Below are 56,124 nucleotides of genomic sequence, written 5' to 3' on the forward strand. Positions count from 1 at the left end.
AACGATGCATCGCCGATGGTAGTGTGGAGTTTCTCCATGTGAGAGTAGGTCATCGCCAGGCTTGAAAACCAAAACACCCTGATCGGATCCCGGTCAGGGTGTTTTACTTTGTGCGCTTTAGGCACTCACACCTGGGCTGGCCCGGCCAGTCTGTTTGGTATTCCAGCGTACCGGGTCGGCCGGGGTACGAGCAGGTCGTCATCTGGTTCTGAAAAGCCCCCCGCAACCTCCGCTGTGGGGTTTTGGTGTTGACAGCTTTCTCAATACCCTCCTGTATCTATTCAATGCATTCGAGTTGATGTAGCCTTGTGGCTCAATTCACAGTGTGAGGTAAGAGAGATGATTGGATATGTAACTATCGGCGTGAATGATATGGAAAAAGCCAAGGCTTTTTATTCCGAGCTTCTCGCTGACCTTGGGGCCTCAGTTATTCTCGATATGGATCGCATAGCTTTCCTCGGCACCGGCATGGACGCTCCTATGTTGGCTGTTTGCGTGCCCCACAATGAAGGTGATCCGCAGCCGGGCAATGGCAACATGATTGCAATCACTGCTCCCAGTAAAGAGAAGGTGGATGAGTTGTATCACAAGGCCATTTCTCTGGGCGGTAGCTGTGAGGGTGAGCCGGGCCAACGAATCCCGGATATGTTCTACGGGGCTTACTTTCGGGACCCGGACGGCAACAAAGTAGCCTTTTACGTCTTTGGCTAAGCTTGCATCACGTTAGTTTTGAAAAAGGGCCGGCAGGCCCTTTTTTGTGAATAGGCGACTGTGACCATGGCCTGTGAGTTACAGAGCAGGACCTGCCTCTGGCTGCTCCTGCTTGTTGTGTCTCCTATCTGGGCGGAAGTCCCCGAATCTCGCTACGAGCGCACTGTTGTCGCACTGCAGACGGCAGAGCCCACGGTGCGTAAGCGCTTCGCGCGAATTGCATTGTTTGAATTAGCGGGCATCTACCTCGCCGAGGCCGACCTGGCGCGAGCGGAAGCCGAAGCCTCGGCAAAGAGCCGCAGACTCATTGCCTGGTCGCAGGCGGTCAGCCGATATGCAGATGGCCTTTTCTTGTTGCTGGAAGAGATAGAACAGGGCGCTACGGTGAGCCTTCGACTTAACGATAAGGAGGTTCCTTCCATCGCCGTTGATAATCGCACGATTATGCTTGCTCATCCGCGACGCGATCAACAGGCAGCTTATGAGCAAGGGGTGCTGGCAGAGTTCTGCACTCATAGCATTTGCCGTGAGTTGATCGCGCAGGACGAGCAAAAGCCGATTCCTGTATCCCAGAACACGGTCGCTCCTGACTGGGTGTTCAGCAAGGCGGGGCTTCGCTGCGACTATCGTGGCCTGCAGATCAGTTTCCGTCCGGGAGGGCAAATGGCCGCGCAGAAGGCTCTGTGTACGCAGTTGATGGAGGAGGCGGAAATGCTCGCTACCGAAATCGCCTGGCAGCAGCGTCATAGCGTTGCCATCAACTGGGACGGCATGCTTATCAAGTCTACACCGGGCAAGACGGCACACCTGGTCACTATCAACGACGCCGGAGACTCCTTGTTGCTTTCCTTGCCGCTTATGCACAGCGCACCGGACCTACTGAGGCAAGTCACACCCTGGTTACAAAACCGATTCTTGCCAGACGGCCAAGTTACCCTGGAACTGGATGCAGCAGATCTGGGCTGGGAGTGATCAGGCTTTCTTTTTCCGCCGTGCCCGCGGCTTTTCCTTTAAAAAAGTAGCTTGCTCCAATTCATCATAGGACTCGACCAGGCACTGCTTGTAAAAGTCCGGGTCAGGCATCATCTCCCGGCATGAGAGGAAGTTGATAGAAATCAGTCCCATCCCGCTTATCACCGCGTGGAACAGGCCGCTCATGTCCACCAGCGGCCCCAGGCCCATGAGCATATGCACCCTTGCACCTGCCAGATAGAGGGGCGCCTGTGGTCCCGGCACATTGGAGATTACCGTATGGATCGGCATCGGCAGGGAGTCCCGGTCGGCGGCTAATGTTGCTGCGCGTATGGTGATGTTGGCAAACTGCGGCCACAGGCTGCGGGTGACATCCATCATTACTCCGGTGCCGACAACCTGTGATGTCTCCTTGGAATTCAAGGAGTTGTGATAGACCGCTTGTAGGCGCTGGACGGGATCTTCTATATCGGTCGCCATGTCGATGGTCATGACGCCGACCTGGTTTCCTTTAGACTCGCTATTGCGTTCCTGGCGTACATTAATGGGTGCAGCGCAGCTGAGACTGTGCTCCGGCAGCTCGCCCCTGGCGTCCAGATATTTGCGCATAGCTCCACTGACCACGGTAACGATCACATCGTTGATGGTCGTTCCGGGAACGCATTGGCGTATCTTCTTGATGCGCGGCAGCTCCATAACCAGAGTGTCGGTAACCCGGTGTGAACTGACGCGGGCATTGAAGCGGGTCTTCTGCCTGGAAACTTCGTGCTCCTCGCTACCGCGCTCCTCGCTGAGGCGATTTGCTTTGCGCACGTTTGGAATCAACTCGCTAACGGTAGTGATGAGGCGTACCGGGCGTTTAAGGTTGTTGATATAGGCATTGGTCCAGACTTCGCGCAGGGGAGGGGGGGCCTCCCCCTGCCAGTCATCGTCGGGGGTTGGCAGCGGCGTATCCGGTTCAGGGCTATGTATCGCCGAGATAATCTCTGCGCCGGAGACACCGTCTATTGCCGCGTGGTGAATTTTTAGCATAATCGCGAAGCTGTTTGCGGGTAGGCCCTCCACCTCGTTGAGGCCTTCAATGACGTATGCTTCCCAGAGAGGGCGGCGCATGTCCAGGCCGCGGGCATGCAACCTGGCCATGAGTATGCACAGCTGCCGCCAGTCACCCGGATGAGGCAGGGCAATGTGGCGTACGTGGAATTCCAGATCGAAGTCCGCGTCTTCAATCCAGTAAGGGGTATCAAAACCCAGCGTGCCGCCAGTCAGCTTGCGTCGAAAAATCTTTGATTTATGCAGATTACAGCGAAAGACCTCCAGGATGTCCTTGAAGCGGACATTACCCCCTGGAGCCATCGACTGATCATAGAATATAACTGGCGTGATGTGCATGGGAGTGCGATTGCTCTCCATTTGCACAAATGTGTTGTCTACCTCGGTCAGCTGTTCCATAACCGTTCTCCCTATTGTCGCCAGTCAGCTCGACTTTGCACCTATCGGGTCTGCTGTGCAAGTGGACGCTGGGCAATAGTGCGGCGTACAGGTAGCGCCAGCCCTTGCATCCTGGTTAACAGGGTGAATGCCCCGGGCATTCAGAGGCAAGTGTAAGAGACTATTTTTGCCTGGCGTTGGCAAACGCCGCCGCGAGCGCCGTGTTCGAGGGCTGCTTGTTTTCTCGCGGCGGCTGCCGGTTGCGATCGGGCCGGGGACCGCGTCCCTGGTTCTCACGCTTGCCGGCATGGTCTCCGGCCTTGTCATTGAGGCGCATGGACAGTCCTATTCGCTTGCGGGCCTCGTCGACCTCCATCACCTTCACGCGCACAATGTCTCCTGCCTTGACCACGTCCCGCGGATCCTTGATGAACTTCTCCGCCAGGGCAGAGATGTGCACCAGCCCGTCCTGGTGCACGCCGATATCCACAAATGCGCCGAAGTTGGTAACGTTGGTAACGGTTCCTTCCAGGACCATGTCCGGCTGCAGGTCGGATATTTTTTCTACACCTTCCTGGAATTCCGCCATCTTGAACTCGGGGCGGGGGTCGCGCCCCGGCTTGTCCAGTTCGGCGATAATGTCGCGCACTGTCGGCAGGCCAACCTCATCGCTGGTGTAGTCAGCAGCATTGAGACCGCGTAGAAACGCGCTGTCACCGATAACAGCGCTGATGTCCCGGGATTCACGTGCCGCGATCTGCTCGACTACACCATAGGATTCCGGATGTACTGCGGAAGCGTCGAGCGGGTTTCTGCCGCCATTGACGCGAAGGAAGCCCGCGGCCTGCTCAAAGGTTTTGTCACCGAAACGGCTGACTTTGAGTAGGCCTCTGCGGTCGGCGAAGCTGCCCTGCTCGTCGCGTAAGTGCACGATATTGTTGGCAATGCTCTGGTTCAACCCGGATACTCTGGCCAGCAGCGGCACCGAGGCAGTGTTCACATCGACCCCGACGGCGTTCACGCAATCTTCCACTACCGCGTCCAACTGCCTCGCCAGTTGTACCTGGCTGACATCGTGCTGGTACTGCCCCACACCAATGGACTTGGGTTCGATCTTCACCAGTTCCGCGAGTGGATCCTGAAGTCGGCGGGCGATGGAAATAGCGCCGCGAATGGTCACGTCCAGGTCGGGGAATTCCCGGGAAGCAAACTCTGACGCAGAGTAAATTGAAGCACCCGCTTCGTTCACCATGACCTTGCGACAGTTCAGCTCCGGGTTGGCCTTGAGCAGGTCGCCGACGAATTTGTCGGTTTCCCTGCTGGCGGTGCCATTACCGATGGCGATCAACTCGATATTGTATTGCCTGATCATTTTCAGCAGAGCCTCTTCCGCCGCCTGCAAACGCTTCTGTGGTGGATTGGGGAAGATCGCGCCGTGGTCCAGTACCTTTCCATTAGCGTCTATCACGGCCAGTTTCACGCCTGTGCGCAGGCCGGGATCAAGACCAACGGTAGCTTTCTGTCCAGCCGGCGCTGCCAACAAAAGATCCTTGAGATTGGTGGCAAACACTTCAATGGCCTCTTGCTCGGCGCGCTCTCGCAGTTGGCCAAGCAGGTCGGTCTGCAGGTGGGTCAGTAACTTGACCCGCCAGGTCCAGCGCACCGCTTCGCGCAGCCACTTGTCTGCGGCGCGCCCCTTGTCCTCGATGCGCCAGTGCTCTGCGACCATCGCTTCACAGGGGTGCGCATCAGTGGGCTTCTCATCCGCATGCATGACCAGAGAGAGGTTGAGAATGCCCTCATTGCGGCCGCGGAACATGGCGAGGGCGCGATGTGAAGGCGTTTTCGCCAGTGGCTCTATATGCTCGAAGTAATCACTGAACTTGGCCCCTTCCCGTTCCTTGCCGGCGACCAGGGCCGAGGAGAGCTGTACATTCTCCATGAGAAAAGTACGCAGACGTGCAAGCAGATCCGCATCTTCGGAAAAGCGCTCCATGACAATCTGTCGGGCCCCATCCAGCACCGCCTTGGTATCAGCGAAACCTTCATCAGCATTGATATACTGCCCGGCGATATCCTCGGGATGTTGCTCAGGGTTGTCCAGCAGGCTGTCTGCCAGGGGTTCCAGGCCGGCCTCCCGGGCTATTTGCGCTTTGGTGCGGCGCCGTGGTTTGTAGGGGAGATACAAGTCCTCCAGGCGGTTTTTGGTATCCGCCTCCTCGATGGACTTCTTCAGGCCGTCGCTGAGTTTTCCCTGTTCGTCGATGCTCGCAAGAATTGTGCGACGGCGCTCCTCCATCTCCCGCAGGTACTGCAGGCGCTCTTCCAGGTGTCGCATCTGGCTGTCATCCAGCGCACCGGTGACCTCCTTGCGATAGCGGGCGATAAAAGGAACGGTGGCTCCCTCGTCCAATAGCTTTATTGCTGCATTCACCTGTGCTTCGCGCACGGTCAGTTCTTCCGCGATGCGCTGGGAGATAGTCTTCATAATGGGTCTTATATCTTTAGGGGGAGAATCATGTGATGACTGGGTGGGGGCCCATTATGCGACAGGCCTGGCGGCATTACGATATGGCAATTCGCGGTAAAGTGTGTATGCGCGATGCTAGGTGTGGAACTGGCGAATTGCCTTGAGTAATTGGCGGCAGGTCACCTGGCCGATCAATACGCCATTTTCTACCACGGGTCGCCGGCGTTTGTTCTTGGCCAGCATATCCTGGGCGACATCAATGATGTCTTCTTCGGGATGGGCGACAACGAGGTTGTCAGAGGCCATATGGTCAGCGACCATGCCCAGTTCGGTGTCGTTATAAAACGAACCCACTGTGGCCCGTAGACAGTCCAGTTCAGACAGGATACCGACCAGGTTCTCACGCTCGTCCACCACGCAGACACCGGAGACTTTGTTATCAATAATCACCTGCATGGCTTCGAGGATGCCGTCGTTGGGCCGTACTTTCGCCGGGTTAATAAGCATATAATCGCGGAGTTTGACGGATTTGGGCATTGGGTCGACCTCTTGTGCTGCTATTACAGAGTATAGACTCTTCCCTGTGCGGAATTCCAAGTAAGAATGATAATTTCCTGAGGCTCCCCGGATGAAAACGCTCAACCTGTTGCGTCACGCCAAATCGTCATGGGACCAACCCGGGCTCGCCGATCGTGAACGCGGGCTGAACAAGCGGGGCAGGAGGGACGCACCGCGCATGGGCCGTGCACTGGCGGCAAGGCTGCCGGCTGCGGTGATCTCGGTCAGTACGGCACGGCGGGCCCAGCTAACCCTTGCGGGGCTGTGCGATGCCTGGCCTGCAATCAGTGAGCTACCACATCAAACGGATGAGGATCTCTACACCTTCTCAGGCGATGAGCTTGCGTACTGGATCAGCGCACAGGATGATGGCCTTACCTCGCTGTTTATAATTGGTCATAATCCTGCACTGACCGTGCTCATCAACGATCTTGTGGGTGAACCTGTGCTCGATAACCTGCCCACCGCGGGCTACGCGCAGCTGACTCTGGACATCGATTGTTGGGGCGACCTGCGAGCAGGCTGCGGACGACTCATCGAGGTCCTGCTTCCGCGCACCCTGGAGGGAATATGATGTCAATGAACGCTGGCCGGCTCATCGGCCTGCTGATGCTGCTGGCGTCTGCCAGCCCTTTGTCTTTGCAGGCTGGCCCGGCCGAGCGGCTGGCCGAGGCAGTAACCTTTCGCACGGTAAGTTCGCAGGATCCTGCCGCAGTCGATTATGCGGTGTTTGGTGAATTCAACGCCTTTCTTCGCACAAGCTACCCAGAGGTCTTTTCAAGTCTGCAGGTAGACACGGTAAACGATTACAGCCTGATGTTTACATGGCCGGGTAGCGATGCCGATGCCGGGGCAATCCTGTTTACCGCGCATACCGATGTGGTCCCGGTTGAGCCCGGTACCGAAAATGACTGGACCCATCCAGCATTCGCCGGGGTAATTGAAGACGGTGTCATTTATGGTCGCGGAACGCTTGACGACAAGGTCGGTGTGATCAGTTTGCTGGAAGCGGTTTCTGCCCTGCTGGCAGACGGTTTTCAGCCACGAAGAACCGTCGTCATGGCATTTGGTCATGACGAGGAGGTCAGCGGTAACCAGGGCGCGGCAAAGCTCGCCGAGCTGATGCGCGAGCGGGGGATGTACTTTGACTGGATGGTAGACGAAGGCGGGCTTGTGGTTACCGGTAGTCCAGTACTTCCAGAGCGACCGCTGGCTATGATCAACGTGGCCGAAAAAGACTACCTCACACTCATTCTGGAGGCGACGGGAGAGGGTGGGCACTCTTCTCAGCCGCCGGTGGAGAGCACAATCGGACGGCTTTCCCGGGCCCTGGTGAAGGTCGAGGATAACCCCTTCCCCGCGCAAATTGTTGCTCCAGTCGATGCCATGCTGGAGGCCTTGGCCCCTTATTCGGAGCAGCCCAGGAAATGGATAATGGAGAACCTCTGGTTAACCAGCCCCCTGGTTGCAAGCCAGTTGGCAGATGATCCGGCCAGCAGTGCCATGGTGCGCACGACCACCGCGCTGACCATGTTCAATGCCGGTGTAAAAGAGAATGTCGTGCCGCAACGGGCGGAGGCGAGGATTAATTTCCGCCTGCTGCCGGGAACGACTGCCGAGATGGTTATTGATCGTGTCACCGAGCTTATTGATGATCCGCAGGTCACCATCCGCCATGAGCCCTGGAACAACCGGCCCGGCGTGGCGGATCACGAAGGGGAGGGCTTCAAGGTTCTGGCCGAGGCGGTTTCCGCTGTTTACCCCGATGCAGTATCGGTCCCTGCTTTACTGGTGGCGACGACTGATACCCGCCACTACAGGAACCTCGCCGATGACCATTATCGCTTTCACGGCATGCGTATGCCGTTGCAGCTTGTGGGCGGCATCCATGGCACCGATGAACAGATCGGGGTAGAGAGCTTCACCAACACGATACGTATCGCCGAGGAGTTTATACGCAACGGGTCCAGGTAATGCCGGGGTCAGCGCCTCTGCGTTCCTGCAAGTCCCCGCGATGCGTCACTGCGGAAAGGATGATAGGCTTCGCGGATTCACTATTCAAAAACGGAGTCTGACTATGCGCATTGCCCTGGCCGCGCTTCTATTACTCATGCTTGCGGGTTGCCAGACGCGACCCGCGCCCAGCCTGGTGACCCAATGCGAAGAACCACGTCCTCAGGTATGCACAATGGAGTACTCTCCGGTGTGCGCGGACCTGGTGGCAGGTGGCAAGGCACACTATTCTTCCGGCTGTAATGCCTGTGCCGACGATGCGGTAGGCGGCTATCTGCAGGGGGAGTGTCCCGAGTGACCCTCACCAATCGCATACTTCTCGCCATGGTGGCGGGTATCGCCACCGGCTCGGTACTTAATCTGTTGCTTCATGCACCCGGTGTAGGCGAGGCGGTCAAAACTTTCGCGGATGCCTATCTGGTAAACGGGATTTTCGACGTCGTGGGACGCATCTTCGTTGCCTCTCTCAAACTCCTGGTTGTGCCGCTGGTCTTGGTGTCCTTGATCTGTGGTGCCTCTTCTCTGGGCGACAGCGCACGCATGGGCCCCATCGCGTTGAAAACACTGGGCTTCTACCTGGTAACGACGGCTATCGCTATCAGTCTGGCATTATTTTTTGCCGTACTGGTCAGTCCAGGCTCGGGTGTCGAAATGGCGGGGAGCGCGAGCTTTCAGGCCAGGGAAGCGCCTCCGCTCGCGGACGTTCTGGTAGACATCTTTCCCTCTAACCCGGTGCAGGCGATGGCCGAGGGAAAGATGCTGCAGATCATCGTATTCGCCCTGTTGTTCGGCTATGCGATTTCCCACGCGGGTGAACCCGGGCGGCGCCTGGCCAGTTTCTTCCGTGATATGGACGCGGTGATCATGAAGATGGTGGAGATCCTCATGGCGCTGGCACCCTATGGCGTCTATACATTGCTCTCCAAACTGTTTGCCAACCTGGGTATTAGCGCGATTCTCGATCTCGCTGCCTATGTGTTTACCGTAATTGGCGTGCTTCTGCTGCATGCGTTGGGCGTGTACAGCCTGTTGCTGAAGGGCCTGGCGCGAGTGTCGCCGGCGATGATGATCCGCAAGATGAGACCGATTTGGGCGTTTGCTTTCAGCACCGCATCCTCAGGTGCCACCTTGCCCATCACCCTGCGCACAGTCGAAAAACGCATGGGTGTGCACAACTCCGTGGCCGGCTTTACTGTGCCTCTGGGTGCCACCATCAACATGGATGGCACTGCGATTATGCAGGGGGTGGCCACAGTCTTCATTGCCCAGGTCTATGGTGTTGACCTGACCATGGGTAATTATATTACCGTGATTCTTACCGCAACCCTGGCTTCGATTGGTACTGCGGCCGTGCCCGGCGTGGGGTTGATAACACTGGCGCTGGTGCTGGAGCAGGCCGGTTTGCCTGTCGAGGGCATAGCGTTGATTATTGGCGTGGATCGCCTGTTGGATATGGTGCGAACCGCTGTCAACGTGACCGGTGATGCAACTGTGGCGGTGATTGTGGGTAAGAGTGAAAAGCAGTTCAATCAGGAGGTGTTCGACGACCCGCTCGCGGACCAACACGACGATGCGGACTCCCCTGCCTTACTTAAAACCTTGTAGTCAAAGGTGCCACAGCTGGTTTCCAGCCTGTGGTATCCTCTCGGCCCCTTGACCAGCAACCAGAGCTCCTGACATGTCTATTCAGTGCACCATCGTGCCGGTGACGCCCTACCAGCAGAACTGTTCCGTTATCAAATGCCAGGCGACCGGCAAGGCCGCCATCGTCGACCCGGGTGGCGATGTGGAGCGCATTCTGGAGGCGGTAGCGAAGATGGAGGCCACGGTAGAGAAGATTATTCTCACGCATGCACATATGGACCATTGCGCCGCGGCAGACGTAATCCGGCAGCAGCTGAAGGTGCCCATAGAGGGCCCCCACAAGGCCGATGAGTTCTGGCTGGAGAAGTTACCCGAGTGGTGCCAGATGTCCGGCTTTCCACATGCCGATGCATTTGTCCCGGACCGTTGGCTGGACGACAACGAAACGGTAAGCGTTGGTGCGCAAACACTTCAGGTCGTGCATTGCCCTGGCCACACACCGGGTCATGTCGTGTTTTACTACCAACCCCAGAATGTTGCCTGGGTGGGTGATGTGATTTTTCAGGGTTCCATCGGGCGCACTGATTTCCCCAAGGGCAATCACGATGACCTGGTCGCCAGCATCCGCGAAAAGCTGTTCCCCCTTGGCGATGATATTACCTTTATTCCCGGCCATGGCCCCACTTCCACTTTCGGTCAGGAACGCCGTAGCAATCCATTTGTGGCAGATGCCCGCTATGGCTGAGCTACCCGAGGACCGCGAGACTCTCCTGCGACGTGAATATGTCAGTCAGACCGCGCGTATCAATTGGCATGACCTGCAGACTTACTATGCCCATGGCAGCGTAGTGGCAGTCAGCGCAGAACTGGATCTGGTGGAGGTGGCGGTGCAACTGGGACTGGATAATACACAACAGTTCCAGCAGTGGATCGCCGCGCAGCAGGTGTCGCCGGTGCAGGATGAGCAGGCGCTGGACTGGTATGAAACCAGGCAATCGCTGTGGGCTGTGGTCGCTCCCCCCTGGGTACTGGTGCAGCAGCGGGACTAGCCCAGGGGCAGTCTGCCAGGCCTCGGTGTTGCTACCTGATAACTTTGATCCAATCGCCGGTTCGTGGCTCACCCCGTGGGTACATCCCGTTAAGCAGGCGCAGTTGCGACTCCGCGTTGGGAATGCGAATGCTGGCGGCAATGCTGGCAAAGGTTGCTCCCCTGGGTACCTGCAGATATTGCACGTAACGTGGCGTCCCGGCCTGCCGCTCCTTGGGGTGGGTAGGGCGGAAACTCTGGATTATCTGTAGCAGCACCGCATCATCGGTTGCGGAATTCGTTGCCTGGCCTTCCAGCAGATAAGTATAGTTATAGTCGATTACGGCCAGGCGTTTGCTTGCACCGGCACTGCGGGCGATCGCCGTGTAGCCCTTGAGCCCCGCCTGATCCAGTTCCTGCCCGCTTTCCAGGTCGCCCCTGGCGCTAGCGCGCAGGACTGACTCCGGGGAGGCGTTGTTGTCCCGCCTGCGCAAGGTGATGGTCAATGACGCGCTACCATCGGGCGCCGTGGCAACCACCGCACGGCTCCCGGACTCTACAGTCCAGCCTTCCGGGTGCTCGAAGGTGAATGCCAGCTTGCTGTGGTAATAGCGATTTTCTTCCCGCTGGCCCTGTACGCTTTTACCCCACACCAGTCCGTTAATATGGCTGCGAAACTCGCCAGGTTGCTCCGGGCTCTCGACATACTCGTCCAGTTCCAGTTCGCCTGCCGCGCCAATAACGGTTTGCAGGCGTTTGTCGTTGCGCGGATGGCTGGCGTAGAGCCCATGATACGTGCCGGCGGGTTTGCCGGTAGCCTTGGCCTGCGCACGCTGGAACTGTTCTTGATCCTTCAGCACACCGATGACCTGCAGCAACGCCTGTGGATCATAGCCGGTCCGGTGCATGTACTCCGCGCCCAGCCGGTCTGCTTCCAGTTCCATGTCCCGGCCATATCCGCTGATCAATTCGGTGCCATACATGGTTGAGGCGTCCGCCACGTCGGCGCTGCCGGTAAGAATATAGGCAGTGACGGCGACCACCTTGTTGGTAATGTCGGCTCTGCCACGACGACTGTGATGGCTGGCGGTAACGTGGCCAATCTCGTGGCCCAACACACCAGCCAACTCTTCCTCTGAGTCGAGGAAGGGCAGTAATCCGCGGCTTATGTAGATATAGCCACCCGGTGCGGCGAAGGCGTTAATTACTTCCGAGTCCAGCACGGTGAAGGTGAATTTCTGGCCGGGATCGTCGGCATTGGCTGCCAGTGCCTGGCCTACACGATTGACGTAAGCCTGCAGTTCAGGGTCATCGTAAACCTGCCCGGCCTCTACGATTTTCTGGTGGGCTTCTTCTCCTTTGTTGGCCGCAGTGGCAAGGCTGGCTTGCAGAACCAGTAGGGAGCTGAAAAAAAGGCAGGCCAGGCGCATGTCAGGCTATCTCGGTCAGTACTCGCTGGAAAGAAACTGTAGCAACTGATCGCCAATACCGTCGCAGGCCGTGCCCTGCACGGGTGCAATGATAGGAATAGGTACTATCACAGCTGGCATGTAGGACTGGCCGGTAGCGGTAGTGTTGACCCGGCCCACCTCGGCCCTGTCGGTAAAGTCCCAGATCACCGCCTCGTAGTCTGAGTCATTGCTCCATGTGCCAAAGCCAAAGCAGCCGGCGCCTCCCGGCCCGATACCGCAGGTCATGGAACCGGCGGAGTCGGAACGGACTGTCACCCCGTCTACCCAGATCATGTATTCGGTCTTCAACTCAAGCATGCGTTGCGCCACGGGATCCTGTTCCAGCAGGCGTTCTATATCGGCCGGATGCAGCGGCGCGGTGCGGGGTTCGAACCAGGGATATAGCGCGTTAACGAAATCAATTTCGTTGATTACGGTAATGGACTTATCCCGGCTCGAAATATGATCACCGACGCACTCTATAAAGTCCGGCTCGGTCTCGTAGTCGCTGGCGTGGCGACGACCAAGAATGACCACAGTGGAGTCGCCGATACCTTCTGTCGGTTCGTTGAATACCATTTCATCCACGGTAGAGGTGACGCAGCCCGAGGTAAGCAGGGCCGCGGTGAATACGCCAAGGGCGGCAATCAGTCGATATGGCCATGGTGCTTTCACTTTGGACTTATGCAAGCTGATCATGGTGTCGCGGCCTCCATTACGGTTTCAGCGGTGGGCGCCCTGGTAGCTCGCTTCGCCGGCGCCCTGCGACGGCCCTCCATCCATGCTGCGACGTCGGGGACGCGAGTGAAACTGGTGGCAAAGTTTGCGCCTGCATCGCGCAGGGCCATCACTGCCGCCAGGTTGACCGCCGCCTGGTCACTGCGCAGGAAAGCGGTAGGCGTTTTGCCATAGGAGGGCATGGTCCACTCAGCAATGGGCTTGCCGCTGGTAGTGACCAGCTGGAACCGGTAACGCATCCAGATTTCGTAGACCTTGACATTGGTGTGCTGGGGAATGGCGTACTGCAGCTCATCGACAAAAGGAATCAACACCGCATCGACAACCGGATTCATCTGTTGCGGCGAGGGTTCACCCTTCATGGGTACCAGCTCTGTGAACATGCCCTTGAGCAGGGTATCCCACATGGACACCTGGGCTTCACCGGTGTTTACCACCCAACTGGACTCTGAGCGGCTCTTGGCTTCATCGAAAAACTCATGCGTGGCGAATTCCTCGGGATACCAGATGCCCAGCTTCAATGGCACAGGCTCCATCAGTGGCGCGGGAAAACTGCCCTCTACCTTTACGCGGGTGGGGCCGCAGCCGGTAAGCAGTGCTACGACCAGTAGTGCAACCAGCAGGCGCAGGTCAGGGGCGGTAATCACTGAGGGCAACAAAGGTTCCTCCATTGCGATAGGCTAGCTCTCGCATTAGTGTAGCGAAGCGAATGCCTGTCGTCTGCAAATGTGGTGCGCGAATAAACTGTACGGGGAAACCGACGCCGTGTATGCGTACCAGGCGGTCGCCGTTGGCGTCCTCACGATTTATACGATCCACCGTCGCGACTACCGAGGCGATGGACTCGCCGGTGAATTCATCGCCAAATACATACAGGCTGATTTTCTTGCCCGGGTCGTAAAAGGTGCGAATGGCGGCGGTGATGCCCTCCACTGGACTTGAGTTGCTGAACACATTCCAGCTGCGCAGGTTCTGCATGATTACATTGCGCCGGCCCGGTGTATCGGGAATCCACTGCCCGCGATAACGGCTGAACATGTACTGGCCCATGTCATTCATCACCTGTATGCCCTTTACTTCCGGATAGATGCTCAGGGTGGCCTCAACCTCCTGGATCATCCGTTCCCATGCGTAGGAGAACATGGAACCGGACGTGTCAATGATGAAGATGATGTACTCGCTGTCTACCGGTATACCGCCGATGAGGTTGTTTTTGGACTGGTACTGGCTGCCTAGCAAGCGCTTCATCTCCGCGCTCAACTGTTGGCGGGCGATGGCCAGTTGCTCGTTGATTATGTCGTTGCTGTTAGTCTCGACCTGAATGCTGTCGTAGCGCGAGCGCGCATTGGCCAGCTGTCCACGAAGTATGGCGATTCGCTCAAGGTGCTCTGAAAGCTGCTCCTGCCTGGCGTTGAGGTCGCGGTTAAGCACCACAGACTCACCGCGCATTTCATGGATTTGCTCCTGTAGATTCGCCAGCTTGCCCTCAAGGTTGATCGTAGATGCCTCAATGATCTGCGGTTGCACGGTTTTAGTGATCATTAACAGCAGGATCACGGCACCGAAGCCACAGCAGATTACGTCGAGGAACGACAGGGAAAACTGCTCTGTAGCGCGACGGCGGGGCATCAGGGCCAGTCCTTGGAGGGGCTCAGGAAAGAGCCCTGGCTGACCTGGGCCAGCTGCCAGAATTCTGACGCGGCCATGGGATCGCCCTCCATAGGAGCGAGAATCACGTTAACGGGTACGCCGCCCGGTAGCTGGCGCACCGCGTCGCGATAAAACTTCTGTCGCTCCCGGCCGCTAACCTTTGTGCCCCGGGGGGGATTGGTGCCCTGGGTGGGCAGACCGTCGGTAATCAGGAAAATGTTGTCTGGCGAGGGTGAAAGTTGCTGCAGTGCGATGAAAGCGTTTTCCAGACTGGTGCCACCACTGGGTACTATTTTGCGCAAGGCAGCGGAAACTCCCTCCAGTTGCGACTGGTCTGCCACTTCCAGCCACTTGCCCTCGGTACCGGCGAGTGCCGGCGCGGCCTGCGTGTTGAAGGTGATCACCTGGTAGTCTGAACTGACTGGCAGCTGCGCAGTGAGCCAATCCACGGTGTTGAGGGCGCGGGTCCATTTATCCGCCGCGCGCTGCACATCTTCGCCCATATTGCGCAGGCGGATAATGTTCACCAGGCGATCGGCCAGCATGCTGGAGGAAACATCCAGCAGAATAGCGATACGGCGGCCACCCAGGTTCAGGCCGGTGAGGTACTGTCGGTTGCCCTCACCGACGAAAGTGCGGGCGCTGTTGCCGCCGTCTTCCGGCGCCGATTCACGCAGCTTCTTTACCTCGTCTTCCAGGGAGCGTATCTCCGCTTTTAGCTGCTCGATGTCAGCGTCCTCGGTATACCCCTCTGCACGCAGTGACTGGATCAGCGCCTCATATTCGCTGATGTCTTCGGTAATACGGGTTGCCCTGCCCTGTGCTTCAACCATCTGCAGGTCCACGTCAGACAAGGTATTACGCAGTTTTACCAGTCCCTCCCGACCGTGGGTCACTTCCTCTTCCAGGAGGTCAACCTCGGAGAGCAGGTCGCGGTTGAGGTCTTCAGTGTGTACCGCCATGGAGTGATCGATGATCAGGAATACCAGCACCACCGCGCCAAAGCCGCAGGACATAACGTCCAGGAAGCTGAGGTTGAAGGTGGTGAACTCGCGTTTCTGTTTCCTGGGCATGACCTTGCTACCCGTAACCGGATGGCCTGTCGACCTGGCACCTGATCACGACTTGACCTCGATCAACAGTGCTTCGCCTTCAGGCAACGTAATGCGGTCTCCCACGGCCAGCAGGGTACCGCCGGCGGCGCTCTGTCCATTTACCGCGATCGAGTCGCTCAATTCCCAACCGGAAGCGCCGTCAACGACGTTCACTCCCGTGGCGATACGCAGGCCATCGACCAGAGGGCGGGCTATGGCCCCGGAGAGCAAGTGACTGGGCCTTGCCACCGGCACAGGTTTCATTAATGTCGGCTCAATGGGCGCCACTGTCTGCTGCTCATCGCCAGCCAGGCAGGGCAGGCGGGTGACAAAGCTGACAGGGCCGTCGCGCTGCACCAGGTGGTCCCCGTGTCGCAGCGCCGCCCGCCATAGTTCATCGGCAGCAGCGACCTGCAGTTGGGCGAAGCTGTCTTGCAGGCCGGGCAGCAGTGCCACCAGCGGGTCGGCAATGATGTGGTCTGTTGGTTGCCTGTCGCCCATCGCCTCTGCTATGGCGGTGATCAGGCGCTGTCCCGCCGCAGTCATATCCGTGGCGGAAACCCTGGCGCGATAGCCATTGATCTCGATGTTTGTTTCCGGTTGTGCAGCCAGTGACTGCAGCGCTGTCGGCAGCGCATCATAAAGGTGTTGTTCAGTACCTGCCTTGCGTCTCGGGTCAAAGCGTGTCTGGCGAATAAATGCGCTGGCGGCGACCTCCACCAAACGTTCCTGCAGTTGCAACATGCCACAACCGGGCAGCGGCACAACGCGTTCAATGCTCACCTCGCTGCCGCTGTTCGTGACGATGGTGAGCAGCGCCTGGTGCAGTTGCAGCTCGAGATGGAACAGCCTGCCGGGACTCCCATAGAGGCTGCTGAGCAGGATGCTGCGATTGACCAGTCCAACCGCATTGAATGGACAGTGCTGTGCTATGCCCAGCAGCAGGCTCAATTGCTCGCGTTGCATACTGCCGGAGCAGGCCAGTACCAGTTCGTTGGGTTGACCGGCTTCCCGGTGGACCTGTTGCAGGTGAGCATGAACCAGGTCAGCACTGTGACGGGCAGGGCCCAGCGCAGGTTGTAGTGGCTCGGTGCTCAGCTGCCACCAGTAGCGGTTGTTGATATCCCGTGGTCGAAGTCTGGCGCTGCTGCGTGCCGCATTGCCGAAGCGGTAGTCGCTGCCATCAAGCAGGGCATACCCCGGACTCTGTACGGCGCTGTCTGCCCCCCAGAGCTGCAGGTTGCAGTCGTTGATGTCAAGCAGGGCAACGCTCATGATGAAACCAGGTGACGCAGCAGGCGCTTGTCGGCATAGCGTTGGCAGTCCAGTACCAGGCGCTCTTGCGACAGCTGCAACTGGTGCAGACAGAACATGATGATGATCGACAACACCAGGGCGACGAAAGTGCTGTTAAAGGCGACACCCAGGCTGACGGTAACGCCGCTGATGTCACCCTCAACAGCCTTGTAGGCCTGGCCCAGTGCTTCACCGATACCGCGCACTGTGCCGATAAAACCGATAGAGGGGATGGCCCAGGCGATATAGCGCACCATGGACAGCTCTGAATCGAGTCGGTCGGCTTCGATTTCACAGCTCTCCTTGATGGTGTCGGAAACAGCCTGAATGCTGCCGGTGGTGGCGAAGCGCTGCAGTGCGGAGAGCAGGGTGCGTGGCAGCAGGTAGTCCTGTTCGTTTTCCGGCAGGGCCTCCAGGGAGCGACTGTATTCCCGCGCATCCTCGGGCAGCACACTGGTGCCCTCGGGGATGTCCAGCAGGCGCCGGTTCAACAGGGACTGCTCATTGATCGTGCGCCTGCCCTTGTAGCCCATGATAGCCAGCGCCCATATCAGCAGTATGAAGCAGGCCTCCTGCTCAAGGTCGCGAATCACCACGGCGAAGCTGCGCTCCGGCACATAGTCCTCACCTGATTGCTGCAGCGCCATCTCCTTACGGATTTGTTCATCGGCGGCGGGACGGATGGCACCGACGTACACCGCATGTACCACGATCACTGCGATAAGCAGTGCGAACAGTTGGTAAATGAACTCGGATGACATCCGTTGCTTCATAGTCTGGTCCTAAATATCCACCGGGAAAGAGACGGAGAGATCCTCGGAAATCTGTTCCGAGGACTCGTAGTCGAAAGGGTCGCGCGAGGCGGCCACACTCGCGCCCCCAGCGGGCTCGTTGGTGGCAGGGGCTTGGTTCGCCTGTTCTGTTGCCGGGACAGCAGCCTGGTTGTCCGCGCCATTGTCGTCAGCATTTCCCGCCGACTCAGCCGTACTATTGACCGCATCCTGGGCATACAGGCGAGCGCCACCCAGCGACAGGGCCAGGCATGTGATTGCCACAATCAATCTGGTGGTCATGCCTTACTCCGCATATCGTGCAATCCTGAATCCTACGTCATCGCGCCCGGCTTGCCCATAATCCCGGTAGGACAGGCGCAGCTCGGCGATGCGGCTGTGTGCCCAGCTCGCGCCGCGGATTACGTAGTTGTCGCCGGACTGCGCACCCAGTGGGTCGGTAGCAATGGAGCCGTTGGCTGAGGGAATGGTGTAAACGTCATGTACCCACTCCGCCACGTTGCCGCCCAGGTCATAGAGTCCGCGGCTGCTGGCAGTAAACGAGGCCACCGGCGCGCTGACCACATAGCCGTCTTCATAGCCGCTGAGTATACGGCCGGTGACATATGCTGATGTGTTGTCGGCATAATTTTCTACGGCCTGGGTGGGTGGAAAATTATCCCCCCAGGGGAACTTCAACAGGGCTGCACCGCTGCTGCGTGCCGCCCATGCCCACTCCGCCTCGCTGGGCAGGCGGTAGCCGGTAGCAGAGGGGTTGTAGCCGGTGATGATGCCGTTGGTTTCGCGGTAAAAAGGCGGTAGCCCCTCACGCTTGCTGAGCCAGTTACAGAATGCGGCGGCCTGCTGCCAGCTTACCTGCACAGCGGGCTGGTGGTCGCGGTTGAGACTGTTGCCCTCAATCTGACCTGAGTCATGGGCTGAGCTGAACAGGCGGAACTGGGCATTGGTGACTTCGGTAGTCTGCAGGTAAAAACTGCGGCGCAGGGCCACGGGGTGCAGGACCTCATTGGCTCGACGCCCGGGTTCTCGCCTTGATGCACCCATGCTGAAGTCGGCGGTGGGTGAGTCTTCGGGATTGAACAGCAGCATGGTCTGGCCCAGCGCGGTGGTCACTTCCGGCTTGATGCGCGCGGCCCTGGCCTGGGCCTCGGTCTGCAGGGTCACATCGACCCGTTGCTGTAATCCGGGGCGTGGGGTGATGCGTTGCTTGACTGTGGCGTAGCCGTCCAGTGCGACCTCTATCCGCTGTTCCACAGACGGCAGCGACAGCAGCTGGCTGCCCTTGCCCCGGGGTGTTCCATTCACGCTCAGCACAGCCGTTGCCGGCGAGATCCGAAACTCTACCTGGCCGAGTTGGGCCTTGAGCGCGACAGTGCGATTGTCGCTGGCCGCTGCCTGCATTTCCACGGTTTCGCTGTGGCGCCTATACCCTGGCTTGAAAACAGCGAGTCGGTGCGCGCGCCCGGGGGTTATTTCCAGTTCCAGCGGCGTTTGCCCCTGAAACTCACCGTTCAGGGTGACGTTGGCGCCGCTGGGTCGGCTATCCAGCTGCAGCAGGCCGGCTGCGGGTTGTAACACGATAATGCCCAGGTCCTGGTGCTGTCCTGCCGTGATGCTCAGGTCCTGTTGCCAGTTGGCATAGGTTGCGTGTTGCAGCAGTAATTGGCGTTCGCCCCCCATGATTTCGACAACTGCGGGAGTGGTCCCTGCAGTCTCGCCATCGACGAGAATCTGCGCGCCGGAGGGAGTGCTGTCCAGGGTCACCTCGGCCCAGCCCGGTTGCAACGCCACCGACAGCTGCTGCCGGACTTCCCGCCCGGTTACCTCCAGCACCTGGCCGTGTTCGACGTGGCGCTCGGCCTGCACGCGAAGGTCGTGCGCTCCGGCTTCCAGTGCCAGCTCCGCAAGCGGCGTGTCGCCGACGTGCTGGTCATCGACAAACACCCTGGCACCGGGGGGTTGCGAGTCAATGCTGATGCGTCCGGGTAACGGCGCCAGCACCAGGTGGGCGGTCTGGCTGTCGGCGTCGGTAACGGTGACCACGGTGTCCAGGGGATGATAACCCTCGGCAACGACGCCTACGTTGTAGTCGCCTGGGCGCAACAGGAAGCGTTCGCCAAACGGCAGTGCAAGTCCGGCGATATCGACATTCGCGGGTGACTCCGCGGTGACGATAATCTGTAGGGATCGTGCGCTGAACAGGAACCCCATCACCAGAATGAATACCAGGGCCGCAGCGCCTGTTGCCCAGCGCAGGGGGTGGCCTTGCTGTTTTTTCGTTGTAGCAGTGGCGTCCAGCGGCTGGAAGGCGCTGGGCTCAATCGGCTCGGAAGAGGGCGCTTGCTGACGTTCGCTCACAGTATGCGCTCCGTGCAGCTGACCGTTAGGGGCGGCCCGGCGCCTTCATGGCTGACACTGAACGTCTGCAGAATGTCGCGATACCCGCGCCGGCTGCCGCGAACCTGGTAGGTACCGGGACGCAGGGTCAGTTCGGTTTCCTCAAAGCGGCCCAGGCGCGCCACCTTGTAAACGATGACCTCGGTTTCTCCGTCGGAGCGCAAGCGCACGGGCACCAGAGTGTTGTACTGTTGCAGCAGGCGCTCGAGGGTACTGATTTGTCGCTTCAGGGCGGGGCCACTGGGCTCAATGGTCCTGGCCTGCTGCAGTAATTTCTCTGTTGCCTCGGCCACGGCAACATCAGAAAGCCGTCCGGGTTCCTCAATGGCCTTGCTGAACTGTTTGTCCAGCCGGGCCCTGGCCTGGCTGCGCTTGAGCCCCTCGCGGGCGAACAGCAGGCTGGAGTCGAGCTCCAGTGCCTGTTGGTATGCATCCACGGCAGCTTGCCATTGCTCGTTGCCTTCCCGTTCCGTGCCGCGGCGCTTCAGCGTGGCGAGCCGGCTGGCCTGCTGCGCAACATCCACTTCCTGCAGCGCACTGCCAGCTTCCGCCGACCCCGCTTTCAGTGAGGCAGCGCGGCGGAAGTGTTCTCGCGCTTGACTGTAAGCGGCATCGTCCAGGGCAGTGTAGCCATCGCTCATGGCGTCATTGAAACGTTGGTCCAGGTGCAGGGCGCTCACCCGTTGCAATTCAGCCGCGGCGCGCTGGTGCAGGGGGTCCAGGCCGGTCGCCTCGCGCAGGTGGTTTTCGGCGCCAGCGAGGTCCCCGCCGCGCTCTGCAGATGCCGCTGCGTCCAGTTGCTCCAGCAGGGGTGCGAGTACGCTGGCGCGTTGTTGCAGCCCGGGCAGCAGCGCGTTCTCCGGCTCTATCATCACCACCCGTTCCAGTGCACGGGTAACCTGACCGGTAAGCCCCTCTTCCAGTCCGCTGCGCGCCAGCTCCAGTTGCGTATCCACCGTTGCGGGAATGGCCTCATCAATGATCTGCAACTGCTCCAGGCCCCGCGCATACTCTTCCTTGGCGGCAATGTACTCGCGCTGTCTATAGAGAGCGTCTCCGGCGAGAGCGGTGGCGGTGGCGGATGCCCAGGCCTCAGCTGCCCATTGTTCCGCCCCTCGCTCATCCAGGGAAAACTGCAGATCCAGTAGAGCCTGCAGCACATCCTGCGCCTCTTTTCTCAATTTTGCTGCCTGGGCATCGGACCAGGGTGACGCGTCCGCGGTGGCCGGAAGGGATGCGGGGGGTGATGCCGTGGATGCAGGTGCTTCCGTCGCGCGCCCGCGTGCTGCCTCATCCCCGACTTCGGCGCCAGTATCGGAAATTTTTGCGGGAAGCCAGAAAACGACCAGGAGTACCAGCACAACAAGACCGGCAAGTGCGGGTAGTACCCACCTGCGGCCGTCTGTTTGGCTGCGTGCCCCGGCGGGCTCGGGAGGCGGGGCGAGCTCAAAGGGAGTGGGCTCCAGTTGCTCGTTTTTTTCAGACATCTACTGCGCGAACCCTTCTGTGACCTGGAATAGCCTTGTGCAGGCTAGAGTGTATCAGGCGTGGTGGTGTAATCCTGCGGACGGTCCAGGGCGCCGATTTCCGCCGCATAGATATCTGCCAGTAGCTGTCGCCACTGGGCGTACTGCTCTTCCACGTTGCCGCTGAGGATGATCGACCGGTCTTCCAGGTCAATCACCTGAGGGGTGATCTCGGCTTCCAGGGACATGCCCAGTTCTTCCAGCGCCTGGACGTGAATCTGCGCCTCGGCACGTTTTTCCAGGCCGCTCTTCAACAGGTAGCCGCCGCCTATCACTGCCACGTTGCCTGCGGCACGACTATTGTTATCGCTGCTGGTCATACCGGCGATGCCAGCGGCCACGGCGACCGCGCCGGCGATCAGTCTGCGTCTGCTTTCTGCCTCCAGCTCCTGCATGGCTACAGCCTCCTTGTAGGACAGCTTGCGCCACTCCTCGTAGGGTTCGGTCATTTCCACGCCGAAGTTGTCGTAATACTCCTGCATGGTGTCGATATAGGTATGGTCGCGCTCACGGATCGTGCGCACGCGGTCGAGCATGGGGTCGTTTTCCGCAGGCAGCCGCATGACCAGGTATATGTTCTTGCGGTTTCGCTCCAGGTAGCCGTTGAAGGCTTCAGGGGAGAAGCGCTGGGCAAATAGCAGTTCGGTGGTCAGGCGCACGTTATTCCGGTCCTGTGGACGCAGTTCGCCCAGCGCATCGAGCAAATCATTGGCAATGGTGTGATAGACCGCCTGAAAGGGATCGTAGCGTTCCCGCGTCGCGGATCTGTAGGCATAGGCACTGGCACGGCCCCTGTAGGTTTTGTCCAGCCACTCATAGCCCCGCGAATCCACGGCCCGGATAGCGAGTTCCAGAGACTCGCCATCGGAGTGCAGAATAGTGCCGCGCACGGACAGGTCGGAGATGCGTTCAGGGTCGGGTACTACGCGGACCGCGCCCCAGGCACCACTTTGCTCCATGGCCTGGGACAACAGGTTGGGCATGAACCGTGCTTCGGCCTTGCGCACCTCGGGATAGACCTGCCCCTCTCCGTCATATTCCTCCAGACCGGGATCAAAGATGGCGATGCCCACGTCCAGCAGAAGTTCTTCGGCGACGACCTTATCGGGAACCTTGATCTGCGGAACCGAGGTGCTTTTGATGGTCTGGCTGACACACCCGGTCGCCAGCATCACCGCCGCCATGGTGCCCAGTATTCGGCCCAGTGCGGCGCCGAATCGAACTGGCCGCCGTCTCACTGGTCGATGCCCTTGTATTTGCGATACTCATCCCAGAGCTTGTCACGCACCGCCGGGTCGGGTTCACGCATTGCCGCTTCGCGCAGTTGCCGTGCTACCACGTCATCGTCATCGCCGGAGGGGATGTCTTTGGGGGGAGGGTACTTGGCAGTGTCTTTCGGTATCTGGCCACCGCCGCCAGTTACGCCACCAATGCCTCCACCGTAGCTGCCGCTGCCGCTGCCGCTGCCGGCGCCGCCGCCTCCGGAGCCACTGCCATATTCGCGCCCATTTCCACCGTCGCTGCTTTGTGTGGCAGTATTGCTGGCGGTTTGTGCAGCGGCTTCGCGGGCAGCCTGTCGTTGTTGCTGCTGCTCTTCCAGAATCATGGCGTCAAATTCGCCTGTGCCCCGCTCCAGTTGCGCATCCAGAACCGCTACCTGTTCCGCAGGTGTCAGTGGACCCCGGCCGCTGCCGTACGTACCTTGCCCATTGCCATGCCCACCTTGTCCATACTGGCCAGGCGCTTCGCCGCTACCTGTCCCATCCCCTGCAGATCCCTGGCCGGAGCGCTCGCCCGACTCGCCGCCAGTAGCGTCGCCATCGCCCATTGCCTCTTCCATCCCGGCCAGCACATCCTCAAACCCGGGGGAATCACTCATGTCAGGCAGGCCACCAGCGCTAGCCGGTTCGAAGCCGGGTTCGCCGCCAGCACTGTCTTCAAAGCCAGGTTCAGCAGGGTTGCCGGCCGCGCCGGCGATGTCACCCTGGGCCTCGTCACCAGCCTGCCCCGGGTTGTTTGGAAACTCACCACTGGGAAATTCACCGGGGATAGTGTCTGCGCCCTGCCCGCTTGCGCCGGGTGGCGAGCCGCTACCGGATGAGCCGGTGCTGGAAGATGAATCATTACCCTGCGACGACGCGCTGCTGGACGCAGAGCTGTTACTGTCGCCGGAGGATGGGTTGCTCGCAGAGGAGCTGGTACTTGGCGAACTGGCACTGGAAGAGGAGTTGCTGGAGGACGAACTGCTGGAGGACGAACTGCTACTGGACGAACTGCTGCTCGAGGAGGAACTGGAACTGGTGGAAGCCGGTGTTGGTGGCTGTGGCGTGGTTGGGTTACTGGCGCTGGGGCAGCCGGTTAACAACAGGCAGACGCTGGCCAGCGCCGCCGGCAGTAGCAGGCGATGGGTCGGTACACAATTATCACTACTGGATCTCATAAGCCCTGGTCACTGCCTCCGTGTCCTGCGGTTCCCCCATTGCGAGCCTGGGCCTGAATTGTGTCTTGCGCAGCTTGCGCATAATGCGATTTGCCGCCGCCTCGTTCAATTCGTTCTCATCCACTCGCTCCAGATCGACCACTTTACCGCGTTTGTCCACGCGGAACTGCAGCTGCAGATTGGCCTCTTCTGGCTTCGCCGGCGCAGGGAGCTGTCTTGCCCCCTCGATATCCGGCAATTCGACCGGCTCTCCAAAAAGGGCCGCTAATGATACTTCGGCATCCTCCCTTGGTGTAAGTTCCGCAACCGCTTCCCGGTAAGCCTTCATCGCGGATTCGCGCTCACCGTGCCACAGCATCCAGTCCCCAAGCATTGCTCGCGAGGTGGCTGTCTCCGGGCTGTGATCCCCGTGCTGCGCCTTCTGGATGTCGTAAATGGCCTGGATGACGGCCTGTCCCCGCTTGTAACTCTGGGCACGATAGGCGTTGAAGCGGTTCTGTTGGTTTTGCATCGGGAACCCGTCTGCGTTGCTGGCACTGCTGTTAAGAGACTGCGCGTCATAGTCGGCGATCAGGTATTGGGCCAGCAGCATGCCCTCCAGGGGTTCCAGTAGCAGTGACGAGCTATTGCCCTCTCGGCCCATAATATCCGTCAGCGCCAGGCGATAGAGGTCCCACATGCTCATCACCCGGGCATAGGCCTGCCCGTCCAGGGCCAGCCGGTAGGCCGTATACTGCCACTGGGCCTGTTGTATAAAGGCCTGTGCCCGGGTGATCCCCGCCGGCTGGCTGCGCATCTGTACCCGGTAAAGGTAAGCCTGGCGTTCGTCAGCTTCCGCATATTGGCCCAGCGCAAGGTGGCTGGCGATCTCCCGTTGTAACATGGGGATTTGTCCTGGAGTGTAGAGACCGTCGTTGATGCGCGAAAGGTGTATGCCGCGTTTGAATGCCCTGATCGCCTCCCGGTGATTGTCCTCGCTCTGCAGGGCAATGCCCAGGCCGAGCAGGGTTTCCGACATAGGAGCAGCATAGGCGCCCTGCGAAGACTCCAGCTCGGTGATCGCCTCCCGGTAGCGGCTGCCGCCAATAGCCGCAACGGTTTCGTCGTGCGCGGGCGTCTCGGCCCGGGCCGACTGCCCTGGCGAGTCGTCCTGGCCGGTGGCCGCGAAGCCCTGTGCGGCTGCCAGAACGATCGACAGGAGGACACCGCGCAGGCGGCCTTGAAGTAACGTTCTGCTCATTTACTCTCTCATGCCGACGTCGTTCCTGCATCCGTTTGCATTCTTCTGCGCATAGTTGAAATTATATACCTTGGCCACGGTGCTGAAAAATGCCGTGTTTGGTCGCATACTCATGTCATGACATAGTCGAGGGGGGTACGCAATGCAGGTTATCCTGGATGAGTTGGAGCGGCGCTGGCTGGCGATGTTTGTGGCGCTTGCGGGGGGAGATGACCTGCCCCCCGGGCAGCGGTTACGCGCAGAGGGGATGATGGAAGCTGTAGTGCTCGCGGGCGGTGTTACCGAGGATGAACTGACCAGCGCCATGAATGCCTCCTTCAGCGCGGCTTTTGGACAAAGCCTGGCGGCAGCGTTTGGTGAAGACTGGCGGCTGTTTTACCCCTTTCCAGAGATTCCCGCGGTGGCCCGGCGCGCCCCGGTTTATCCCAGTACCAAAGATTGATTATAATGCGCTGCACATCCTCAGGAAGATCACCGTTATGATGCCGATTGTATTGCGCGCCCTGGGCGGCCTGGCTGTGCTTGCCCTCGTTACTGCCTGTGCATCCACGCTGGAAGCGAACATGGATTACGACCAGCAGTTCGACTTCTCCAAAGTCCGCAAGATAGCTATCCAGCCGGTGGACCGTACCGGTCTTTCAATCGTCAGCATCAGCGATATGCAGGTTCAGCGCATAGACGAGGCACTGGCGCAGGAGTTGCAGCGCAAGGGCTTCGAGATTGTCAGTGATAACAGCGAGGCAGATGTCTTCCTCACCTGGCACCTGGTCACAGAAGAGCGCACCGACGTGCGCACCTATAACAGTATGAGCTACTACAACTGTTGGGGCTGTGGCCCAGCAGTATCGGATGTGAGCGTGCGCCAGTACACGCAGGGTACCTTCATTGTTGATATGATCGACCCCATGCGTAACCAGTCGGTGTGGCGCTCGATAATTGAATCACGGCTGCGACCTGAGCCCGACCCTGAGAAAGCCGGCGCGCGTCGCGAGGAAGCAGCGGCGGCCATATTCGCGCAGTTCCCGCCCGCTTAGCGGGCCTCCCGCCACATAAACCAGGCCCGGGGTCCGCCGCCGGGCATGGCCTCTTCGGCAATCACCTCAAACCCGTGACGCTGGTACAGCGGCACATTGACCTCGTTTGAGCTTTCCAGGTAAGCGGGAACGTGCTCCCGGTCGCAGATGCGCGTGCCCTGTTTGATCAGCGCTGACCCAAGCCCCTGGCCTTGCGCGGCCTGCCTGGCACCTACAAAGACAAGGTGATAATGCGGTTCGCGGGGGTGATGGCGTTCAAAAATCCTGCCCTGTTGCGGTATGCGTAACAGCGGTCCCGGCCCGCGGCGCAGCAGCAGGCGAGTGAACAGGCTTATTGCTGCCAGGCTGGGAGGCACTGTAAAGCTGTTTCCGGGCGGTAACCACAGAGCGGCGCCGCACTGCCGGGTATCCAGGTGCATGATTCCGCGAGGCTTGAAGACGTCGCGAATGAGTAGCTGGAAGAAATCGTTATACAGACCGGGCTCGGGGATGACCCAGTTGAGCACAGGGTCGCCAGCAAAGGCATCGGCGAGGATGTCCGCTAGCGCTTGATGCTGTGCTGCATCGGCATCGATAATTTCTTTTGCCCCTTGCATACATGCTCCTTTGCTTGCCCGGTCGGCGGTCGCTACACTATAAACGTTCCCCGGATGCAGTCCGGAACCTTAGCAGGAATATACAGTGCATTACGAGGAATTCAGGCGTGAGTACACAGCCGGCGGGCTGACTCGCGAGATGCTGGGTAGCTGCCCTCTGCGCCAGTTCGAGGGCTGGCTGGAACAGGCCGTGCGCGCGGGTCTGGGCGATCCCACGGCCATGGTGCTGGCAACCGTCGATGAAGCTGGTGAGCCCTGGCAGCGTATCGTTCTGCTCAAGGGCCTTTCCCACGGCGGCTTTGTGTTCTACACCAATTATTCCAGCAACAAGGCATTGGCCATGGCGGCCAACCCGGCAGTTTCTCTGCACTTTCCCTGGAACGAGCTGGATCGTCAGGTGATTATCGGCGGACGGGTGGAAAAGATGACGGTGGCCGAGTCCGCCGCCTATTTCGTGACCCGCCCACGTGAAAGCCAGATTGCCGCTTGGGCTTCCCGCCAGAGCCGACCTGTCTCCGCCCGTGCATTGTTGTTAAAGCAGGTGTCGGTGCTCAAGGAGCGCTTTGGCAACGGCGAGATTCCGCTGCCTGACTTTTGGGGTGGCTTCCGCGTTATCCCGCAGCGCATTGAGTTCTGGCAGGGAGGGGAGCATCGTTTGCACGATCGTTTCCTGTACCGTCGTCAGTCCGATGACAGCTGGCACATCGAACAGCTACAACCTTGATAATCGCTACAACGAGGAGCACTGCATGATCAGTAAGACAGACCTGGTAGGGGCCTGGGAACTGGAGTCCTGGGCTATAGGCTATTCAGACCGGGATGACTTCAGTTACCCCTACGGCGAGGAGCCACGAGGCCTGCTGGTGTATACGGATGACGGTTGGATGAGCGCCGCAATCGCTCGCGGTGAGCGCGCACGTTTTCCGGATGATGTGAGCTACCGTAAGGTCCCCGATCAGACCAAGGGCGAGGCGTTCAGTTCCTACTTCCATTACGCAGGGCGCTATCGGATACAGGAAGGCGACGTGATCCACTACGTCAGCATGAGCCTCAATCCGAACTTTCCCGGTACAGAACAGCTGCGCCACGCCGAACTGGACGGCCAGACACTGGTACTCAGTGGCAAGGACAGGGTGGGCGGTGTCGAACGCTTCCACTCGCTAGTCTGGCACCGGTCGTCGCCCAGCGATGTTGAGCCGCCGCTGGAAGCGGGTGCCTGAGCCGTGTCCGTCAGCGCGCCCTGCGCTGGCGAAAGTAGCGGGGCTCCTCGTCTATCCCCAGTAACAGGCGGCGGATCATATCCAGCCCCGCTGCCGCGATCATGGTCTGGAAAAGGCTGCGCTCAACGGGCCAGCACAGGCAGCGCGTACGCAGGTTATCGCGCTCCCCCCAGGCCAGCCAGACGGTGCCCACCGGCTTCTCCTCACTGCCGCCACCGGGTCCGGCTATGCCGGAAACCGCGATGGCGTAGTCTGCCCCCGCCCGCTCCAGGGCGCCCCGGGCCATGGCCAGAACAACCTCTTCGCTGACCGCTCCATGCTTGTGCAGAGTGGCCTCTGGCACCCCCAGAACCCTGTGTTTGATGTTGTTGGCATAGGTGACAAAGCCGGCGTGAAAGGCGTCAGAGGAGCCGGGAATCCGGGTGAGCATGGAGGCAATCAGGCCGCCGGTGCAGGACTCGGCCGTCGTCAGGGTCTCCCCGCGCTCACGCAACAGCGCCAGCACCTGTTCAGCCAGCAGGGTGTCACCCTCGCCGATGATATGGTCGCCAAACAGCGTCTCCAGCTGTGCCCGGCATTGCTGGCGTGCGGGGAGGTCTGCGGCCCGGTTAACGCTCAGTTTAATTTCCATTTGCGGTGCGCCGGCGCGAAAGCCCAGTTCCACCTCCGGGGGCCAGTCGGGGACGTGGTCGTTGATGATCTGCTGGGCGGAGGACTCACCGAGGCCGAAGGTCTGCAGGCGCAGGATATTGCGCTCCACCGGGTGCTGCAGCTGGTTTGCCAGGTCGGCGACGATCAGGTCGAGCATGGCGCGCAGCTCGCTGGGGACGCCGGGTGTACAAATAATGCGGCAGCCGGCGACGGTCAGCTCGAACCCCACGGCGCTGCCTATGGGATTGTCGACGATGCGACAGCCCGCCGGCAGCATGGCCTGCTTCAGGTTGGCGGCGTTCAGCGCCAGGTTGCGTCCCGCACACCAGCCCTTAAGGTGGGCGATGGCCTCTGCGTGCTCGACAAGCTCTACGCCAGCCACGCCGGCAAGGATTTCTGCGGTGAGATCATCCACAGTCGGACCCAGACCGCCGTTGACGATTACCAGGTCTGCATCGGCAGTCATGGCCGTCAGCTCAGCGGCAAGTAACGCGGGGTCATCGCCAACGGTTACCTTGCGGTATACGGTGATGGCCAGTTCATCCAGGCGCCTGGCAATCATCGCAGAATTGGAGTCCACCGTATCGCCGCTCATGATTTCGTTGCCGGTGAGCAGCAGTTGCACTCGCGGTGTGTGGTTCGTCATTCTGGTGTCTCGCGCCTTGATCGGAGAATGCAAGCATAGCGCCAATGCTTTCATTGGGGCAAAGTGCTATGGTTTTTCTAATCGGCAGGGAGACGAATTGTTGAAGGAACACAAGTATTGTCCCGACTGTGGCGCGCCGCTGGAGCGGCACGTGGTCGGCGGTGAAACGCGCAATCACTGGCGCTGCTCAGGCTGTGGCGCACTGGATTACGCCTACCCCATGCTGGTCGTGACCTGCTTTGTCGCCTACGAAGACCGTCTGCTGTGGGTACAAAGGGGTATCGAGCCCAAGCGCGGGTCATGGGCCATTCCCGGCGGTTTTATGGAACAGGGTGAGACCCTGGCAGGGGCCGCTGCCCGCGAGCTGCATGAAGAGGCCGGGATTCTGTTGCCAGCAGATCAGCTGCAGCTCTACATGACCGGTACCATCACTTTTATCAATCAGGTTTATATAGGCTTTCGGGCCCGCGTGGATACAGACTACTGCGCACCCGGACCCGAGTCGCTGGACTGTGGCTTTTTTTCCCGCCGGGACTGCCCCTGGGAGCAGGTTGCCTACCCTGAAGTCAACGACTCTGTGGTGCAGGCATACGCAGACCTTGAGACCGGCCGCTTCGACGTATGGCAGGCAGAGATGACGGAGGGCCGTTACGACTTCTGGTCCGTTGCCCAGCGCTGAGCTTGCCTAGTTGCCCGTACGGGTATAGAAGCCCTCAAACCAGGTTTGCCACTCCCCGCTTTCGTCCTGTTCCTGAAAAAACTGCCGAACCCGGCCGTCCGGCAGCGGCGTCCATTGCCCTCTAAGCGGACGGGTGGCCTTGCGTTGCAGGTAATAGATCTCCCCCTCCAGTTTCATACTGCCATCCATCATAGCGCCATGGATATCGATGATACTGGCCCCGGCGTCGACCCAAAGCTGACGCCATTGGCCGGTTGCAGGTTGATAGACGTTCAGGCTCTGGCCCGTGCCGCCGCGCACACTGCGCCATTGCTCGCGCACGGCGCAGCCTTTCTCGATGGCACGAACCTCGTTGTGGCCCTGCAGCGTACCGTTTACGTCGTGAACCGTCCATTTCCCCAGCCAGAAGTCGAAGGCGCGATGAGGGGTCGATGCGGCGCAGTCGAAGGCTTCCTGCTGGGGGTGCGCTGCCCATGGCAGCGCCAGCAAACACAGTATGAGCAGTCGCATCAGAATCCTCCGTGGGTGTTCAGGTGCTCAACTTCCTCCGCGGTGGATGTCCGCTGGAGAATGGCGTTGCGATGCGGAAATCGTCCGAAGCGCGCAATCACGTCCCGATGGGCTATCGCGTAACGGTGGAACTCGGCTATCTGGGCGAGGCCGGTGCTGTTGGCCAGGGTGTTGAACAGCGTCACGCACTGTTCCTGCACGGCAAGCGTTTCGCTGTGCTCCAGCGGCATCAGTATGAAGACCTGGTGTATGGGTGGCAGGCGTTGGAAGCGCGTGGACGCAATGCATTGTTGCGACAGTGCCAGTGCCCGGGGGTCTCCGGCGTAAGCAGCGGGTGTACCGCGGTAAATATTGCGGGTGAGCTGGTCCAGAAGCAGCACCAGTGCGACCAGTCCCCGGTCCGACACCTCCCAGTCGCCCAGGCCCCCGCTGACCGCGCTGTCCACCAGGTGACCAAAGCGGCTGCGACACAGCTCGTCGGTCTCGGCGCTAGACCGGAACCACAGTGCTTGACGCGCCTGCGGGCTCATGCCCTGCGCGTCCAGCTCGCCGAACCAGAAGGCGTGTACCTCATCAATGTCTCCGGCCATGCCCGGCCTCCCTATTTCTGCGCGATATGCTAAGGTGCGCGATTCTTTTAATCAGCATAGTGGAAAACTCTCATGTCATTACTTCCCGAGGTGGAACTGGCCACCGATGAACAGAAAGTCAGCTACGGATTCGGCCTGCAGTTCGGCGACCAGCTACTGCGCAACAGTTTCGATGGGATGGAACTTGAAGCGGTACTGGCTGGCGTTCAGCACTGGTATAACAACCGTCAGTCGCAACTGACAGACGAAGAAATCAACCCCAGCTACAAGATCATTCAGGACCGCCAGCAGGCCAAGGCCGCAGAGCTGGACAGCAAGCGCAAGGCCCTGGCAGAGCAGTTTATGCAGTCGAATGCAGAGCGCGAGGGTGTCAATGTGACAGAGAGCGGACTGCAGTACGAGGTGCTGGAGTCCGGTGATGGCGCGAGCCCCAGTGCCCAGTCCACGGTGGTGACGCACTATCACGGCACGTTTGTCGATGGCACCGTCTTCGATAGTTCCATAGAGCGCGGTCAGCCAGCGGAGTTCGGCGTGACCCAGGTTATTCCCGGCTGGACCGAGGCCCTGTTGATGATGTCGGTGGGTGACAAGTGGCGCATTGCCTGCCCGCCCACGCTGGCTTACGGCGAGCAGGGCGCGGGCGACAGTATCCCGCCCAACACCGCCCTGGTGTTTGAAATCCACCTCATCGAGATCAAGGACTAGCCACAGCCGGGGGAAGGATGACAGCGAACATCAATCTGCCCCGTATTCTGCGGGTGGGTGCCGGAGCCAGTAACGAGGTGGCGACGGCCCTGGCCCAACTGGGCCTGTCCCGCCCGCTACTGGTCACCGACCCGTTTATGGTGCAGTGCGGTTATGCCGAGCGTATTACCGCAGTGCTGACCACAGCAGGTATGCCCTGTGGGCTGTTCGCTGATTCGGTGCCTGATCCCACAACAGACAGCATCGATGCCGGGCTGGTGGTATTGCGGGCCGGTAACTATGACTGCCTGGTCGCCCTGGGGGGTGGCAGTTCGATCGATACCGCCAAGGCCCTGGCAGTGATGGCCGAGCGTCAGGGCCCCATGCGTGATTACAAGGTGCCGGTGCAGATTGATAGTGGCCTGCCGGTGCTCGCCATTCCCACGACTGCAGGCACGGGCTCGGAGGCAACGCGAGCCGCTGTCATCTCTGATTCGCAAAGCAGTGAGAAAATGTTGTGCATGGGCCTGGGCCTGATGCCGGTGGCGGCGCTGGTGGACTACGAGCTGACGCTCACCATGCCCTATCGACTCACCGCTGACACCGGTATCGACAGCCTCTGCCACGCGCTGGAGGCCTACGTCAGCCGCAAGTCCAACCCGTTTACCGACGGCATCGCCCTCACCGCTATGGCCACTATCAGCCGGCACATACGCACCGCCTGTGCTGAACCCGACAACCGTGTCGCTCGCGAGGCCATGATGCTCGCCGCGACACAGGGCGGCATGGCCTTCTCCAACGCCTCAGTCACCCTGATTCATGGAATGAGTCGGCCTATTGGTGGCCTCTACCATGTGCCCCACGGACTCAGTAATGCCATGTTGTTGCCCGAGGTGACCGCGTGGTCGGTAGGTCATGCGAGCGCCCGTTATGCCACGGCGGCACGTGCTATGGGGCTGGCAGGCGATGGTGATGCCGACAGCCTGGCGCTGGACAAGCTCACCGCCGGCCTGCGCCAGCTCAATGCCGACCTGTCCGTGCCTACCCCTGGCGAGTACGGAATCGACGAAGCCAGCTGGACTGCGTCACTGGCGCTGATGGCGGACCAGGCCCTGGCATCAGGCTCACCGGCCAATAATCCGCGTATACCGGAGGCGGCTGAAATTGTAGCGCTGTACCAGCGAGTCTGGGCCGGCCCTGCCCGGGCCTGATCAGTTCCCGGAGTCTGGCTGGCCCGCAGCGTTCAAATTGCTTATCCAGAGCAGAAAATGCCGCTGCCCGCTTACATTGAAAACCGCGATTGATTACACTGGCAACGAGTCCATTTCAGCCACAATCCAGCGCGGTAACACCACCATGAAACGTGTCGTATTCAATCAGAAGGGCGGGGTCGGCAAGACCAGCATCACCTGTAATCTGGCAGCCATCGGCGCCAGCATGGGCTATCGTACCCTGGTCATAGACCTGGACGTGCAGGGCAATACCACGCACTACCTGGTGGGTGAAATCGACGCCGAGGCGTTCCCTGCCGAGGCCCAGGGAGTGGCGGGTCTGTTCAAGCAGACCGTGGGCTCAAGAAAGATGCAGAAGAACCCGGACTCCTTTGTCTGGGAGACGCCCTACGAGAACCTGTACCTCATGCCCTCCAGCCCGGTGCTGGCCGACATGGAGAAAGAACTGGAGTCACGCTACAAAATCTACAAGCTCCGCGATGCCCTGCAGAAGCTGGACGGCGAATACGATCGCATCTATATCGATACGCCGCCCAACTTCAACTTCTACTCCAAGTCCGCGCTGATCGCCGCTGACTCTGTATTGGTCCCCTTCGACTGTGACAGTTTTGCCCGCCAGAGCCTGTACTCTTTGATGGATAACCTCACTGAGCTGCAGGAGGACCACAACCCGGACCTGGAAGTGGAAGGTATTGTCATCAATCAGTTCAATTCCCAGGCGCGCCTCCCGGGTGAACTGGTCAGTGAGCTGGAAGAGGAGGGTTATCCGGTCTTCGGCACCTACCTCAACACCTCAGTGAAGATGAAAGAGTCCCACCGCGACCATCGTCCCTTGATCGATATGGCTCCCAGCCACAAGCTAACCGGTCAATTCCTGGCGCTGCATGCCGAGCTGGAAAAGTCGCTTTCGCGCGCTGCCGCCTGATACGGCGGACCTCGCAAGGGCGGCGCACTGCGCGCCTGCCCCCTGGCAAGGTCAGTGAGCGCTGCAGGGCCGGGGCATATCCATATGAATTTCAGTTATTTGAAAACACGTTATTGATTCTTTAAAGTTCTCGACCCTCATATATTGCTGGAAATGTTTCCTTTGCTGAACCTGGACCTGGACAGTGTTAACGCCTCACTGCGCGATGCCGGCCCCGGCGACATAGTGCGTTGGGCGCTGTCCCTGCAGGCGAAAACCATCGCCACCACCAGCATGGGCAAAAATGCTGCAGTGATGCTGCACCTGGTGAGCGAGGTAGACAAGAGCGTACCCACGATCTGGGTGGATACGGGGTACAACCTGCGCGATACCTATATCGTGGCCGAGCGCCTTATTCGCGACCTCGAACTGAATATGCATGTGTATTCGCCGCTGATGACTTCCGAACGGCGCAACGCCATTATGGGGGGCGTGCCGACTATTGATGAGGAGGAGCGCCATCAGGAGTTCACCCGTCAGGTGAAGCTGGAGCCTTTTGCCAGGGCCCTGGATACGTTCCAGCCGGATGTCTGGTTGACGGGCATTCGGCGTGAGGAAACGGAACACCGCAAGACGCTGGACATCGTCTCGCTGGATGACCGGGGTATCATCAAGGTGGCCCCGATCTTCAACTGGTCAGACGACGACGTAGAGGCCTACATGGAACAGTACGAACTACCCACATGTCGGCATTACTTCGATCCCACCAAGGTATTGGACGGTCGCGAGTGCGGCCTGCACACTGCGGCCTAGTCGGCCGGGAAATCGTTTAGACCCCCCTGGGGAAACCCCTCGAGCTAGCCCATAATCAGCCCGACACTCAGTGCGAGTAATACTGTCGCCAGAAAAAACCCACCAATTACCTTGGCAAGGCGCTTCATAATGCGCGCATCTTCCTCTGTGTCCTCTTCGAGGATGTGTTGAGTCACGTTCATGCTCCTTTTTAGAATAAGGTCCAGAAATCAAAACCCTGGATTAAACGGATACACTTCCCAGTTCTGACAGACTGCGCCTGCCGCTCCCCGTGTGCATTGACCTGGATCAAGCTGCGTTATACTGATGAAGGAGGTGGTCTGTGACGCGCACGGCTGGAGTTCGGATGGTGACGCGCTGCGCCCCGGGTGTTTCGGGGTGTATGGTTATTGCGGGCGCACTATTCCTGCTCTGTGGTTGCGCCACCGGGGGGCCTGCAGCGCTTCCCCTGTGGCAGTTGCCATCGCTGCAATATCAGGGCCGGGAAACGGGCGTGGACGAATTGGCTGCCCGTGCGCCCACCCCCCGGTTGCTGGATGTCGATGAGGCCATGCAGGCATTTGTACAGCGCTATGCAGGTGACGCTTCCTCCAGCCGTCAACGCCTGCTCAGTCTGCACCGTGCGATCAGCGGTACAGCCACGCTTGGCATAGAGTATGACCCCGCGGCGGAAGGCAGCGCCAGCCAGGCATTTCGCTCCCAACAAGCCAACTGCCTTTCCTACGCTAACCTGTTTATCGCGCTGGCCCGGGAGGCAGGCCTGGATGCGCGCTATCAGTGGGTGGATGTGCGCCCCACCTGGACACGCATGGGCGAGCGGGTGGCAGTGCGCCTGCACGTCAACGCCGTGGTACACCTGAACCGCCGGGACCGGTTTATGGTTGACCTGGATCCGTTGCCGGCGCGTGATATCACCGGTTCAATGGAGATAAGCGACACCGACGCCAGAGCCCTCTATCACAGTAACATCGCCATGGACGCATTGGCTGACGAGCGCCTTGAAGAGGCATGGCTGCACGCAATGCGGGCGCTGCAATTGAGCCCGCAAATGTCTCATTTATGGGTCAATATGGGGGTGGTCTATCGCTGGTCGGGGCAATATGACGCAGCGGAGACCGCATACTCCCAGGCGCTAGCCATTGACGACCACGAACGCTCCGCGATGAATAACCTGATGGTGCTGTATGGCCTGCAGGGCCGAGAAAAAGAGCGGGCCTATTGGGAAGCCCGCGTGGAGCGCTATCGGGACACCAACCCCTATTACCATGCCTGGCTGGGTGACCAGGCTGCCGAGGAGGGTGACTGGCGCGGTGCCCTGGTCCACTACCGGGATGCGCTGGCGCTGTCCCCGGAGGATCCTGAGCTGTTATTCGGCCTGGGGGTGATCTACCGCGAACTAGGTGAACTGAAAGCGGCTTTGCGTTATGTGGGTGAGGCCCGGGACCATGCTTCGCTGATGTCGCGGCGCAAACGTTATGAGCTTGAATACGAGCAACTCAGCCAGCGCCGTCTGGCAGCGCATTGAGGCCCGGATTCAGCGCGGCACCACGCGGATGTAGGCACGTTTGCGTTTCTTTCCAGTCAGGCCGGAGAACAGGTCGGCGAGCTTCATTTTCAGGCCGTATTTACGGTGCAGGGCGCGCAGCGCGGTGGCCTCATCCTGCGCTGTGTTCAGCAGATAGGCATCCGCCTCGAACGCTTCCCCGGTTACCTTTCCCGTGACCGTACAGGGGGCGATACGCGCGTCACTGAAGTTGCGCAGGCGTTTGACCTTGCCCGCCTCGCCAGCAGAAAATACGTAATAGGCACCATCCAACGGGGCAAACCATACCGGTGTGGCGACAAAATCCCCGGATTTCTTCAGCGTGGACAAGCTCATGTACTCTTCCGCCTCAAATTGCTTGATTTGTTGCGCATTCATGGTTGAAGCTATTCTCCCGGTTAGTGGCCAGCGCCACCTGCCATCCTGGAAAGGGTGCCGCCGGAGAACAATAACAGGCGATAGCGCAAAGGAGAACAGCCATGAGCGCACCAGGGTTTCACGCCACCACCGACGAAGTGAGTGCAGGCGTCGATCTGTCTGCCAGGCAGGTGGTCATCACCGGGGCCTCCTCCGGCCTGGGGGTGGAAACTGCCAGGGCGTTGGCAAACTGCGGCGCCGCAGTGCTGATGGTCGCACGTGATGCGCAAAAACTGGATGCCGCAGTGGCGCAGGTCAGTCAGTCCGTGCCGGGCGCCAGCATAGACACCGCCATAATCGACCTGGCCGACCTCGACAGCGTGCGCTCTGGCGCTGCCGACATCCTCAGCAAATGCCCGACCATAGACCTGCTGATCAACAACGCGGGCGTCATGGCCTGCCCGTTGCAACGCACCGCCCAGGGCTTTGAAATGCAGTTTGGTACTAACCACCTTGGCCACTTTCTGCTGACAGGCCTGCTCGCTCCCGCGCTGATAGCCGGCGCACCGTCGCGCGTGATTAACCTGAGCTCCGCCGGTCACCGCTTCGCCCCGGTGGACATGGAAGATCCCAATTACCACAACCGCCACTATGAGAAGTGGCAGTCCTATGGCCAGTCCAAAACGGCCAATGCCCTGTTTTCCGTCGGTCTGGACCAGCGCCTGCAGGGTCGCGGTGTACGCGCCTTTGCCGTGCACCCCGGCATGATCATGACCGAACTCAGCCGGCACATGGTGCCGGAGGACTTCGCGCAGATAGCACGCGGTCGCAAACCGGAGGAACTTCCCTTCAAGACCGTGGAGCAGGGGTCTGCCACCAGCGTATGGGCGGCCACCGCTCTGGAACTTGAAGGCCTTGGTGGCCTCTATCTTGAGGACTGTCATGTGGCCGAACCGGCAACGCCTGACGGCGACGGTGGCGTGGAGGCCTACGCGGTCGACCCCGTTCTGGCAGATCAACTCTGGCAGACTTCCGAAGACCTGGTAGGAGAAAAATTTGATTTCTAAGCCAAGACAAAAAAGGGCCCTCATATTGAGGCACAGCGCAATCCTCCTTTGCCTGGCAGCAGCATTGCTGGCACAGCCGCTGCGAGCTGATTCAGTTGAGCAGATCAACGCGGGTAGCCGCGAGGCCCTGGCTGCGCTGCGCGGTCATGTCCAGGGCACTGACGGGCTGCTCAAGAAGGCCGCCGGCGTGCTGGTCTTTCCCGATGTCGTCAAACTGGGCTTTGGCGTGGGAGGCGAGTTCGGCGAGGGCGTACTGCTGGTAGACGGCGAGCCAAAGGCCTATTACGCGACGTCCGGGGCACCCTTTGGTATGAAGCTCGGTCAGCAGATCAAGTCAGAGGTGATTGTGTTTCGCAGCGAGGAAGCGCTGGCAAGTTTTCGTAATACTCGCGGCTGGAAGGTGGGTGCGCACGCTAAGGTAGCCACGTTTACCGGGGCCCGCGATGCTGTTTACAAGGCGCGTGAAATTGCAGAACCGATGGTGTCGTTCATTTTTACCCGCGAGGCGATGCTTCCCGGTTTGACGCTGGATGGGGCAAAGATTACTCGACTGGCGCGCTGATCCGGGTTTCATTTCGACGCTCGACGCTCGACGCTCGACGCTCGACGCTCGACGCCTGACGCTTGAGTGGTTCCTTTCTCTGCTGCACGGTGCGGTGTGCAGGTCTGGCCCTCCCGGGACCGCAAAAGCGCCGTCCGTGGCAGCTCGGCCTCGCACATCCATGTGCTCGGACGTCCCCGTAGGGCCAGACCCGCCCACCGCGCCTCTCTCGTGCCGCCCACCGGGCATAGCCATAACGCCTGACATCGGCACCTAATCAACCCTGGAAACATGACGCCAAATCGCTATTCCGGTATCCTGCGCCGCTTGCACACCAGGAGGTTCACCATGTCAGAGTTCACCACCGTCATCGCCGCACTCAAAGGCCAGGTCGATACCGGATCGCAGGTCACCGTCAAGGGTTGGCTGCGCTCCAAGCGTGACTCCAAGGCCGGTATTTCCTTCCTCGCCGTGCACGACGGCACTGCATTCGATGCAATTCAGGCCGTGGTGCCCAACAGTCTGGCGAACTACGAATCAGAGATACTAAAACTCTCCACCGGTTGCGCCGTGGAAGTCAGCGGCGAGTTGGTGGCATCTCAGGGCAAAGGGCAGAGCGTGGAGATTCAGGCCAGCGAAGTGACTGTCGTCGGCTGGGTCGATGACGCTGAAAGTTACCCTATCGCCAAGAAGCGCCACACCTTCGAGTACCTGCGTACCCAGGCGCACTTGCGACCGCGCACCAACACCTTCGGCGCCATTACCCGCGTGCGCACGACTCTGGCCAACGCCATACACAATTACTTCCACCAGCAGGGTTTCAATTGGATCAATACCCCCATTATCACTGGTAGTGACTGTGAGGGAGCAGGTGAACTGTTCAGGGTGAGCACTCTGGACATGACCAACCTGCCGCTAGACGACAAGGGTGCTGTGGATTACAGCCAGGACTTCTTTCACGGTGAAGCCTTCCTTACCGTCTCCGGGCAACTGGAAGTGGAGTCCTATTGTCTGGCCATGAGCAAGGTCTATACATTTGGTCCCACCTTCCGTGCCGAGAACTCGCATACCAGCCGTCACCTGGCAGAATTCTGGATGGTGGAACCGGAGATCGCCTTCGCCGACCTCAATGACGATGCCGATTTAGCCGAAGACCTGCTCAAGCACGTGTTCGAGCGTGTGCTGGAGGAATGCGAGGACGACATGGCATTCTTCCAGCAACGTATCGACAAGACCGTCATCGACCGTTTGCGCACGGTTATCGACAACAGCTTCGAGCGTATGGATTACACTGACGCCATCCATATTCTCAAGAAGCACGAGAATAAATTCGAGTTCCCGGTGGAATGGGGCGTGGACCTGGCCTCCGAACATGAGCGCTTTCTCGCTGAAGAGCACGTCGGTCGCCCGGTAGTACTCATGAACTACCCCAGGGAGATCAAGGCCTTCTATATGCGTCTTAATGACGATGAAAAAACGGTGGCGGCGATGGATGTGCTGGCTCCGGGCATCGGCGAAATCATCGGAGGCAGTCAGCGCGAGGAGCGTTTGGATGTGCTTGACTCGCGCATGGATGCGCACCTGCGCGAGGAACTGTGGTGGTATCGTGACCTGCGTCGCTATGGCACGGTTCCCCACGCGGGTTTCGGGCTCGGGTTCGAGCGGCTGCTGAACTATGTCACGGGTATGGAAAACGTACGTGACGCCATTCCCTTCCCGCGAACGCCGGGTAGTGCGCACTTCTGAGTTGGCCGGCCGGTAATCAGTCTGATCCTGTTTTCTTTTTGCCAGGTTTGATGTATCTGCGAGCGGTATGATTCTCGATTGCATTGCATTGCATTGCATTGCATTGCGCCGCACCGTACACAACACGACACGACACGACACGATACGATACGGCGCGGCGCGGAGGGTGAACCGGGTCCCCGGGGGACCGCAAAAGCGCCATCCATGGCAGCTCGGCTTCGGCCATCCATGGCCTCAGACGTCCCCCGGGGACCCGGTTCACCCTCCGCACCTCTACTTTTCGTTCGTCTCTGTGTAAAGCCTGCAGTTGTAGCTGTATCAGAGGCACGTGCGCCCCGGTATCCCCGCACAAAAATGTCCGTAGCCACGGATGGCGGAGGCCAAGCAGCCACGGACGGCACGCTTTTGCGGTTTTTGTGCGGGGATACCGGGGCGCACGCGCCGGTCCTGCATGTTGCATACAACTAGTAGGAAATCCCGCGGCTATCGTGCTGACCAGGGGCCAGATGAAGCACCCGTACCGCACGAATCCTGCCCCAAATAGGTAAATTGTGTAAAAAACGAGCACGCTTTGTGAAATATTGCCTAATATTTAGTCAGGTGCTTCGATAAGGTAGAGCGTAGCCATTGAGAAGCGGAATCAAAGTCGTTTCGCAATGACGCGAAACAAGTTTTGTCCCGGCGTAATGCGGGACCGGCCGCAACAGAGGCAGGAATGGAATGAAACGCCCGCAAGTAAACATGGACGCTGGCCCCGTGAGCGAAATGGCCATAGTGGATACCTTTACCAAGCTGATATTTGGTGAGGACTACCAGTACAGTAACCGCGAGCTAATGATCATTCAGGCCTTCCGCACAGTGGACAAACGGGTGTTATTTGACTCACATCGGGATATGGGGACCTACCTGCGTGCCCTGGGTGTTGGTGAGATGATCAAGCTGGTATCGCAAGTACAGGCCCAGCTCATGGTGGACCTGCAGGCAGGTGCCGGCCGTATTGAGCCAGATAGCGCTCGCGAAAGCATCCTTAATCGCCGGGTGCACTAGACGCCCGGGATCTACTGAGCGGCTTTCTTTTCTTCCTTCGGTGGCTTAAGGCCGCAGCCTTCAACCAGTTCAAATCCTGCCTGATACCGATTCTCGCGATCCACGCCAATAAAGCGCAATTCCACTTCATCATTCAGCTGAAAGCGCCGCGTGGTGCTGGTGAGGCTGGCTGTCCATTTGTCGTAGCTGAACTTTTCCGGGTCCTTGCGCAGGTCGACAAAACCATCCAGGCCATTGTCATCCAGGCGGACATTGAAGCCGCTGCTGTTCACGTGAGCCACGCGAGCCTTGAAGGTTTTGCCCTCCTGGCGCTCGACTACACGCGCCAGGTGTTTCCCTGCCAGCCAGCGCTCAGCCTCCAGGGTGGCAGCGCGGGCAGTGCTGATGCGCTCGGCGAGTGCTTCCAGCACGGATTGCTCTAACCGCGCAGCGGGCTGTTCGCGCAGTATGGCCTTGATCTGCAGGTGCACCAGGAAGTCCAGGTACTTGCGCAGTGGCGAGGTGCAGTTAGTGTAGTGTTCCAATGCCATACCCATATGCGGGGCCGGGCTGGCGGTAATCTCCGCGCGAGTGAGCAGGCGGTTGACCATGGTCCGCAGCGGCAGAGCCTGTCCGGGCCTGGACAGCGCACGCATGATTTGCTGGTAACCCGCCACGGTTGTTACGTCTGCCTCGGCGACCTCGGGAGCGTGCATGGTGAGAAACTTGCGCATCTCGTCAAGGCGATCACTGCGGAACCCGGGGTGAGTGACGAAAGGCCCGCCGGCGTTGTTTTCGGTGAGGAAGCGTGCAGCGCAGCGGTTGGCGGCGATCATGCATTCCTCCACCAGCTTCTGCGAAAGCAGCTTCTCGAAGGGTTCGATATGGTCGATCTGTTTGTTGTCGTCCATGATCCAGCGGTATTCCTGGCGATCTTCCATCACCAGGTGGTTGGTCTCGCGATTTCCGCGCAGTGCGCGATATACCTGATACAGCGCCTCCAGTGGCGAGGCGTGCATCATCAACTCTTCATTCTGGCCGCTGAGGTACTTGTCCACCGCGTAGTAGGACAGCTTGGCGCGGGAGCGGATGGTAGCTTCTATGAATTCGTACTCGCCCACCCTGCCGTCGTCGTTGATCGCAATTTTGCAGACCAGTGCCGGGCGGTCGGCACCCTCGGAAAGGGCGCAGGTTTCCTGGGACAATTCCTCCGGCAGCATCGGCAATATGTCTCCGTGAAAATACACGGAGGTGCCGCGGGCGGCCACGTCTCGCTGCAGGTCGGAGTCAGGCGGTATATAGGATGTCGGGTCGGCAATGGCCACGAACAGTGTCCAGCCATCGTCGGAAATCTGCGCATAAAGTGCGTCGTCGATGTCCTGGGTCTTGGCCGCATCGATGGAGATAAACTCCAGGTCCGTAAGGTCCTGGCGGTACTCTGCTTCCAGTGGGCGGCATTCGGCCAGCTGCTTCTCCAGCTCTTTGCGGCTGGATGCGCCCCAGTCGGCAGACAGCCGGTACTTTGCCATCGAGTAGAGATTCTCGATGCCAGGGGTATCTTCGCCACCGATTACGCTGAGTATCTTTGCCTGTGGCTTGCCGTCACGGATGGGGTGACGCAGTATCGCACAGCGAACGTAGTCGCCTTCCTGTACGCCATTGCGGGCGTGCGGGGGGATAAACAACCAGCGGCTCAGCTGCCGCAGGTCCGGCTCTACAAACAGAGCCTTGCCCTTGCGCACGCAGCGCCCGGTGAAGTCTCCCAGCGGGCAATCGATGAGCTTTTCGATGTCGGCGATGGTCTTGTTGTCTTTCGCTGGGCGGATGCAGACCTGCACCCGGTCCTCGGGAAAGACCTTGAGCATTTCGTCCGGTGGGATAAACACTTCCCGGCCGTCGTCCAGCACGGCAAAGCCGTAACGAGCCTGGGTTCCCTTGACCACTGCCTCGGCGCGCTCCTTTTCTGCCTCCATCTGGGATTTGAGGCCTTTGAGCTGGGAGAGGGAGTCCTGATTGAGCATTGAGAGGGGTTCTTACGATTATCGATTCAAGCGCGTTATCCTAGCGGAAAACGCTCCTGCTGTCAGTGCGTTGTCACCCTTTACGCCTTTGCCTGCCACATTATGCCGACAAGCATTGACAGCTCGCGCACGGGGTGCTGATAATGGCTTAACACTGCTGATCGCAATCCGTCAGGAAGCTGAATTTGAAACAGTGCCCGACGCAGGCCAGTCAGTGACGACTGGCCACCGTGCGTCACACATCATGCAGCAACGCTGCGCAACCTTTGAGCTTCAATCGCTCAGGCCCCTTACGCGCTCACTTTCGGCCACAACTCCTCACACCGTGACAGGCAGATACCGCGCCTCGCACATTTCTCCAGCTTCGCAAAACCCGGACCGAACACAGAAGTCGGTCGCAACCAAGGACAACCCACAACCAGCTGTATCCGGCCAGCTTCGGCGTACGCGTCGTGCCCGGTCCCTCCTGTTTCAATTCCAGCAAGCCACCACTTTTGAATTACCTGTGAGGATATCTTTATGGATTCAGGCTCCGCCCTGCGCGTAAAAAAAACGACCACCCTGAAACCCGTTATCAAGAAAACGTATGTTTTGGACACTAACGTCCTGCTGCACGACCCCACCGCCGTTTCGGCGTTCAAGCATCACCGCGTGGTCATTCCCATGACCGTTCTCGAAGAGCTGGACCATATCAAGGATCGTCGCGACAAGACCGTCAGTCGTGAGGCGCGCATTGCCATCCAGATGATCGACAAGGTCGTGGATGCCGCATCGCCCCAGGAAATACAGGAGGGCGTGGAAGTGCCGGGCTCCGGACTGGAGGGTATGGCGCCGGGCACTCTGGCCATCTTCCCGGACCAGTTACTGGGCGAGAACACTGACGTGCCCTACCTGGATGGCACGCCTGACCAGGCTAATGACAACCGGATCATCAATGTCGCGCTGCGCCTGCAGGCTGAGAACCCGGAGGAGTTCATCTGCCTGGTGACCAAGGATATCAACATGCGCATCAAGGCCAAGGGCTCGGGCCTGGTGCATGTGGAAGACTACCGGCGTGACCGGGTGCTGGATGACATCAACCTGCTCGCCACCGGGTATGAGCATATCAAGGGGGATTTCTGGTCCGGCATCAGCGAGGTTGATACCCTGCGCGAGGGGGATTGCACCCTGCACCGGTTGCCGCGTAAATCCCTGCCCAGCGCCTATCCCAACCAGTTCCTGTATGACGACAATGACTTCATGGCCTTCGTCAAACGGGTGGACAGCGAGTATGTCTACCTGCGCTGCGACAGCCGTGACAACCTGATGCACAGGCGTTTCTGGGGGCTGGCCCCGCGCAATCTCGAGCAGGCCATGGCGATGTCCATGCTGGATGACGATAACGTCGATATGACGGTGCTCACCGGCCCGGCAGGCTCTGGTAAAACGCTGATGGCCCTGGCCTATGGCCTGCACGCGATTCTTGAGCTGAAAAAATACTCCAAGCTCATCGTGGCCCGTTCCACACCGCCTATCGCCGAGGAGATCGGTTTTTTGCCGGGCACAGAGGAAGAAAAAATGGCGCCGTGGCTGGCGGCATTTGACGACAATCTGGAAATACTCCACGGCACTGACGAGTCCTGCCACGGCAGTATCGACTACGTGAAAGAACGGGCGAACATCCAGTTCAAGTCGCTGAACTTCATGCGCGGACGTTCATTCAATAACGCTTACATCATCATTGACGAGAGCCAGGGGCTTACCCAGTTCCAGCTAAAGAGCGTGATCAGCCGGGTGGGCGCCGACTCCAAGATTGTGGTGTTGGGTAACCTCGCGCAGATCGACAACAAGTACATCAGTCCGCTGACATCGGGCCTGACCTACCTTGTTGAGAAGAGCAAGCAGTATCCGCACGCGGGTATCATGCACGTCAACGGTATTGTGCGCTCGCGTCTGGCGGCCTTTGCGGAAGAAAACCTGTAGGGCATACCTGTCACCAAGCGGCTCGGGGTTCCTCCCGAGCCGTTTCTCAATATTGCCAAACCCCTGGAGCGCCCGTAGCTACCGCACTCTCCTTAAATCCCGCTGCAGTGCAATCTCCAGACGCAGCACGATGCTCCACACACCCTCTCGCTCTACATCCAGGTTACGGCGGCGATAATTGAACGCCGGCTCTATTTCAGCAAAGAGAAAGTCGCGGTAGACCTGGCGACGCCACAGCACGCCCAGTCGATAATTCTTGGTCAGCACTTCCGGCTGTGTTTCGCCGTTGATGCTGGCAAAATAGGACACCGCAATGGGGCGCGAGCTTTCCGGCTTCTTGCGCTCGCGTAGCGCCAGTCGGGTGCGCCACTCAACGCCGTCAGTTTCCTCGCCCCAGCGTACGCGGTTGGCCCAGCGCAATATGCTGTCTTCGTCCAGGCCCTGGTTAATGTCGTAGTTGGCGGTGGTAAAAAAGGACTCGTCGTTATCCCATTGCAGCCGTTGTACATAGCGAAAGCTGGTCAGTTCGGTATAGCGTCCTTCACTGCGGTAGCGCACACCCGGGCGCACGTTGCCTGAAGAGTAGTTCAGCGTCACGTCGAAGCGCGACCGGGACCCCTCGCGGACTTTGTACTTCAGGCCAATGCGTTCTTCTTCCCGACGCTCCTCCTCGGTCTCGGGTTCACCGTCCTCGCCTGCAAACACCAGGTTCAGTCGACGTGAGACACTTGGCAGCTGCACCTTACCGCGCAGTCGCGCACTGAAGTCATTGCCGTCTTCCTCGTCCCATTCATTCGCAATCTCCAGGCGCAGTAGCGACTCTGCCTGCTCTGCGTCGTACTCGGGGTCACCAAAAAAGGCATCCATCCATTCGGTCAGGGCCTGGGCCTTGTTGGTGGCATAAGCGTGGCTTTCGTCAACCCAGTTAACCGGGACGTCGTTGGGATCCTCGGCCCATGGCACTTGGATCAGCTCCGCCTCGGCCTCTTCAATGGCTTCACCTTCTTCCTCGGGTAATATCGGTTCCCAGCCCAGCACCTCGTCTTCGGTGTCGATGTGCGCGTTGCTGTCGGCCGCGGCGACCGCATCGGGGGCTGATTCCGCGAGAGCGGGTCCCGCCACCAACAGCAGAAGTACAAGCCAAATCTTCACGTACATGGGGTGATTACCTTTTGGATATTTGTCGCTACACTAACGGCCATGGATAAACTTTTCATTATTTTTCAACACCTCGTACCCCAGCACCTGCTGTCTCGCTGCACAGCCTGGCTGGCCGAGCTCGAGCACCCCGCGGCCCTCAAGAACTGGGTCATCGGTCGCTTCGTGCGCCACTTCAATGTGGATATGAGCGAGGCGCTGGAACCGGACTATCGTCAGTACGCCAACTTCAACGCGTTTTTCACCCGGCCATTGCGGGCCGGCGCACGCGCTGTTGCCGATGCGGACGTTGTCTGCCCAGCCGATGGCGCTATCAGTCAACTGGGCGATATTGTCGGCGGGCGTATTTTCCAGGCCAAGGGGCAGGACTACAGCTGCGTGGAATTATTGGGTGGCGACCCGGAGTGGGCAGCACGCTTCGCGGGCGGCAAGTTCGCCACTATCTATTTGTCGCCCCGCGATTACCATCGGGTGCATATGCCCATTGCAGGCAAACTGCTGGGTACCACCTACATCCCCGGCGACCTGTTTTCTGTCAACACCGTCACCGCGGAGAACGTCGAGCGCCTGTTCGCGCGCAACGAGCGCCTGGTCAGTTATTTTGACACCGAGGCGGGACCCATGGCGATGATTCTGGTGGGTGCCATGGTAGTGGCAGGTATTGAAACAGTGTGGGGCGGGCAGGTGGCCCCACCGCCCAGTACTCCGCTGAGCCTGGACTATCGCGCTCAGCCTGAACCGGTGGCTCTCGCGGCAGGCGAGGAGATGGGGCGATTCAAGTTGGGCTCCACAGTGATTCTGCTGTTTCCTGAAGGTGCGATAGAGTGGGATTCAGGTTACGCGGCGACCACGCCCACGCGGCTGGGCGAGGCACTGGCCAGGTTCAACAACGCCGCAGAATAAGACCCCGGTCGACCTGTTTAGGCGCCTTGCGGTTCTACCCCGTCTAGGATTCCAGCGAGGCGACGATATGCCGGTAACTGGCCAGCCGGGATTCGGTGATTTCGCCAGCCTCCACCGCGGCCAGTATTGCGCAGCCCGGCTCGTGTTCGTGGCAGCAGTCACGAAACTTGCAGCGGCCCAGATGCGGGCGGAATTCACGAAAACCCTGCTCCACTTCCTCGCGCTGCATATGCCACAGGCCGAATTCGCGAATGCCCGGTGAGTCGATCAGGCTGCCGCCACAATCCAGGTGGAACAGTTGTGCGGTGGTGGTGGTGTGGGTGCCCTTGTTGGTATTTTCAGAGAGCTCACCCACCCGTAATGCCGCTTCTGGCAACAGTGCGTTAACCAGTGATGACTTGCCCACGCCGGACTGGCCGACAAATACGCTGGTGCGCTCGCGCAGGGCAGCGTGCAGCCCCTCCATGCCTTCTTCATTAATGCAGGTATACAGAATTCGGTAGCCCAGCTCGGGGTAAATAGACATCAGTGCGTCCATCTTCTCGCGCAAGTCCGGGTCGGCATCCAGCAGGTCAGTCTTGTTCACAACAATCACCGGCTCAATGCCCACCACTTCGGACGCCACCAGGTAGCGGTTGACCAGGTTGGCATGGGGCTCGGGGTAGGGCGCGATCACCACCAGGATCTGGTCTATGTTGGCCGCGACGGCCTTCAGCTTGCCGTAGGGGTCCGGCCGGCACAGCACGCTGTTGCGCTCCAGTTGTGCGACCACCACGCCGGTGGGATCTCCCTCGCACCACACCACCCGGTCCCCGGTGACCAGTCCGTCGATATTGGCGCGCATATGACAGCGCTGACTCTGGCCGGGAGCAGACTCCACCGCCACTTGTGTGCCGTAGTGAGCGATGACCAGGCCCTCCTGTTCCGGGCCCAGCTCACCCCCGCCGAGCACGTCCTCGGCGACAGCGTCGCGGCGGGCAGCCCGCCTGGCGCGTTCTTCCTGGATTTTTTCCACGCGCCAGGCTTGCTGGCGGCTGAGCTTGCGTTTCGACATGGAGCCATTATTGGGGTAGGCCTCGGGCCTGTCGAGGCAATTTGTTACACTGCCGTCCACGCAAACACCAAAGGCAGTTCACTATGCACAGTGCCAGCAACCTGGTCTGGGTTGATATGGAAATGACCGGGTTAAATCCGGACACGGATGTGGTTATTGAAATCGCCACTATCGTCACCGACAGCGACCTGCAAACCCTCGCGGAGGGTCCGGTGATCGCCATTCACCAGGAGGATGCCCGTCTTGAGGCCATGGACGAGTGGAATACCAGTCATCATACCCGTTCGGGGCTGGTGGACCGGGTCCGCGCCAGTGACTACGACGAGCGCCGTGCCGCTGCCGAGACTGTAGCCTTTCTTGAACAGTGGGTGCCCGCAGGTGCCTCACCCATGTGCGGCAACACCATCTGCCAGGACCGCCGCTTTATGGCGCGGCATATGTCTGAGCTGGAAGCGTACTTTCACTATCGCAACCTCGATGTGAGTACGCTGAAGATTCTTATGCAGCGCTGGCGGCCGGAGCTGGAGGCTGGCTTCAACAAGTCCGGCACCCACCTGGCGCTGGATGACATACGCGAGTCAATCGACGAAATGCGCTATTACCGGGAGCACTTTCTGCGCATGCAGGCGTGATGCAAGCCGCGCTGGAGCGGCATTATTCGCAACGTTCAGTTCGCCTGCAGTCGCGCCAGAGCCCAGGCCACATGCTCGCGCACCAGCTCCGAGGGGTAGTCCAGACGGCTGCGCAAGGCGGCGATCGCTTCCGCCGACGCTGGCCCATTGCCCAGCCCCACCGCGAGATTGCGCAGCCAGCGCTCGAAACCTATTCGCCGAATCGCCGAGCCCTCGGTGCGTGCAAGGTAGGTCGATTCGTCCCAGAGAAACAGCGCCACCAGGCTTGCGTCATCCAGGCCGTGGCGTGGACGAAAGTCGGTCTCATCTGTCAGCTGTGCGAACTTGTTCCAGGGGCACACTAGCTGGCAGTCGTCGCAACCAAACACGCGGTTGCCCAGCAACGGGCGCAGGGTTGGGTCGATACTGCCCTGGTGTTCAATGGTGAGATAGGAAATACAGCGCCTGGCGTCCAGCTGGAAGGGGCCGACGAAAGCGTCGGTGGGGCAGATATCCAGACAGGCGGTGCAGCTGCCACAGTGCTTGCTCGCCTGGGCCTGGGTAGGAGGTAGCGGCAGGTCAGTATAGATCTCGCCAAGAAAAAACCAGGACCCGGCACCGGAGTTGATCAGCATGGTGTTCTTGGCAATCCAGCCCAGCCCCGCCTGCTCGGCGATGGCGCGCTCCAGCACCGGCGCGCTGTCCACGAAGGCACGAAACTGGCCGCCCCCGGCCCGGTTCGCAATACGTTGCGCCAGCTGCGACAGGCGCTTGCGCATCAACTTGTGATAGTCCCGGCCCAGGGTATAGCGGGAGATATAGGCCTTTTCGGGCGAGGCCAGCACGCGCTCCGCCTGTTCATCTACCAGGTAATCCATGCGCAGCGACAGCACCCTGCAAGTGTCCGGCACCAGCTCAGCAGGGCGCGACCGCTTGCTGCCGTGGCGGGCCATGTAGTCCATGCTGCCGTGGTACCCGGCGTCCAGCCATTTTTGTAAATAGGCCTCGTGCTCGCCCAGGTCCACGTCGCTGATGCCCAGCTGTTGGAAGCCCAGCTCCTCGGCCCATTGCTGTACCTGTTGCAGCAAGGCATCTGCGTCAGGCATGGTGATTTGTGGAGCGTCTTGTGCTGGCATCTGCGTATAATTCCCCTATCGACAATCCTGCGCCTGCGGGAATCAGGTGTCCTGCAGGAGGGTTGCGTAACTTACAGCATCCCCGTTATACCGGTGATGGCGGAGTGAGAGTGAATGGACCTTGATGATTTCGAAGCATTGTACACCGCAGCACAAACCCGCGCCCTCGATAGCTGCGCTATCAATGACCACCAGATACCGGGCATTACCCTGATGTCGCGGGCGGCTGAGGCTGCCTTCGATTGCCTGATTGGCACCTGGGCGCAACCGGAGTGTGTGCAGGTGCTCTGCGGAACCGGCAACAACGGCGGCGACGGTTATCTTGTCGCTGACCTGGCCCACAAGCGCGGCATCAAAACCACGGTGCTGCAATTGGGTGACGCGGATAAAATTGGTGGCGACGCACTGCTCGCCCGTGAGCAGGCGCTGGCCAACGGCGTTGAGGTGATCCCTTTTGACGATGCTGCGGTACTGCCTATCGGTGTGGTCGTCGACGCCCTGTTGGGCACCGGGCTGGGTGGGGATGTGCGCGGTGATTACGCCGAGGCGATTGCGGAGATCAACGCCGCTGGCACGCCGGTGCTGGCCGTGGATATTCCCTCCGGGCTTTGCGCCGATACCGGCAGAGTGCTGGGTACCGCGGTGCGCGCCGATCTCACGGTAACGTTTATTGGCCTCAAGCGCGGTCTGTTTGCGCTGCAGGCGCCGGACTACACCGGGGAGCTGCAGTTCGCCGGCCTGGGTGTTCCCGCGCAGGTATACCGGCAGGTGCCGGCGGACTGCTTTCGCCTGCAACTGGAGCCCCTGCTCGATGCAATGCCGCCGCGCCCTGCCACGGCCCACAAGGGGCTGTACGGCACGGTGCTGGTGATCGGCGGTGACTATGGCATGGCCGGCGCTGCGGCGCTGGCCGCTGAGGCTGCGCTGCGCTGCGGCGCGGGCCTGGTGCGTGTTGCCACCCGTCCGCAACACGTGGCCGCGCTGGTGGCGCGTACGCCGGAAATCATGCCTGTGGGCGTGGAGTCAGGCGCCGATCTGCAGCCACTGCTGGATAGCGCCGATACGCTGGTGGTGGGTCCCGGGCTGGGTCAGTCGCCCTGGTCTGAGTACCTGTTGCAGGCCGCCCTGGCCAGTGGCAAGCCCATGGTGCTGGATGCGGACGGGCTTAACCTGCTGGCCGCGGGTAAAGTGCAGCCGCGCCCGCGGATGATAGTGACGCCACACCCCGGCGAAGCGGCGCGCCTGTTGGGCGTGTCAACTGCAGAAGTGCAGGCAGATCGCTTTGCCGCGACCAGCGCCCTGCAGCAGAAGTTGGGCGGGGTCGTTGTGCTCAAGGGAAATGGCTCGCTGATCGCCAGTGAGAAAGAGATGTTGCTCAGTGATTACGGCAACCCGGGTATGGCCAGTGGCGGCATGGGTGATGTACTCAGCGGTGTGATCGGCGCGCTGCTGGCCCAGGGTCAGGAGCCGCTTGCGGCGGCAGCATTGGGTGTCTGCCTGCACGGCGCTGCAGCGGATATCGCCGCAGAAGAGGGCATGCGCGGCCTCGTCGCCACCGACCTGATGCCCTGGCTGCGTGAGTTGCTGGGATGAGTGATGCGCAGCTTTTACTCGAGGCCCATGGTGAGGACGCCATGGTAGCCTGCGGGGTGCGGCTGGGCAGGGCGCTGCAGCCGGGTGTGGTTGTCCACCTGCAGGGTGATCTGGGTATGGGTAAAACCACCTTGAGCCGGGGGGTGATGCGTGCCTTTGGCCACCGTGGTGCGGTGAAAAGCCCGACTTATACACTGGTGGAACCCTACGAGTTTGGGGAACTAACCGTGTACCACTTCGATCTATATCGGCTGGGTGATCCGGAGGAGCTGGAATTCATGGGAATTCGTGATTATTTCTCATCCCATGCCATTTGCCTGGTGGAATGGCCCGCCAGGGGCGAAGGTATTTTGCCCCCGGCGGATTTAGTGATTAACATAGAGCGCAAGGATTCGGGGCGGCAGTTGCAACTGAGCGCCTGTACCGCGGAGGGGCTCGCGGTACTCGGGCGCCTGCGGGCGGCAGCCTGAACCAGGGGCGGGAACAAGCGTTAAGCGCAGGAGTAACATGAGCAGGGCGTGGATCGGGGCGATCCTTGGGTTGCTGGTGTCTGTCACCGTACAGGCGGCAGACGTGCACGACGTGCGCCTGTGGCGTGCGCCGGATCACACACGTGTGGTGTTTGACCTCACCGGCCCTGTTGAGCATAAGCTGTTCATGCTCAGCAACCCTGACCGTATCGTCCTGGATGTGGAAAATACCCGACTCAAATCCAGCCTCTCCAGTCTTCCCTTGACCGACACGCCGATTCGCCAGGTGCGGTCGGCGGTGCGCGAGGGCAATGACCTGCGCATTGTGCTGGATGTCAGCGCCGGCGTGGACCCGCGCAGCTTTTCGCTGAAGTCCAACGAGAAAGCCGGCGACCGCCTGGTGCTGGACCTTTACGACCAGCGGGCGACCAGTGTCCAGCCGGAGGTGAAGAAGTCGGTTACCCAGAACAACAAGCGCGATATCATCATCGCTATCGATGCCGGTCACGGCGGCGAGGACCCCGGCGCGCTGGGTCCCGGCAAGCGTCGGGAGAAAGACGTGGTAATGGCTATCTCCCGCGAGATTTACGCGCTGTTCAAGGCTGAAGCCGGCTTTGCTCCTACATTAATCCGCACCGGTGACTATTACATAAGCCTGAAGGGGCGCCGCGACCTCGCCCGCAAACACCAGGCGGACCTGTTCGTGTCGATTCATGCCGACGCCTTCAAGCGCAGGGAGGCCAATGGCGCTTCGGTATACGCGCTGTCCACCAGCGGCGCCACCAGTACCGCTGCGCGTTATCTCGCCCAGCGCGAGAACGCGGCTGACCTGGTAGGGGGTGTGCGCCTGTCAGACAAGGACGATATGCTCGCGGGCGTGCTCGCTGACCTGTCCATGACCTCCACCCTGGACGCCAGCCTGCAGGTGGGCGCCGAGGTGTTGCGTAACGTCGACAACGTCACCCGCCTGCACAAGCGCAATGTGGAGCAGGCGGGCTTCGCTGTACTCAAGTCTCCGGACATCCCCTCCATCCTGGTGGAGACCGGGTTTATCTCCAACCCTGGCGAAGCGAAGAAACTTGGCACCAGCAGCTACCAGAAGAAGATGGCCCGGGCGATTCACGCCGGAATCAAGAATTACCTGGTGGCGCATCCGCCCTCGGGCACGCTGGTTGCCTGGAAGAAGGCCCAGGGTGGTTCCGAATACACCATCGCCCGCGGTGACACGCTCTCCGGGATCGCCCAGCGCTTCAATGTCTCCATGTCGGTGCTCAAGAGCACCAATGGCCTGAGCAGTTCCAGTATTCGCGTGGGGCAGAAGCTGACGATCCCGGCGACCTAGGCCGATCTACCTTTATTGTGGTTCAGTAAGCCCTGGAGAAGGTAATCCGTACAGGGCGTTGTGGGGCGTGCACTGTCATTTCCGCGGATGACAGGAACAAGGCAGTCGTTGCGTTAATGAAAAGGTCCTGCCAACCTACGCCGGAGCGTCAGCGCCCTGTTAGCCCGCAAGGCAGTGACAACAACTCAACAGCGAAACGATAAGCGATAACTCATGTCAAAAATTCACCGCCTCTCCACGAGGTTGGCCAACCAGATTGCCGCCGGGGAGGTGGTGGAGCGCCCTGCCTCTGTGGTCAAGGAGGTGCTGGAAAATAGCCTGGACGCCGGCGCCACGCGTGTGGACGTCGAGGTGGAGTCCGGAGGCGTCAAGATGATACGCGTGCGCGACAATGGCTACGGCATAGCGCCTGACGACCTGTCCCTGGCCATGGCGCGCCATGCCACCAGCAAGATCAGTTCCCTGGAAGACCTGGAGGCGGTGGGCAGCCTGGGGTTTCGTGGTGAGGCCCTGGCCAGTATCGGCTCGGTGTCGCGGCTGACACTGACCAGCAATGCGCTGGAGCAGGGCAGCGCAGGTAGCTCCGCAGCCTGCGAGGGCCGGGATATGGACGTGGTAATCAAGCCCGCTCCGCATCCCAGGGGCACCACCGTGGAAGTGCGCGACCTGTTCTTCAATACACCGGCGCGGCGCAAGTTCCTGCGTACCGAGAAGACCGAATTCAATCACCTGGAAGAAGTGGTCAAGCGGCTGGCGCTGTCGCGTTTTGATGTGGCCTTCAGTCTGCGTCATAACAACCGCACCATCCACCAGTTGAAGGCCGCCACCGGTCAGCTGGAACAGCAGCGGCGGGTGGCCACAGTCTGCGGCCCGGCATTCATGGAGCAGGCCATTTATATCGAGAGCGACCGCGGCGGCGAGGCGGCCCACCACCTGAAGCTGTGGGGCTGGGTGGGGCTGCCCACCTTCTCCCGCAGCCAGGCAGACCTGCAGTATTTTTTCGTCAATGGCCGGGTCATCCGCGACAAGCTCATCGCCCACGCGGTCAAGCAGGCCTACCGCGACGTGCTCTACCACGGCCGCCACCCTGCCTTTGTGCTTTACCTGGAAGTGGACCCGGCGCAGGTAGATGTGAACGTGCACCCCACCAAGCATGAGGTGCGCTTTCGCGATGGTCGCAGCGTGCACAACTTTATTTTTTCTACGCTGCACCGGGCCCTGGCCGAAGTACGCCCCGGCACGCCGCAACCCGAGCCGTTGGCGGACAATATGGTGGCGCTGGGCGATGGCTCGGTGATCAATACCGAAACTGGTGAGATTCGCGAGCAGGGTGGCCTGTCCTGGGGGGCGCAGCAGGCAGAGGCGGCCAGATCCGGCGGCGCCCAGCTGCGTCCGTCAGGTCATTACACCGGTTCGTCGCCATCCGTTGTCTCCGGTGCCGCGCAAATGGCGGCATACGGGCAGTTGCATCCCGCGCTGCCAGCGCAGGGCGCGGACGAGGACGTACCGCCCCTGGGCTACGCCCTGGCGCAGCTCAAGGGCGTTTATATTCTCGCCGAGAATGCCGCCGGCCTGGTGTTGGTGGACATGCATGCCGCTCATGAGCGCATTACCTATGAGGGGCTCAAGGCCGCTCGCGACGACCAGGGTATCCGCAGCCAGCCTTTGCTGGTGCCCCAGCCGGTGGCGGTGAGCCAGCGTGAGGTGCAGGTGGCGGGCGAGCATGCGGCGCTGTTCCAGCGTCTGGGCATGACCGTGGATGCCACCGGGGAGGAGTCTCTGGTGATTCGTGAGATTCCGGTACTGTTACGCGACTCCAATGTGGAGCAATTACTGCGTGATGTGCTGGCCGACCTGATTGAATTCGGCAGCTCCGAGCGTATAGAGGCGCATATGGATGAAATCCTCTCTACCATGGCCTGCCACGGCAGCGTGCGTGCCAACCGGCGCCTGACCGTGCCCGAGATGAATGCGCTACTCAGGGATATGGAAGAGACCGAGCGCTCAGGGCAGTGCAACCATGGTCGACCCACCTGGACGCAACTGGGGCTGGACGAGCTGGACAAGCTGTTCCTGCGCGGACGTTAGTGACGACCGTTGCGCCATGAGCAATAACAGGTCGCAACTAATCTGCCTGATGGGCCCCACTGCGTCAGGTAAAACCGACCTGGCCATCGAGCTTGCCGAACACCTGGACGGTGAGCTGGTCAGTGTTGATTCCGCGCTGGTCTATCGCGGCCTGGATATAGGCAGCGCCAAACCCGATTATCCACATCACCTGGTGGATATTCGCGATCCGGGTGAGCCTTATTCCGCGGCTGAGTTTGTCGCCGATGCGACTCGCGTGGCCACGGATATCAGCGCCCGGGGCAAAACACCTATCCTGGTTGGCGGCACCATGCTCTATTTCAAGGCGTTCCTGCAAGGCCTGGCGGCGATGCCTGCAGCAGACCCGGACATCCGGCAGGCCATCGAGGCGCAGGCCAGTCAGTTCGGCTGGCCGCACATGCATCAACTGCTGGCCGAGGTAGACCCTGTCTCGGCTGCGCGAATACATCCCAATCATTCGCAACGGCTGGCCCGGGCGCTGGAGGTTTATCGATCCAGCGGGCGCAGCCTCAGTGCCTGGCATAGTGAACAATCGGC

Annotated in this window: 56 protein-coding genes (1 of these 56 only partly in view); 30 read left to right on the plus strand and 26 right to left on the minus strand. The window is 60.0% G+C overall.

Annotation, left to right across the window (positions count from 1 at the left end):
* Positions 1-339: 339 nt before the first annotated feature.
* Together C0039_RS12435 and C0039_RS12440 are read left to right on the plus strand one after the other, a co-directional pair.
* The gene (locus C0039_RS12435; RefSeq protein ID WP_075999334.1) at positions 340-711 is read left to right on the plus strand and encodes a VOC family protein; all 372 of its coding nucleotides are present in this window, start codon (positions 340-342) and stop codon (positions 709-711) included.
* 66 nt (positions 712-777) lie between these two features.
* Positions 778-1,683 carry a hypothetical protein gene (locus C0039_RS12440; protein ID WP_101518228.1) on the plus strand — a complete coding sequence of 302 codons (906 nt, stop codon included), beginning with the start codon at positions 778-780 and terminating at the stop codon, positions 1,681-1,683.
* Here C0039_RS12440 and C0039_RS12445 read toward each other — a convergent pair whose 3' ends face one another.
* From C0039_RS12445 to C0039_RS12455, 3 genes are all read right to left on the minus strand, one after another.
* Positions 1,684-3,135, minus strand: a complete 1,452-nt coding sequence (locus C0039_RS12445) for a WS/DGAT/MGAT family O-acyltransferase (RefSeq protein ID WP_101518229.1) — start codon at positions 3,133-3,135, stop codon at positions 1,684-1,686.
* Between the two features lie 160 nt (positions 3,136-3,295).
* The gene (locus tag C0039_RS12450; RefSeq protein ID WP_101518230.1) at positions 3,296-5,602 is read right to left on the minus strand and encodes a Tex family protein; all 2,307 of its coding nucleotides are present in this window, start codon (positions 5,600-5,602) and stop codon (positions 3,296-3,298) included.
* A gap of 117 nt (positions 5,603-5,719) precedes the next feature.
* Entirely contained in the window at positions 5,720-6,121 is a 402-nt protein-coding gene (locus C0039_RS12455) for a CBS domain-containing protein (protein WP_075999330.1), read from the minus strand.
* A 91-nt stretch (positions 6,122-6,212) separates the two neighbouring features.
* Between C0039_RS12455 and C0039_RS12460 the strand changes: the two genes are divergently transcribed.
* From C0039_RS12460 to C0039_RS12485, 6 genes are all read left to right on the plus strand, one after another.
* A complete protein-coding gene (locus tag C0039_RS12460; protein WP_101518231.1) occupies positions 6,213-6,716 on the plus strand; it encodes a SixA phosphatase family protein in 504 nt (167 codons plus the stop codon).
* Positions 6,717-6,721: 5 nt separating this feature from the next.
* A complete protein-coding gene (locus tag C0039_RS12465; RefSeq protein ID WP_165787120.1) occupies positions 6,722-8,116 on the plus strand; it encodes a M20/M25/M40 family metallo-hydrolase in 1,395 nt (464 codons plus the stop codon).
* 103 nt (positions 8,117-8,219) lie between these two features.
* Entirely contained in the window at positions 8,220-8,453 is a 234-nt protein-coding gene (locus C0039_RS12470; RefSeq protein ID WP_075999326.1) for a hypothetical protein, read from the plus strand.
* Positions 8,450-9,760 carry a dicarboxylate/amino acid:cation symporter gene (locus C0039_RS12475; protein ID WP_101518233.1) on the plus strand — a complete coding sequence of 437 codons (1,311 nt, stop codon included), beginning with the start codon at positions 8,450-8,452 and terminating at the stop codon, positions 9,758-9,760. Before C0039_RS12470 ends, C0039_RS12475 begins: the two co-directional genes overlap by 4 nt.
* 73 nt (positions 9,761-9,833) lie before the next feature.
* A complete protein-coding gene (locus C0039_RS12480) occupies positions 9,834-10,484 on the plus strand; it encodes an MBL fold metallo-hydrolase (RefSeq protein ID WP_075999324.1) in 651 nt (216 codons plus the stop codon).
* A complete protein-coding gene (locus C0039_RS12485) occupies positions 10,477-10,788 on the plus strand; it encodes a DUF2288 domain-containing protein (protein WP_101518234.1) in 312 nt (103 codons plus the stop codon). Before C0039_RS12480 ends, C0039_RS12485 begins: the two co-directional genes overlap by 8 nt.
* Before the next feature lie 31 nt (positions 10,789-10,819).
* On the opposite strand, the gene C0039_RS12490 is transcribed toward C0039_RS12485, so the two are convergent.
* Genes C0039_RS12490 through C0039_RS12550 form a run of 13 tightly spaced genes read right to left on the minus strand, consistent with a single transcriptional unit; the run spans position 10,820 to position 25,389 of the window.
* The gene (locus C0039_RS12490) at positions 10,820-12,196 is read right to left on the minus strand and encodes a M48 family metalloprotease (RefSeq protein ID WP_101518235.1); all 1,377 of its coding nucleotides are present in this window, start codon (positions 12,194-12,196) and stop codon (positions 10,820-10,822) included.
* Between the two features lie 15 nt (positions 12,197-12,211).
* Positions 12,212-12,916: a hypothetical protein gene (locus tag C0039_RS12495; RefSeq protein WP_084179323.1), complete on the minus strand. Its 705-nt coding sequence runs from the start codon at positions 12,914-12,916 to the stop codon at positions 12,212-12,214.
* A complete protein-coding gene (locus tag C0039_RS12500; RefSeq protein WP_243391611.1) occupies positions 12,913-13,602 on the minus strand; it encodes a hypothetical protein in 690 nt (229 codons plus the stop codon). Before C0039_RS12500 ends, C0039_RS12495 begins: the two co-directional genes overlap by 4 nt.
* Positions 13,586-14,584: a VWA domain-containing protein gene (locus C0039_RS12505; protein ID WP_101518236.1), complete on the minus strand. Its 999-nt coding sequence runs from the start codon at positions 14,582-14,584 to the stop codon at positions 13,586-13,588. The genes C0039_RS12500 and C0039_RS12505 overlap by 17 nt, the downstream gene beginning before the upstream one ends.
* Positions 14,584-15,678 (minus strand): vWA domain-containing protein, encoded by a 1,095-nt coding sequence (locus C0039_RS12510; RefSeq protein WP_101518237.1) that lies wholly within the window; start codon positions 15,676-15,678, stop codon positions 14,584-14,586. The genes C0039_RS12505 and C0039_RS12510 overlap by 1 nt, the downstream gene beginning before the upstream one ends.
* 45 nt (positions 15,679-15,723) lie before the next feature.
* Positions 15,724-16,974, minus strand: a complete 1,251-nt coding sequence (locus C0039_RS12515; RefSeq protein ID WP_101518238.1) for a hypothetical protein — start codon at positions 16,972-16,974, stop codon at positions 15,724-15,726.
* The gene (locus C0039_RS12520) at positions 16,971-17,768 is read right to left on the minus strand and encodes a MotA/TolQ/ExbB proton channel family protein (protein ID WP_075999318.1); all 798 of its coding nucleotides are present in this window, start codon (positions 17,766-17,768) and stop codon (positions 16,971-16,973) included. The genes C0039_RS12515 and C0039_RS12520 overlap by 4 nt, the downstream gene beginning before the upstream one ends.
* A 9-nt stretch (positions 17,769-17,777) precedes the next feature.
* Positions 17,778-18,068, minus strand: a complete 291-nt coding sequence (locus C0039_RS12525) for a hypothetical protein (protein ID WP_075999317.1) — start codon at positions 18,066-18,068, stop codon at positions 17,778-17,780.
* A 3-nt stretch (positions 18,069-18,071) separates the two neighbouring features.
* On the minus strand, positions 18,072-20,144 hold the full coding sequence (locus C0039_RS12530) for a PEGA domain-containing protein (protein ID WP_101518239.1): 2,073 nt from the start codon (positions 20,142-20,144) through the stop codon (positions 18,072-18,074).
* Positions 20,141-21,670 carry a coiled-coil domain-containing protein gene (locus C0039_RS12535; RefSeq protein ID WP_101518240.1) on the minus strand — a complete coding sequence of 510 codons (1,530 nt, stop codon included), beginning with the start codon at positions 21,668-21,670 and terminating at the stop codon, positions 20,141-20,143. The genes C0039_RS12530 and C0039_RS12535 overlap by 4 nt, the downstream gene beginning before the upstream one ends.
* Positions 21,671-21,714: 44 nt before the next feature.
* A complete protein-coding gene (locus tag C0039_RS12540; protein ID WP_232334887.1) occupies positions 21,715-22,947 on the minus strand; it encodes a hypothetical protein in 1,233 nt (410 codons plus the stop codon).
* A complete protein-coding gene (locus tag C0039_RS21215) occupies positions 22,944-24,149 on the minus strand; it encodes a hypothetical protein (protein ID WP_207796440.1) in 1,206 nt (401 codons plus the stop codon). Before C0039_RS21215 ends, C0039_RS12540 begins: the two co-directional genes overlap by 4 nt.
* Positions 24,136-25,389 carry an energy transducer TonB gene (locus C0039_RS12550; protein ID WP_101518241.1) on the minus strand — a complete coding sequence of 418 codons (1,254 nt, stop codon included), beginning with the start codon at positions 25,387-25,389 and terminating at the stop codon, positions 24,136-24,138. The genes C0039_RS21215 and C0039_RS12550 overlap by 14 nt, the downstream gene beginning before the upstream one ends.
* Before the next feature lie 142 nt (positions 25,390-25,531).
* Here C0039_RS12550 and C0039_RS12555 point away from each other — a divergent pair, with 142 nt between their 5' ends.
* Both C0039_RS12555 and C0039_RS12560 read left to right on the plus strand, forming a co-directional pair.
* On the plus strand, positions 25,532-25,831 hold the full coding sequence (locus tag C0039_RS12555) for a hypothetical protein (protein ID WP_101518242.1): 300 nt from the start codon (positions 25,532-25,534) through the stop codon (positions 25,829-25,831).
* A 37-nt stretch (positions 25,832-25,868) separates the two neighbouring features.
* Positions 25,869-26,423, plus strand: coding sequence for a DUF4136 domain-containing protein (locus C0039_RS12560; RefSeq protein ID WP_101518243.1), 555 nt, complete (start codon positions 25,869-25,871; stop codon positions 26,421-26,423).
* On the opposite strand, the gene C0039_RS12565 is transcribed toward C0039_RS12560, so the two are convergent.
* Positions 26,420-27,019 carry a GNAT family N-acetyltransferase gene (locus tag C0039_RS12565; protein WP_101518244.1) on the minus strand — a complete coding sequence of 200 codons (600 nt, stop codon included), beginning with the start codon at positions 27,017-27,019 and terminating at the stop codon, positions 26,420-26,422. The two genes, C0039_RS12560 and C0039_RS12565, sit on opposite strands and share 4 nt — an antisense overlap.
* An 85-nt stretch (positions 27,020-27,104) precedes the next feature.
* Here C0039_RS12565 and pdxH point away from each other — a divergent pair, with 85 nt between their 5' ends.
* Together pdxH and C0039_RS12575 are read left to right on the plus strand one after the other, a co-directional pair.
* Positions 27,105-27,743: a pyridoxamine 5'-phosphate oxidase gene (pdxH, locus tag C0039_RS12570; RefSeq protein WP_075999309.1), complete on the plus strand. Its 639-nt coding sequence runs from the start codon at positions 27,105-27,107 to the stop codon at positions 27,741-27,743.
* 25 nt (positions 27,744-27,768) lie between these two features.
* Complete coding sequence (locus tag C0039_RS12575) at positions 27,769-28,239, plus strand: lipocalin-like domain-containing protein (RefSeq protein WP_075999308.1); 471 nt, start codon at positions 27,769-27,771, stop codon at positions 28,237-28,239.
* Between the two features lie 10 nt (positions 28,240-28,249).
* Here C0039_RS12575 and C0039_RS12580 read toward each other — a convergent pair whose 3' ends face one another.
* Positions 28,250-29,536, minus strand: coding sequence for a CinA family nicotinamide mononucleotide deamidase-related protein (locus C0039_RS12580; protein ID WP_101518246.1), 1,287 nt, complete (start codon positions 29,534-29,536; stop codon positions 28,250-28,252).
* A gap of 100 nt (positions 29,537-29,636) precedes the next feature.
* Between C0039_RS12580 and C0039_RS12585 the strand changes: the two genes are divergently transcribed.
* Complete coding sequence (locus C0039_RS12585) at positions 29,637-30,215, plus strand: NUDIX hydrolase (RefSeq protein ID WP_165787121.1); 579 nt, start codon at positions 29,637-29,639, stop codon at positions 30,213-30,215.
* A 6-nt stretch (positions 30,216-30,221) separates the two neighbouring features.
* Here C0039_RS12585 and C0039_RS12590 read toward each other — a convergent pair whose 3' ends face one another.
* Together C0039_RS12590 and C0039_RS12595 are read right to left on the minus strand one after the other, a co-directional pair.
* Positions 30,222-30,725: a hypothetical protein gene (locus C0039_RS12590; protein WP_101518248.1), complete on the minus strand. Its 504-nt coding sequence runs from the start codon at positions 30,723-30,725 to the stop codon at positions 30,222-30,224.
* Positions 30,725-31,315, minus strand: a complete 591-nt coding sequence (locus C0039_RS12595) for a DUF924 family protein (RefSeq protein WP_101518249.1) — start codon at positions 31,313-31,315, stop codon at positions 30,725-30,727. The genes C0039_RS12590 and C0039_RS12595 overlap by 1 nt, the downstream gene beginning before the upstream one ends.
* 72 nt (positions 31,316-31,387) lie before the next feature.
* On the opposite strand from C0039_RS12595, the gene bamJ reads away from it, so the two are divergent.
* The 4 genes from bamJ to C0039_RS12615 all read left to right on the plus strand — a co-directional run bounded on the left by bamJ (position 31,388) and on the right by C0039_RS12615 (position 34,948).
* Positions 31,388-32,020: a BamJ family beta-barrel-assembly machinery protein gene (gene bamJ, locus C0039_RS12600; protein WP_075999304.1), complete on the plus strand. Its 633-nt coding sequence runs from the start codon at positions 31,388-31,390 to the stop codon at positions 32,018-32,020.
* A gap of 17 nt (positions 32,021-32,037) precedes the next feature.
* Positions 32,038-33,210 carry an iron-containing alcohol dehydrogenase gene (locus C0039_RS12605; RefSeq protein WP_101518250.1) on the plus strand — a complete coding sequence of 391 codons (1,173 nt, stop codon included), beginning with the start codon at positions 32,038-32,040 and terminating at the stop codon, positions 33,208-33,210.
* 145 nt (positions 33,211-33,355) lie between these two features.
* Positions 33,356-34,156 (plus strand): ParA family protein, encoded by an 801-nt coding sequence (locus tag C0039_RS12610; protein WP_101518270.1) that lies wholly within the window; start codon positions 33,356-33,358, stop codon positions 34,154-34,156.
* 162 nt (positions 34,157-34,318) lie between these two features.
* Entirely contained in the window at positions 34,319-34,948 is a 630-nt protein-coding gene (locus C0039_RS12615) for a phosphoadenosine phosphosulfate reductase domain-containing protein (RefSeq protein ID WP_243391610.1), read from the plus strand.
* Positions 34,949-34,992: 44 nt separating this feature from the next.
* On the opposite strand, the gene C0039_RS21415 is transcribed toward C0039_RS12615, so the two are convergent.
* A complete protein-coding gene (locus C0039_RS21415) occupies positions 34,993-35,124 on the minus strand; it encodes a hypothetical protein (RefSeq protein ID WP_279304932.1) in 132 nt (43 codons plus the stop codon).
* Positions 35,125-35,270: 146 nt separating this feature from the next.
* Here C0039_RS21415 and C0039_RS12620 point away from each other — a divergent pair, with 146 nt between their 5' ends.
* Complete coding sequence (locus C0039_RS12620; protein WP_133125993.1) at positions 35,271-36,473, plus strand: transglutaminase domain-containing protein; 1,203 nt, start codon at positions 35,271-35,273, stop codon at positions 36,471-36,473.
* Between the two features lie 9 nt (positions 36,474-36,482).
* On the opposite strand, the gene C0039_RS12625 is transcribed toward C0039_RS12620, so the two are convergent.
* Complete coding sequence (locus tag C0039_RS12625; protein ID WP_075999301.1) at positions 36,483-36,869, minus strand: PPOX class F420-dependent oxidoreductase; 387 nt, start codon at positions 36,867-36,869, stop codon at positions 36,483-36,485.
* 101 nt (positions 36,870-36,970) lie between these two features.
* Between C0039_RS12625 and C0039_RS12630 the strand changes: the two genes are divergently transcribed.
* The 4 genes from C0039_RS12630 (at position 36,971) to C0039_RS12645 (ending at position 41,249) form a co-directional block, all read left to right on the plus strand.
* Positions 36,971-37,915, plus strand: a complete 945-nt coding sequence (locus tag C0039_RS12630; protein ID WP_101518251.1) for an SDR family NAD(P)-dependent oxidoreductase — start codon at positions 36,971-36,973, stop codon at positions 37,913-37,915.
* Between the two features lie 25 nt (positions 37,916-37,940).
* Entirely contained in the window at positions 37,941-38,477 is a 537-nt protein-coding gene (locus tag C0039_RS12635) for a YSC84-related protein (protein WP_133125994.1), read from the plus strand.
* A gap of 327 nt (positions 38,478-38,804) precedes the next feature.
* Positions 38,805-40,202, plus strand: a complete 1,398-nt coding sequence (gene asnS / locus C0039_RS12640) for an asparagine--tRNA ligase (protein ID WP_075999299.1) — start codon at positions 38,805-38,807, stop codon at positions 40,200-40,202.
* Positions 40,203-40,922: 720 nt separating this feature from the next.
* Positions 40,923-41,249 (plus strand): hypothetical protein, encoded by a 327-nt coding sequence (locus C0039_RS12645; RefSeq protein WP_075999298.1) that lies wholly within the window; start codon positions 40,923-40,925, stop codon positions 41,247-41,249.
* Between the two features lie 11 nt (positions 41,250-41,260).
* On the opposite strand, the gene C0039_RS12650 is transcribed toward C0039_RS12645, so the two are convergent.
* The gene (locus C0039_RS12650; protein WP_101518252.1) at positions 41,261-43,249 is read right to left on the minus strand and encodes a ribonuclease R family protein; all 1,989 of its coding nucleotides are present in this window, start codon (positions 43,247-43,249) and stop codon (positions 41,261-41,263) included.
* Positions 43,250-43,768: 519 nt separating this feature from the next.
* On the opposite strand from C0039_RS12650, the gene C0039_RS12655 reads away from it, so the two are divergent.
* Entirely contained in the window at positions 43,769-45,211 is a 1,443-nt protein-coding gene (locus C0039_RS12655) for a PhoH family protein (protein WP_101518253.1), read from the plus strand.
* 78 nt (positions 45,212-45,289) lie between these two features.
* On the opposite strand, the gene C0039_RS12660 is transcribed toward C0039_RS12655, so the two are convergent.
* Positions 45,290-46,369: a hypothetical protein gene (locus tag C0039_RS12660; protein ID WP_101518254.1), complete on the minus strand. Its 1,080-nt coding sequence runs from the start codon at positions 46,367-46,369 to the stop codon at positions 45,290-45,292.
* Positions 46,370-46,411: 42 nt separating this feature from the next.
* Between C0039_RS12660 and asd the strand changes: the two genes are divergently transcribed.
* Positions 46,412-47,272: an archaetidylserine decarboxylase gene (gene asd, locus C0039_RS12665; protein ID WP_101518272.1), complete on the plus strand. Its 861-nt coding sequence runs from the start codon at positions 46,412-46,414 to the stop codon at positions 47,270-47,272.
* A 43-nt stretch (positions 47,273-47,315) separates the two neighbouring features.
* Here the strand turns inward: asd and rsgA are convergent, their stop codons facing one another.
* Positions 47,316-48,326 carry a small ribosomal subunit biogenesis GTPase RsgA gene (gene rsgA / locus C0039_RS12670; protein WP_101518273.1) on the minus strand — a complete coding sequence of 337 codons (1,011 nt, stop codon included), beginning with the start codon at positions 48,324-48,326 and terminating at the stop codon, positions 47,316-47,318.
* An 83-nt stretch (positions 48,327-48,409) separates the two neighbouring features.
* Here rsgA and orn point away from each other — a divergent pair, with 83 nt between their 5' ends.
* Positions 48,410-48,958 (plus strand): oligoribonuclease, encoded by a 549-nt coding sequence (orn, locus tag C0039_RS12675; protein WP_101518255.1) that lies wholly within the window; start codon positions 48,410-48,412, stop codon positions 48,956-48,958.
* A gap of 35 nt (positions 48,959-48,993) precedes the next feature.
* Here the strand turns inward: orn and queG are convergent, their stop codons facing one another.
* Entirely contained in the window at positions 48,994-50,073 is a 1,080-nt protein-coding gene (queG, locus tag C0039_RS12680; protein ID WP_075999293.1) for a tRNA epoxyqueuosine(34) reductase QueG, read from the minus strand.
* Positions 50,074-50,187: 114 nt separating this feature from the next.
* Between queG and C0039_RS12685 the strand changes: the two genes are divergently transcribed.
* From C0039_RS12685 to miaA, 5 genes are all read left to right on the plus strand, one after another.
* Complete coding sequence (locus C0039_RS12685) at positions 50,188-51,666, plus strand: bifunctional ADP-dependent NAD(P)H-hydrate dehydratase/NAD(P)H-hydrate epimerase (protein ID WP_075999292.1); 1,479 nt, start codon at positions 50,188-50,190, stop codon at positions 51,664-51,666.
* The gene (gene tsaE, locus C0039_RS12690) at positions 51,663-52,136 is read left to right on the plus strand and encodes a tRNA (adenosine(37)-N6)-threonylcarbamoyltransferase complex ATPase subunit type 1 TsaE (RefSeq protein WP_075999291.1); all 474 of its coding nucleotides are present in this window, start codon (positions 51,663-51,665) and stop codon (positions 52,134-52,136) included. Before C0039_RS12685 ends, tsaE begins: the two co-directional genes overlap by 4 nt.
* A 37-nt stretch (positions 52,137-52,173) precedes the next feature.
* Positions 52,174-53,478 (plus strand): N-acetylmuramoyl-L-alanine amidase, encoded by a 1,305-nt coding sequence (locus C0039_RS12695; protein ID WP_075999290.1) that lies wholly within the window; start codon positions 52,174-52,176, stop codon positions 53,476-53,478.
* Positions 53,479-53,691: 213 nt separating this feature from the next.
* Entirely contained in the window at positions 53,692-55,566 is a 1,875-nt protein-coding gene (mutL, locus tag C0039_RS12700; RefSeq protein ID WP_075999289.1) for a DNA mismatch repair endonuclease MutL, read from the plus strand.
* A 16-nt stretch (positions 55,567-55,582) separates the two neighbouring features.
* On the plus strand, positions 55,583-56,124 hold the 5' portion of the coding sequence (gene miaA / locus C0039_RS12705; protein WP_075999288.1) for a tRNA (adenosine(37)-N6)-dimethylallyltransferase MiaA. It continues 520 nt past the right edge of the window; 542 of the gene's 1,062 nt are visible here — the first part of the coding sequence; the start codon lies at positions 55,583-55,585; its stop codon lies beyond the right edge, outside the window.

Origin of the sequence: Pseudohalioglobus lutimaris, assembly GCF_002866825.1 — a bacterium.
In the GTDB taxonomy this organism is placed as follows: domain Bacteria; phylum Pseudomonadota; class Gammaproteobacteria; order Pseudomonadales; family Halieaceae; genus Halioglobus; species Halioglobus lutimaris.

What these genes read in the sequence shown, in the direction of transcription:
- C0039_RS12595 (WP_101518249.1), bottom strand. Translation starts at nt 31,315, where the DNA reads ATGGCCGGAGACATTGATGAGGTACACGCCTTCTGGTTCGGCGAGCTG.
- tsaE (WP_075999291.1), top strand. Translation starts at nt 51,663, where the DNA reads ATGAGTGATGCGCAGCTTTTACTCGAGGCCCATGGTGAGGACGCCATG.
- C0039_RS12630 (WP_101518251.1), top strand. Translation starts at nt 36,971, where the DNA reads ATGAGCGCACCAGGGTTTCACGCCACCACCGACGAAGTGAGTGCAGGC.
- C0039_RS12455 (WP_075999330.1), bottom strand. Translation starts at nt 6,121, where the DNA reads ATGCCCAAATCCGTCAAACTCCGCGATTATATGCTTATTAACCCGGCG.
- C0039_RS12505 (WP_101518236.1), bottom strand. Translation starts at nt 14,584, where the DNA reads ATGCCCCGCCGTCGCGCTACAGAGCAGTTTTCCCTGTCGTTCCTCGAC.
- C0039_RS12515 (WP_101518238.1), bottom strand. Translation starts at nt 16,974, where the DNA reads ATGAGCGTTGCCCTGCTTGACATCAACGACTGCAACCTGCAGCTCTGG.
- rsgA (WP_101518273.1), bottom strand. Translation starts at nt 48,326, where the DNA reads ATGTCGAAACGCAAGCTCAGCCGCCAGCAAGCCTGGCGCGTGGAAAAA.
- C0039_RS12520 (WP_075999318.1), bottom strand. Translation starts at nt 17,768, where the DNA reads ATGAAGCAACGGATGTCATCCGAGTTCATTTACCAACTGTTCGCACTG.
- C0039_RS12590 (WP_101518248.1), bottom strand. Translation starts at nt 30,725, where the DNA reads ATGCGACTGCTCATACTGTGTTTGCTGGCGCTGCCATGGGCAGCGCAC.
- mutL (WP_075999289.1), top strand. Translation starts at nt 53,692, where the DNA reads ATGTCAAAAATTCACCGCCTCTCCACGAGGTTGGCCAACCAGATTGCC.
- C0039_RS12605 (WP_101518250.1), top strand. Translation starts at nt 32,038, where the DNA reads ATGACAGCGAACATCAATCTGCCCCGTATTCTGCGGGTGGGTGCCGGA.
- C0039_RS12460 (WP_101518231.1), top strand. Translation starts at nt 6,213, where the DNA reads ATGAAAACGCTCAACCTGTTGCGTCACGCCAAATCGTCATGGGACCAA.
- C0039_RS12565 (WP_101518244.1), bottom strand. Translation starts at nt 27,019, where the DNA reads ATGCAAGGGGCAAAAGAAATTATCGATGCCGATGCAGCACAGCATCAA.
- C0039_RS12525 (WP_075999317.1), bottom strand. Translation starts at nt 18,068, where the DNA reads ATGACCACCAGATTGATTGTGGCAATCACATGCCTGGCCCTGTCGCTG.
- C0039_RS12645 (WP_075999298.1), top strand. Translation starts at nt 40,923, where the DNA reads ATGAAACGCCCGCAAGTAAACATGGACGCTGGCCCCGTGAGCGAAATG.
- C0039_RS12555 (WP_101518242.1), top strand. Translation starts at nt 25,532, where the DNA reads ATGCAGGTTATCCTGGATGAGTTGGAGCGGCGCTGGCTGGCGATGTTT.
- C0039_RS12435 (WP_075999334.1), top strand. Translation starts at nt 340, where the DNA reads ATGATTGGATATGTAACTATCGGCGTGAATGATATGGAAAAAGCCAAG.
- C0039_RS12685 (WP_075999292.1), top strand. Translation starts at nt 50,188, where the DNA reads ATGGACCTTGATGATTTCGAAGCATTGTACACCGCAGCACAAACCCGC.
- C0039_RS12610 (WP_101518270.1), top strand. Translation starts at nt 33,356, where the DNA reads ATGAAACGTGTCGTATTCAATCAGAAGGGCGGGGTCGGCAAGACCAGC.
- C0039_RS12650 (WP_101518252.1), bottom strand. Translation starts at nt 43,249, where the DNA reads ATGCTCAATCAGGACTCCCTCTCCCAGCTCAAAGGCCTCAAATCCCAG.
- C0039_RS12450 (WP_101518230.1), bottom strand. Translation starts at nt 5,602, where the DNA reads ATGAAGACTATCTCCCAGCGCATCGCGGAAGAACTGACCGTGCGCGAA.
- C0039_RS12575 (WP_075999308.1), top strand. Translation starts at nt 27,769, where the DNA reads ATGATCAGTAAGACAGACCTGGTAGGGGCCTGGGAACTGGAGTCCTGG.
- C0039_RS12470 (WP_075999326.1), top strand. Translation starts at nt 8,220, where the DNA reads ATGCGCATTGCCCTGGCCGCGCTTCTATTACTCATGCTTGCGGGTTGC.
- C0039_RS12480 (WP_075999324.1), top strand. Translation starts at nt 9,834, where the DNA reads ATGTCTATTCAGTGCACCATCGTGCCGGTGACGCCCTACCAGCAGAAC.
- asd (WP_101518272.1), top strand. Translation starts at nt 46,412, where the DNA reads ATGGATAAACTTTTCATTATTTTTCAACACCTCGTACCCCAGCACCTG.
- C0039_RS12655 (WP_101518253.1), top strand. Translation starts at nt 43,769, where the DNA reads ATGGATTCAGGCTCCGCCCTGCGCGTAAAAAAAACGACCACCCTGAAA.
- C0039_RS12580 (WP_101518246.1), bottom strand. Translation starts at nt 29,536, where the DNA reads ATGACGAACCACACACCGCGAGTGCAACTGCTGCTCACCGGCAACGAA.
- C0039_RS12495 (WP_084179323.1), bottom strand. Translation starts at nt 12,916, where the DNA reads ATGATCAGCTTGCATAAGTCCAAAGTGAAAGCACCATGGCCATATCGA.
- C0039_RS12660 (WP_101518254.1), bottom strand. Translation starts at nt 46,369, where the DNA reads ATGTACGTGAAGATTTGGCTTGTACTTCTGCTGTTGGTGGCGGGACCC.
- bamJ (WP_075999304.1), top strand. Translation starts at nt 31,388, where the DNA reads ATGTCATTACTTCCCGAGGTGGAACTGGCCACCGATGAACAGAAAGTC.
- C0039_RS21215 (WP_207796440.1), bottom strand. Translation starts at nt 24,149, where the DNA reads ATGAGATCCAGTAGTGATAATTGTGTACCGACCCATCGCCTGCTACTG.
- queG (WP_075999293.1), bottom strand. Translation starts at nt 50,073, where the DNA reads ATGCCAGCACAAGACGCTCCACAAATCACCATGCCTGACGCAGATGCC.
- C0039_RS12695 (WP_075999290.1), top strand. Translation starts at nt 52,174, where the DNA reads ATGAGCAGGGCGTGGATCGGGGCGATCCTTGGGTTGCTGGTGTCTGTC.
- C0039_RS12510 (WP_101518237.1), bottom strand. Translation starts at nt 15,678, where the DNA reads ATGCCCAGGAAACAGAAACGCGAGTTCACCACCTTCAACCTCAGCTTC.
- C0039_RS12445 (WP_101518229.1), bottom strand. Translation starts at nt 3,135, where the DNA reads ATGGAACAGCTGACCGAGGTAGACAACACATTTGTGCAAATGGAGAGC.
- asnS (WP_075999299.1), top strand. Translation starts at nt 38,805, where the DNA reads ATGTCAGAGTTCACCACCGTCATCGCCGCACTCAAAGGCCAGGTCGAT.
- C0039_RS12535 (WP_101518240.1), bottom strand. Translation starts at nt 21,670, where the DNA reads ATGTCTGAAAAAAACGAGCAACTGGAGCCCACTCCCTTTGAGCTCGCC.
- C0039_RS12550 (WP_101518241.1), bottom strand. Translation starts at nt 25,389, where the DNA reads ATGAGCAGAACGTTACTTCAAGGCCGCCTGCGCGGTGTCCTCCTGTCG.
- C0039_RS12465 (WP_165787120.1), top strand. Translation starts at nt 6,722, where the DNA reads ATGAACGCTGGCCGGCTCATCGGCCTGCTGATGCTGCTGGCGTCTGCC.
- orn (WP_101518255.1), top strand. Translation starts at nt 48,410, where the DNA reads ATGCACAGTGCCAGCAACCTGGTCTGGGTTGATATGGAAATGACCGGG.
- C0039_RS12440 (WP_101518228.1), top strand. Translation starts at nt 778, where the DNA reads ATGGCCTGTGAGTTACAGAGCAGGACCTGCCTCTGGCTGCTCCTGCTT.
- C0039_RS12485 (WP_101518234.1), top strand. Translation starts at nt 10,477, where the DNA reads ATGGCTGAGCTACCCGAGGACCGCGAGACTCTCCTGCGACGTGAATAT.
- C0039_RS12560 (WP_101518243.1), top strand. Translation starts at nt 25,869, where the DNA reads ATGATGCCGATTGTATTGCGCGCCCTGGGCGGCCTGGCTGTGCTTGCC.
- C0039_RS12625 (WP_075999301.1), bottom strand. Translation starts at nt 36,869, where the DNA reads ATGAATGCGCAACAAATCAAGCAATTTGAGGCGGAAGAGTACATGAGC.
- C0039_RS12490 (WP_101518235.1), bottom strand. Translation starts at nt 12,196, where the DNA reads ATGCGCCTGGCCTGCCTTTTTTTCAGCTCCCTACTGGTTCTGCAAGCC.